This window comes from Variovorax sp. 3319 (assembly GCF_031456585.1).
Taxonomy (GTDB): domain Bacteria; phylum Pseudomonadota; class Gammaproteobacteria; order Burkholderiales; family Burkholderiaceae_C; genus Variovorax; species Variovorax paradoxus_P.
Genome location: NZ_JAVDUZ010000010.1, coordinates 1 through 57,671, shown reverse-complemented (window position 1 = coordinate 57,671; position 57,671 = coordinate 1). Strand labels below are relative to the sequence as shown.

Annotated in this window: 47 protein-coding genes (1 of these 47 running past the window's edge); 38 read left to right on the top strand and 9 right to left on the bottom strand. The window is 65.4% G+C overall.

All coding sequences use genetic code 11. The features are described 5' to 3' along the window. A protein-coding gene (locus J2X67_RS19860) for a TetR family transcriptional regulator (RefSeq protein ID WP_309955691.1) crosses the window boundary here: on the bottom strand, positions 1-54 show its beginning. It extends 708 nt beyond the left edge of the window; 54 of the gene's 762 nt are visible here — the first part of the coding sequence; its start codon is at positions 52-54; its stop codon lies off the left edge, out of view. Positions 55-73: 19 nt separating this feature from the next. Further along, entirely contained in the window at positions 74-847 is a 774-nt protein-coding gene (locus J2X67_RS19855; RefSeq protein ID WP_258503341.1) for a ferredoxin--NADP reductase, read from the bottom strand. A 314-nt stretch (positions 848-1,161) separates the two neighbouring features. Here J2X67_RS19855 and J2X67_RS19850 point away from each other — a divergent pair, with 314 nt between their 5' ends. From J2X67_RS19850 to J2X67_RS19795, 12 genes are all read left to right on the top strand, one after another. Beyond that, complete coding sequence (locus J2X67_RS19850) at positions 1,162-2,787, top strand: 6-hydroxynicotinate reductase (RefSeq protein WP_309955688.1); 1,626 nt, start codon at positions 1,162-1,164, stop codon at positions 2,785-2,787. Positions 2,788-2,790: 3 nt separating this feature from the next. After that, positions 2,791-3,708: a UPF0280 family protein gene (locus tag J2X67_RS19845; protein WP_309955686.1), complete on the top strand. Its 918-nt coding sequence runs from the start codon at positions 2,791-2,793 to the stop codon at positions 3,706-3,708. 20 nt (positions 3,709-3,728) lie between these two features. Further along, positions 3,729-4,370, top strand: a complete 642-nt coding sequence (locus J2X67_RS19840; protein ID WP_281149098.1) for an amino acid synthesis family protein — start codon at positions 3,729-3,731, stop codon at positions 4,368-4,370. A gap of 34 nt (positions 4,371-4,404) precedes the next feature. Next, a complete protein-coding gene (locus J2X67_RS19835) occupies positions 4,405-4,989 on the top strand; it encodes an amino acid synthesis family protein (RefSeq protein WP_309955683.1) in 585 nt (194 codons plus the stop codon). Between the two features lie 77 nt (positions 4,990-5,066). Further along, complete coding sequence (locus J2X67_RS19830; RefSeq protein ID WP_309955681.1) at positions 5,067-6,272, top strand: ABC transporter substrate-binding protein; 1,206 nt, start codon at positions 5,067-5,069, stop codon at positions 6,270-6,272. A 33-nt stretch (positions 6,273-6,305) separates the two neighbouring features. Continuing rightward, the gene (locus J2X67_RS19825) at positions 6,306-8,228 is read left to right on the top strand and encodes an ABC transporter permease (RefSeq protein ID WP_309955679.1); all 1,923 of its coding nucleotides are present in this window, start codon (positions 6,306-6,308) and stop codon (positions 8,226-8,228) included. A 507-nt stretch (positions 8,229-8,735) separates the two neighbouring features. Continuing rightward, positions 8,736-9,539 (top strand): ABC transporter ATP-binding protein, encoded by an 804-nt coding sequence (locus J2X67_RS19820; RefSeq protein WP_309955677.1) that lies wholly within the window; start codon positions 8,736-8,738, stop codon positions 9,537-9,539. Then, positions 9,536-10,270 (top strand): ABC transporter ATP-binding protein, encoded by a 735-nt coding sequence (locus J2X67_RS19815; protein WP_309955675.1) that lies wholly within the window; start codon positions 9,536-9,538, stop codon positions 10,268-10,270. Before J2X67_RS19820 ends, J2X67_RS19815 begins: the two co-directional genes overlap by 4 nt. Positions 10,271-10,324: 54 nt before the next feature. After that, a complete protein-coding gene (gene pncA / locus J2X67_RS19810; RefSeq protein WP_309955673.1) occupies positions 10,325-11,047 on the top strand; it encodes a bifunctional nicotinamidase/pyrazinamidase in 723 nt (240 codons plus the stop codon). 62 nt (positions 11,048-11,109) lie between these two features. After that, complete coding sequence (locus tag J2X67_RS19805; protein ID WP_309955671.1) at positions 11,110-12,270, top strand: ABC transporter substrate-binding protein; 1,161 nt, start codon at positions 11,110-11,112, stop codon at positions 12,268-12,270. Then, entirely contained in the window at positions 12,248-12,748 is a 501-nt protein-coding gene (locus J2X67_RS19800) for a 2Fe-2S iron-sulfur cluster-binding protein (protein WP_309955669.1), read from the top strand. The genes J2X67_RS19805 and J2X67_RS19800 overlap by 23 nt, the downstream gene beginning before the upstream one ends. 26 nt (positions 12,749-12,774) lie before the next feature. Continuing rightward, the gene (locus J2X67_RS19795) at positions 12,775-16,542 is read left to right on the top strand and encodes a molybdopterin cofactor-binding domain-containing protein (protein WP_309955667.1); all 3,768 of its coding nucleotides are present in this window, start codon (positions 12,775-12,777) and stop codon (positions 16,540-16,542) included. A 30-nt stretch (positions 16,543-16,572) separates the two neighbouring features. Here J2X67_RS19795 and J2X67_RS19790 read toward each other — a convergent pair whose 3' ends face one another. Then, the gene (locus tag J2X67_RS19790; protein WP_309955665.1) at positions 16,573-17,391 is read right to left on the bottom strand and encodes an alpha/beta hydrolase; all 819 of its coding nucleotides are present in this window, start codon (positions 17,389-17,391) and stop codon (positions 16,573-16,575) included. 347 nt (positions 17,392-17,738) lie between these two features. Between J2X67_RS19790 and J2X67_RS19785 the strand changes: the two genes are divergently transcribed. From J2X67_RS19785 to J2X67_RS19775, 3 genes are all read left to right on the top strand, one after another. Continuing rightward, positions 17,739-18,761: an alpha/beta hydrolase gene (locus tag J2X67_RS19785; protein WP_309955663.1), complete on the top strand. Its 1,023-nt coding sequence runs from the start codon at positions 17,739-17,741 to the stop codon at positions 18,759-18,761. 12 nt (positions 18,762-18,773) lie between these two features. Continuing rightward, positions 18,774-20,195, top strand: coding sequence for an aldehyde dehydrogenase family protein (locus J2X67_RS19780; protein WP_309955662.1), 1,422 nt, complete (start codon positions 18,774-18,776; stop codon positions 20,193-20,195). A 109-nt stretch (positions 20,196-20,304) separates the two neighbouring features. Then, positions 20,305-21,267: a hypothetical protein gene (locus tag J2X67_RS19775; RefSeq protein ID WP_309955660.1), complete on the top strand. Its 963-nt coding sequence runs from the start codon at positions 20,305-20,307 to the stop codon at positions 21,265-21,267. 552 nt (positions 21,268-21,819) lie between these two features. Here J2X67_RS19775 and J2X67_RS19770 read toward each other — a convergent pair. Both J2X67_RS19770 and J2X67_RS19765 read right to left on the bottom strand, forming a co-directional pair. Beyond that, positions 21,820-22,050, bottom strand: coding sequence for a hypothetical protein (locus J2X67_RS19770; RefSeq protein ID WP_309955658.1), 231 nt, complete (start codon positions 22,048-22,050; stop codon positions 21,820-21,822). A 20-nt stretch (positions 22,051-22,070) separates the two neighbouring features. After that, positions 22,071-22,589, bottom strand: coding sequence for a hypothetical protein (locus tag J2X67_RS19765; protein WP_309955656.1), 519 nt, complete (start codon positions 22,587-22,589; stop codon positions 22,071-22,073). A gap of 199 nt (positions 22,590-22,788) precedes the next feature. Here J2X67_RS19765 and J2X67_RS19760 point away from each other — a divergent pair, with 199 nt between their 5' ends. From J2X67_RS19760 to J2X67_RS19685, 16 genes are all read left to right on the top strand, one after another. Next, the gene (locus J2X67_RS19760) at positions 22,789-23,976 is read left to right on the top strand and encodes a fumarylacetoacetate hydrolase family protein (RefSeq protein ID WP_309955654.1); all 1,188 of its coding nucleotides are present in this window, start codon (positions 22,789-22,791) and stop codon (positions 23,974-23,976) included. A 134-nt stretch (positions 23,977-24,110) separates the two neighbouring features. Next, entirely contained in the window at positions 24,111-25,193 is a 1,083-nt protein-coding gene (gene tssA, locus J2X67_RS19755) for a type VI secretion system protein TssA (protein ID WP_309955652.1), read from the top strand. Positions 25,194-25,244: 51 nt separating this feature from the next. Beyond that, positions 25,245-25,817, top strand: a complete 573-nt coding sequence (gene tssB / locus J2X67_RS19750; protein ID WP_309955650.1) for a type VI secretion system contractile sheath small subunit — start codon at positions 25,245-25,247, stop codon at positions 25,815-25,817. A gap of 27 nt (positions 25,818-25,844) precedes the next feature. Then, the gene (tssC, locus tag J2X67_RS19745; RefSeq protein ID WP_309955648.1) at positions 25,845-27,353 is read left to right on the top strand and encodes a type VI secretion system contractile sheath large subunit; all 1,509 of its coding nucleotides are present in this window, start codon (positions 25,845-25,847) and stop codon (positions 27,351-27,353) included. A gap of 47 nt (positions 27,354-27,400) precedes the next feature. Beyond that, a complete protein-coding gene (locus J2X67_RS19740; RefSeq protein ID WP_126746719.1) occupies positions 27,401-27,883 on the top strand; it encodes a type VI secretion system tube protein Hcp in 483 nt (160 codons plus the stop codon). A 122-nt stretch (positions 27,884-28,005) separates the two neighbouring features. After that, positions 28,006-28,872, top strand: coding sequence for a type VI secretion system accessory protein TagJ (locus J2X67_RS19735; RefSeq protein WP_309955645.1), 867 nt, complete (start codon positions 28,006-28,008; stop codon positions 28,870-28,872). Between the two features lie 29 nt (positions 28,873-28,901). Then, entirely contained in the window at positions 28,902-29,432 is a 531-nt protein-coding gene (gene tssE / locus J2X67_RS19730; RefSeq protein ID WP_309956114.1) for a type VI secretion system baseplate subunit TssE, read from the top strand. Next, positions 29,432-31,303, top strand: coding sequence for a type VI secretion system baseplate subunit TssF (gene tssF / locus J2X67_RS19725; RefSeq protein WP_309955643.1), 1,872 nt, complete (start codon positions 29,432-29,434; stop codon positions 31,301-31,303). The genes tssE and tssF overlap by 1 nt, the downstream gene beginning before the upstream one ends. Then, positions 31,300-32,448, top strand: coding sequence for a type VI secretion system baseplate subunit TssG (gene tssG / locus J2X67_RS19720; protein WP_309955642.1), 1,149 nt, complete (start codon positions 31,300-31,302; stop codon positions 32,446-32,448). Before tssF ends, tssG begins: the two co-directional genes overlap by 4 nt. Further along, the gene (tssH, locus tag J2X67_RS19715; protein ID WP_309955640.1) at positions 32,445-35,204 is read left to right on the top strand and encodes a type VI secretion system ATPase TssH; all 2,760 of its coding nucleotides are present in this window, start codon (positions 32,445-32,447) and stop codon (positions 35,202-35,204) included. The genes tssG and tssH overlap by 4 nt, the downstream gene beginning before the upstream one ends. Before the next feature lie 20 nt (positions 35,205-35,224). Further along, on the top strand, positions 35,225-37,594 hold the full coding sequence (locus J2X67_RS19710; RefSeq protein WP_309955638.1) for a type VI secretion system tip protein TssI/VgrG: 2,370 nt from the start codon (positions 35,225-35,227) through the stop codon (positions 37,592-37,594). Between the two features lie 11 nt (positions 37,595-37,605). After that, the gene (locus J2X67_RS19705) at positions 37,606-38,037 is read left to right on the top strand and encodes a hypothetical protein (protein ID WP_309955636.1); all 432 of its coding nucleotides are present in this window, start codon (positions 37,606-37,608) and stop codon (positions 38,035-38,037) included. An 18-nt stretch (positions 38,038-38,055) separates the two neighbouring features. Then, positions 38,056-40,767 carry a DUF2169 domain-containing protein gene (locus tag J2X67_RS19700; RefSeq protein ID WP_309955634.1) on the top strand — a complete coding sequence of 904 codons (2,712 nt, stop codon included), beginning with the start codon at positions 38,056-38,058 and terminating at the stop codon, positions 40,765-40,767. Next, positions 40,764-41,813, top strand: a complete 1,050-nt coding sequence (locus tag J2X67_RS19695) for a pentapeptide repeat-containing protein (protein WP_309955632.1) — start codon at positions 40,764-40,766, stop codon at positions 41,811-41,813. Before J2X67_RS19700 ends, J2X67_RS19695 begins: the two co-directional genes overlap by 4 nt. 53 nt (positions 41,814-41,866) lie before the next feature. Further along, a complete protein-coding gene (locus J2X67_RS19690) occupies positions 41,867-42,511 on the top strand; it encodes a DUF3540 domain-containing protein (RefSeq protein WP_309955630.1) in 645 nt (214 codons plus the stop codon). Positions 42,512-42,526: 15 nt separating this feature from the next. Next, on the top strand, positions 42,527-42,907 hold the full coding sequence (locus tag J2X67_RS19685; RefSeq protein WP_309955628.1) for a DUF4150 domain-containing protein: 381 nt from the start codon (positions 42,527-42,529) through the stop codon (positions 42,905-42,907). A gap of 32 nt (positions 42,908-42,939) precedes the next feature. On the opposite strand, the gene J2X67_RS19680 is transcribed toward J2X67_RS19685, so the two are convergent. Genes J2X67_RS19680 through J2X67_RS19670 form a run of 3 tightly spaced genes read right to left on the bottom strand, consistent with a single transcriptional unit; the run spans position 42,940 to position 46,166 of the window. After that, positions 42,940-43,743 (bottom strand): protein phosphatase 2C domain-containing protein, encoded by an 804-nt coding sequence (locus tag J2X67_RS19680; RefSeq protein WP_309955626.1) that lies wholly within the window; start codon positions 43,741-43,743, stop codon positions 42,940-42,942. Next, positions 43,736-45,733, bottom strand: a complete 1,998-nt coding sequence (gene tagH / locus J2X67_RS19675; RefSeq protein WP_309955625.1) for a type VI secretion system-associated FHA domain protein TagH — start codon at positions 45,731-45,733, stop codon at positions 43,736-43,738. Before tagH ends, J2X67_RS19680 begins: the two co-directional genes overlap by 8 nt. A gap of 49 nt (positions 45,734-45,782) precedes the next feature. Next, positions 45,783-46,166 carry a TssQ family T6SS-associated lipoprotein gene (locus J2X67_RS19670; RefSeq protein ID WP_309955623.1) on the bottom strand — a complete coding sequence of 128 codons (384 nt, stop codon included), beginning with the start codon at positions 46,164-46,166 and terminating at the stop codon, positions 45,783-45,785. A gap of 153 nt (positions 46,167-46,319) precedes the next feature. On the opposite strand from J2X67_RS19670, the gene tssJ reads away from it, so the two are divergent. The 6 genes from tssJ (at position 46,320) to J2X67_RS19640 (ending at position 56,252) form a co-directional block, all read left to right on the top strand. Continuing rightward, a complete protein-coding gene (tssJ, locus tag J2X67_RS19665; protein WP_309955621.1) occupies positions 46,320-46,835 on the top strand; it encodes a type VI secretion system lipoprotein TssJ in 516 nt (171 codons plus the stop codon). Positions 46,836-46,994: 159 nt separating this feature from the next. Then, on the top strand, positions 46,995-48,374 hold the full coding sequence (gene tssK / locus J2X67_RS19660; RefSeq protein WP_309955619.1) for a type VI secretion system baseplate subunit TssK: 1,380 nt from the start codon (positions 46,995-46,997) through the stop codon (positions 48,372-48,374). A gap of 8 nt (positions 48,375-48,382) precedes the next feature. After that, complete coding sequence (locus tag J2X67_RS19655; protein WP_309955617.1) at positions 48,383-49,774, top strand: DotU family type VI secretion system protein; 1,392 nt, start codon at positions 48,383-48,385, stop codon at positions 49,772-49,774. Then, positions 49,774-53,409, top strand: a complete 3,636-nt coding sequence (tssM, locus tag J2X67_RS19650; protein ID WP_309955616.1) for a type VI secretion system membrane subunit TssM — start codon at positions 49,774-49,776, stop codon at positions 53,407-53,409. The genes J2X67_RS19655 and tssM overlap by 1 nt, the downstream gene beginning before the upstream one ends. Position 53,410: 1 nt before the next feature. Beyond that, positions 53,411-54,127, top strand: a complete 717-nt coding sequence (tagF, locus tag J2X67_RS19645) for a type VI secretion system-associated protein TagF (RefSeq protein ID WP_309955614.1) — start codon at positions 53,411-53,413, stop codon at positions 54,125-54,127. A gap of 31 nt (positions 54,128-54,158) precedes the next feature. Further along, a complete protein-coding gene (locus tag J2X67_RS19640; RefSeq protein ID WP_309955612.1) occupies positions 54,159-56,252 on the top strand; it encodes a serine/threonine-protein kinase in 2,094 nt (697 codons plus the stop codon). Between the two features lie 79 nt (positions 56,253-56,331). On the opposite strand, the gene J2X67_RS19635 is transcribed toward J2X67_RS19640, so the two are convergent. Continuing rightward, positions 56,332-56,856: a hypothetical protein gene (locus tag J2X67_RS19635; protein WP_309955610.1), complete on the bottom strand. Its 525-nt coding sequence runs from the start codon at positions 56,854-56,856 to the stop codon at positions 56,332-56,334. A 324-nt stretch (positions 56,857-57,180) separates the two neighbouring features. On the opposite strand from J2X67_RS19635, the gene J2X67_RS19630 reads away from it, so the two are divergent. Continuing rightward, the coding region (locus J2X67_RS19630; protein WP_309955608.1) for an ESPR-type extended signal peptide-containing protein at positions 57,181-57,671 on the top strand (491 nt) is incomplete at its 3' end.

Sequence of the window (57,671 nt, the reverse complement as noted above, 5' to 3'; positions counted from 1 at the left end):
GCGCACGCCGGTGCGGCGCTGGGGCTTTGTGCTGGCGGAGCGGCTTTCGGCCATCGTGCGCAGGAGGCTTGGCCTACTTTTCGGCGAAGGCGCGCTCGACCACGAAGTCGCCCGGCGTGCTCGTGTTGCCTTCCTTGAAGCCGCGCGCCTCGAGGATGTGCTTCAGGTCCACAAGGAGGCCGGGGCTACCGCACAGCATCACGCGGTCTTCCGCGGGGTTGATGGGGGGCAGGCCGAGGTCGTCGGTGAGCTTGTTGCTCGAAATCAGGTCGGTAATGCGGCCCTGGTTGCGAAACTCCTCGCGCGTGACCGTGGGGTAGTAGAGCAGCTGCTTCTCGACCATTTCGCCGAGAAACTCGTGCTTGGGCAGGTGATCGGTCACAAGGTCGTGGTAGGCCAGCTCGTCGACCTGGCGCACGCCGTGCACCAGGATGACCTGCTCGAACTTCTCGTAGGTGTCCGGGTCGCGGATGATGCTCATGAACGGTGCGAGGCCGGTGCCCGTGCCGAAGAGGTACAGGCGCTTGCCCGGCAGCGTGTAGTCGATGAGCAGCGTGCCGGTGGGCTTGCGGCCCACGATGATGGTGTCGCCCACCTGGATGTGCTGCAGCTTCGAGGTGAGCGGGCCTTCTTCCACCTTGATGCTCAGGAACTCGAGATGCTCCTCGTAGTTCGGGCTCACGATGCTGTACGCGCGCAGCAGGGGCTTGTTGTTCACCTTCAGGCCGATCATCGTGAAATGGCCGTTCGAGAAACGCAGCGCCGGGTCGCGCGTGGTGGTGAAGGTGAACAGGCGGTCGGTCCAGTGGTGGACGCTCAGGACGCGTTCTTCGCTGAATGCACTCATACGGAACTCAAGAGTTGGTTGGTAACTGGGGAAGGTGGCTGGGCCGAGATGCACGCCTTTGGGGCGCTAGCCGTCGGCCGGCTCCGAACCCTCCATTGTCGTTGGTCGGAAAAACCCCGATGAACACCGCGAGAAAACACCATTGCAAGCATCGGGCCTGTTTGCTACATTGACCGCGAATGTAGTGAACGCAACATGAAAGTGTAGGGAATGCTACACAAACGGCAGGCGAGGCACAAGCGGGCAGACGGCACGTTTGTTGCAAACCCCGCCGGACACGATTCACCCTGCACACCGCCCACGAGACCGCCCCGATGACCGAACACACCAAGACAGACGGATTGCCCGGCATGGACATGCCGGTGGTCGCCGAAGCCGGCGGCAGCGCCTTCGGCAAGGCGCCGCCGCGCAACGAGCGCATGAGCACCGCCAAGGTCGAGTGCAATGCCTGCCCCGTGCTGTGCCAGATTTCCGACGGCCGCACCGGTGCCTGCGATCGCTACGCCAATCGCGAAGGCGTGCTGGTCCGCGTCGATCCCGTGGTGCTGCTGCGCCGCGAGATCGCGAGCGACGCACCCAAGCTGGTGCCTTTCGACCGGCCCGCCGCCGACAAACCGGAAGCGGCCGAAGCAAGCACCCCAGACTGGAACGGCGACCTGCTGCATGCCGATGAAGTCTTTGTCACGGGCGTGGGTTCTTCCACCACCTACCCGGACTACAAGCCCGCTCCCTTCATCGTGGCCTCCAAGGCCCAAGGGGTGGACATGGTCACGGTCGTCACCGAAGGCATCTTCAGCTACTGCAGCTTCAAGGTGAAGATCGACACCGACCGCTTTCTCGGTTCCGAACAGGCCAATGTGCGCTACCGCGGCGAGGTGGTCGGCCACGTCACCACGGCCGAATACGGCTCGCAGATGCTCTCGCTTGGCGGCGTGCATCACCTCACCGGCGGCAGCAAGAAGGAAGGCCGCATGACCGCCGAACTGATGCAGCTTCTAGGCAACAAGAAGGCCGTGGAGTGCACCATCGACGGCGGCTCCACGCTGGTCATCCAGGCTGGCAAGGCACCCATCGTCAACGGGGTTGAAGAGCAGCGCATGCGCGTGGGCTGCGGCTCGGCTGCGGTGGGCATCTTTGCGCGCCAGTTTGCCGGCGTGGCCGACGAGGTGGTGGTGGTCGACGACCACATCACCGGCGTGCTTACAGAGCACCAGGCCGGCCGCTGCCTCGACATGGCGCCCTCGGGCATCCAGATGCTCGGGCGCAAGTCCACACCGGGGCGCTACTTCCAGGTGGCGAACCCGGGCAATGGCTGGGGCGGCACCGACATTGCCGATCCGCTCTCCATCATCGAAGGCTGGGAGCCGGGCGTTGCGCGCCCGGGCCTGCGCCTGCTCATGACATCGACCACCGGGGAGCACGCGCAGTGGTATGTGCTCGACGAGGCGCTGAAGCCGGTCGAGCAGGAAATGCCCGCCGAAGTGAAGCGCATCGTCGAGCGCATCGGCGAGAACTGCGAGCCTTCGCTGTGCACGGTGCTGTTCCTCGGCGGTGCGGGCGGATCCTTGCGCGCCGGCGTCACTGAAAACCCCGTGCTGCTCACGCGCGCCATCAAGCGTGCGCTCGTCAACGTCACCTGCGGCGGCGCGCCGGCCTATGTGTGGCCTGGCGGCGGCATCACGGTCATGGCCGACGTCATGCGCATGCCCGACAACAGCTTTGGCACCGTGCCCACGCCGGCCATCGTGGCGCCCATCGAGTTCAGCATGCGGCAGAGCGACTACGCAGCGCTCGGCGGCCACATGGAACACATCTTCTCGCTCGAACAGGCGCTCGCGCGCGGTGCGTGGCAGGAAGACGGCGCGCCGCTGGCGCGGCAGTGGGTGGTGATGGACGACGCCAATCCGTGGCCGCTCGGCCATGCTCCCATGCTGGGCTGAACCATGACCGCCCAACGCAGCGCGCTTGACAAGAACCGCTGGCACTTCAACCATGGCCCGATCGACATCGTGGCCGAGGCGTACGGCGACCCCTACGCCGTCGCGGCCGCGCACGACGCAGCGTGGGCGCGCTTCGTTCACGTGCTCGACGAACTGGTGCACGAGCTGCCGCTACTGCGCCTGCCCGCAAGCGACAACATGCGCCCGCGCGGCGTGGTTGCCAGGCGCATGTGGAATGCGTGCGCCGCGTTCTCGCCGATGTTCGTCACGCCGATGGCGGCGGTGGCCGGCTCTGTGGCGCAAGAACTCATTGCGTTCTACGACCGCCCGGGCGTCGATCGTGCGTGGATCAACAACGGCGGCGACATTGCCCTGCACCTCGCGCCTGGCCAGTCGGCGCGCGTGGGCGTGTACGCCTACCTGGCGCGCTTCGACTGGCGCAGTCATGTCGATGGTGAAAGCAGCATCCTCACCACCGACGGCCAGTTCGAAATCAAGGCCGGTCAGCCGGTGCGCGGCGTGGCCACCAGCGGCTGGCGGGGCCGCAGCTTCTCGCTGGGCATTGCCGACAGCGTCACGGTGCTTGCCGCCACTGCTGCAGAGGCCGATGCTGCCGCCACCGTGATTGCCAACGCTGTCGATGTGGACGATGCGGCCATTCACCGCCGCCCGGCCAACGAATGCAAGGACGACAGCGACCTGGGCGACATCCCGGTCACAGTCGATGTACCGCCGCTGGCGCCTTCGCAGGTAAAGAGCGCCCTCGACACCGGGGCTGTTTGTGCCAAGGTACTGCAAAAAGGCGGGCTCGTCTGGGCCGCCCTGCTCGTTTGCCAGGGGCAGTGGCGACTTGTCGAGCCCTTATGCTCGAAGCCGTTGTCGGCCGCGCCTTCAGCGGCAGTTGGTTCAGTATTTGCTTAACGAAAAGCAAGGTTCTTTTCATGATCGATATACGCCGCGTCTTCACCCATGTCGAGCACATCCACCACGAGTTCGGCCCGCGCGCCGACACCCCGTTGGTGCGCGGTGCCATCGGCGCGGTGCTGACCAATCCTTTTGCGGGCCGCTACGAGCCCGACATCCTTCCGATGATGGCGCTGCTCGACCCCGTCGGCGTCGACATGGCGCACAAGCTGCATGCCGCCATGGACGTGCCTCTGGAGCAGATTGCCACCTACGGCAAGGGTGCCATCGTCGGCGCTGCGGGCGAGCTCGAGCACGGCGCGCTCTGGCATGTGCCGGGCGGCTACGCCATGCGCGAACTGCTCGGCTGGAAGGGCAGCCGCGCCGCCTACACCGCGGGCAAGGCCGAAGAAAAAACCGGCCAGCCCGGCAACGCGCTTTCCATCGTGCCCTCTACCAAGAAGGTCGGCCCGCCTGGCGCCGCGCTCGACGTGCCGCTGACCAACATCAACGCCAGCTACGTGCGCGGCCAGTTCGACGCCATTGAAGTGCGCGTGCCCGGCGCGCCCGCGGCCGACGAGATCGTCTTCATCCTGGCCATGAGCACGGGCTACCGCGTGCATGCGCGCGTGGGCGGCCTGCTCGCCAAGGACATCAGCAAATGGGACGGCCTGCGCTGAGCCGGCCCTACAGAGACAAGAAGGAACACAAGACATGACCGCCAACATCCGCAAGCTCGTCATCCAGGTCGACGAAACCCGCAAGGAAATGGGCAAGGACATTGCGCCCCCCACGCGCCGCGCGGTGGCCATTGCCGTAATCGAGAACCCCTATGCAGGCCGCTTCAGCGAAAACCTCGACGAGCTGATTGCCATCGGAGAAGAGCTTGGCGCGCTGCTCGGCCAAAAGGCCGTGAAGGCACTCGGCATCGAGCCCGGCCAGGCGCAGAGCTACGGCAAGGCCGCCATCGTTGGCGAGAACGGCGAACTCGAACACGCGGCCGCCATCCTGCATCCCAAGCTGGGCGCGCCGTTGCGCGTGGCAGTTGAAAAGGGCGCGGCGCTGGTGCCTTCCGCCAAGAAGCGCGGCACGCTGGGCACCGCCATCGACGTGCCGCTCGGCCATAAAGACGCCGCCTTCGTGCGCAGCCATTTCGACGCCGTCGAGGCCCGCGTGTCCGATGCGCCCCGCGCCAACGAGATCGTGGTGGCGGTGGCCGTTACCGACAGCGGCCGTCCGCTGCCCCGCATCGGCGGATTGCAGGCCAGTGAAATCAAGGGTGAAGACGGGCTTCGCTGAATCCCGCCGCGCAGGTCCTCCACATCCACCTCGTCCAGTTTTTTTCTCTCTCTCTTTCGATCCCAAGGAGTTTCCCCATGAACCCATTGCGTCACGTCTTCAGCGCCGCGGCAGTTGCCACACTGGCTACGGCCCTCGTTCCTGCCCATGCCCAGGGCGTGATCAAGATCGGCGAGGTCAACAGCTACAAGGCCCAGCCCGCCTTCCTGGAGCCCTACAAGAAGGGCATGGAACTCGCGGTGGAAGAAATCAACGCCAAGGGCGGCGTCAACGGGCGCAAGGTCGAGCTCATCACGCGCGATGACAACGCCAACCCCGGCGACGCCGTGCGCGTGGCCGAGGAACTGGTGGCACGCGAGAAGATCGACGTGCTCACCGGCACCTTCCTGTCGAACACCGGCCTGGCCGTGGCCGACTTTGCCAAGCAAAAGAAAATCTTCTTCCTGGCCGGCGAACCGCTCACCGACAAGATGACCTGGCAGGGCGGCAACGAGTACACCTTCCGCCTGCGCCCCGGCACCTACATGCAGGCCGCAATGCTGGTGCCCGAGGCGGCCAAGCTCAAGAAGAAGCGCTGGGCCGTGGTGTACCCCAACTACGAATACGGCCAGTCGGCCGTCGCCGCATTCAAGACGCTGCTCAAGGCTGCGCAGCCCGACGTGGAATTTGTTGCCGAACAGGCGCCGCCGCTCGGCAAGGTCGACGCGGGCGCAGTGGTGCAGGCGCTGGCCGACGCCAAGCCCGATGCGGTCTTCAATGTGCTGTTCGGCGCCGACCTTTCCAAGTTTGTGCGCGAAGGCAATACCCGCGGCCTCTTCAAGGACCGCACCGTGGTGAGCGTGCTGACCGGCGAGCCCGAGTACCTCGACCCGCTCAAGGACGAAACGCCCAACGGCTGGATCGTGACCGGCTACCCCTGGTACGGCATTCAGACGCCTGAGCACAAGGCCTTCTTCCTTGCGTACCACGGCAAGTACAAGGACTACCCGCGCCTGGGCTCGGTGGTTGGCTACACCATGATCAAGTCGGTGGCGGCCGGCATCGAAAAGGCCAAGAGCACCGAGACGCCCAAGCTCATTGCCGCCTTCAAGGGCCTGCAGGTCGACTCGCCCTTCGGCAAGATCAGCTATCGCGCCGAAGACCACCAGTCGACCATGGGCGCGTTCGTGGGCAAGACCAAGAACGAGAACGGCAAGGGCGTGATGGTCGACTACACGTACTTCGACGGCGCCAAGTTCCAGCCGACCGCCGCCGACGTGAAGAAATCGCGCGCTGCGGACTGAACTTTTCTTTTTCTCCCCGGAACGCTTGCACCCATGAGCCTCTCGTCCCTGCTGCTTCAGTTCCTGACCGGGCTGTCGTCGGCTTCGTCGCTGTTCCTCGTGGGGGCCGGCCTTTCATTGATCTTCGGCGTTACGCGCATCGTCAACTTTGCGCATGGCTCCTTCTTCATGGTGGGCATCTACCTTGCCTACACGCTGGTAGAAAAACTCGGCACGCTCGGCTTCTGGCCGGCCGTGCTGATAGCAGCCCTTGCGGTGGGCGTGATCGGTGCGCTGATCGAGATGGTGCTGCTGCGCCGCATCTACAAGTCGCCAGAGCTGTTTCAGCTGCTGGCCACCTTTGCACTGGTGCTCGTCATCAAGGACGCGGTGCTGTATTTTTGGGGGCCGGACGAACTGCTCGGCCCGCGCGCGCCAGGCCTGTCGGGCTCGGTCGAAATCCTGGGCCGGCAATTTCCGACCTACGACCTGTTCCTGATCGTCGTGGGCCCGGTGGTGCTGGGCCTCATGTGGCTGCTGCTCACGCGCACCCGTTGGGGCACGCTGGTGCGCGCCGCCACGCAAGACCGCGAAATGGTGAGCGCACTGGGCGTGAACCAGGCATGGCTGTTTACCGCGGTGTTTGCGCTTGGCGCCACGCTGGCGGCCCTCGGCGGTGCGCTGCAGCTGCCGCGCGAGCCGGCCACGCTGGCGATGGACCTCAACACGATTGGCGCCGCCTTCGTGGTGGTGGTGGTCGGTGGCATGGGATCGATTCCCGGCGCTTACGTGGCGGCGTTGCTGCTGTCGGAAATCAAGGCGGTCTGCATCTGGCTTGGCGTGGTCGACATCTTCGGCTACAGCGTGTCGTTCTCCAAGCTCACGCTGGTGGTCGACTTCATCGTAATGGCCATCGTGCTGGTGTGGCGCCCCTGGGGGCTGCTCGGCCGCCCGCAGGCGCCGAGCCGCTACGTAGGCATGCAGGAAGAACCGCTGCGCCGCGCGAGCAAGGGCTACCTGTGGCTTGTTGCCGCGCTGGGCGTGGCGCTGATGGCCATGCCGCTGCTCACCGCCGATTCGCCCTACACCACGGTGCTGATGATCGACCTGCTGATTGCGGCGCTCTTCGCGGCCAGCCTGCACTTCATCATGGGGCCCGCCGGCATGCATTCGTTCGGGCACGCGGCCTACTTTGGCCTGGGTGCCTATGGCGCCGCACTGCTGGTGCGCGCAAGCGGCATGCCGATGGAGCTTGCGCTCATCGTCGCGCCGCTGGTGGCGGCCATCGGCGCTTTCGTCTACGGCTGGTTCGCGGTGCGGCTCTCGGGCGTGTACCTTGCCATGCTCACTCTGGCCTTTGCGCAGATCACCTGGGCGGTGGTCTACCAGTGGGATTCGTTCACCGGCGGCAGCAACGGGCTCACCGGAGTCTGGCCTTCTGAGTGGTTGTCGGACAAACGCGTTTACTACTGGCTCACGCTGGTGCTCGTGGCAATCGGCATCTTGATGCTTCGCCGTGTGCTGTTTTCGCCGTTTGGCTATGCATTGCGCGCGGGGCGCGACTCGGTGCTTCGCGCCGATGCCATTGGTATCGATGTCAAGCGCATGCAGTGGACCGCCTTTGTGGTTGCGGGTACTGCTGCTGGCTTGGCGGGGGCGCTCTATGCGTTTTCGAAGGGCAGTATTTCGCCTGAAAGCCTGAGCGTGGACAAGTCGGTCGATGGGCTGGTGATGGTGCTGCTGGGGGGTATCCAGACCCTGGCGGGGCCGGTGGTGGGGGCCGTGACTTTCAGCTGGCTGCATGACACGGTGGCTCGCAATACGGATTACTGGCGGGCTACGCTGGGGGCGATCATCTTGCTGCTGGTGTTGCTGTTTCCGCAGGGGATTGCGGGGTTTGCAAAGCAGCTCAGTGAACGCTTGTTGCGGAGGAGTCGTCCGGAGGTGGATGTTGCTTTGGCGGAGAAGCGGACGTGAAAGGCGGTTGTCTTTCATCGTTCAGGGGGCTTCTTTTTTTCCGAGGCCGGGGTATCCGCCCGGCGGCGGACTCACTTTCTTTTGCTTCGCCAAAAGAAAGTAAGCAAAGAAAAGGCGACCCCACTGTCTGCGTCCCTTCGCTTCGCTACGGGCAACCTGCGGTGCTCGACTCCGGCGGGGGTCCGCAGAACTCGCTTCGCTCAAACAGCTGCGGCCCTGATCCCGCCTCCATCTGCGCTCCTCGGCGCATACAGAAGGGGTGGGAGCCGACAGGCCATCGCTTCGCTCGGCCTGCAATACCGACAGCCAACAACCCCCGTGGGCGCCGCGCGCCTGCGGGGGCTTGGTGGCCGAGCGAAGCAAAGGCCCGCTCGGTTTTCAAGCCCCTCTGTATGCGCCGAGGCGCCGGGGCGACACCTGGCCTCGGAAAGCAAGCACTCGACAGAGTTCAAAAAAGCCGCGAGCCCTCACTCCAACCCCTCCCAAAGAGCGAGGGAGTAAAGCCAAATGACCCTCCTCAAAGTAGACAACCTAGGCAAGTCCTTCGGCGGCGTCAAAGCCGTAGACGGCATCAGCTTCGAACTCAAGGCAGGCGAGCTGCTCGCCCTCATCGGACCGAACGGCGCCGGCAAGTCCACCACCTTCAACATGGTCAACGGCCAGCTCAAGGCCGACCAGGGCTCGATCGTTTTCGACGGCCATGAACTCGTGGGACAAAAGCCTCGCGCCATCTGGCGCCTGGGCGTTGGCCGCACGTTCCAGATCGCCGAGACCTTCGCATCGCTCACGGTGGTCGAAAACGTGCAGATGGCCATGCTGTCGCACGACGGCAAGCTGTTCTCGATGTGGCGCCGCGCAGCGGACCACAAGCGCGACGAAGCCATTGCGCTGCTCGACCAGGTCGGCATGAAGGCGCAGGCCGACCGGCCTTGCAGCGAGCTGGCCTACGGCGACGTGAAGCGCGTCGAGCTCGCAATTGCAATGGCCAATGCGCCCAAGCTGCTGCTCATGGACGAGCCCACGGCCGGCATGGCGCCCAAGGAACGCAACTCGTTGATGGCGCTTACCAAGGAACTGGTGGTCCAGCGGGGGCTGGCGGTGCTGTTCACCGAGCACAGCATGGACGTGGTGTTTGCATACGCCGACCGCATGATCGTGCTGGCGCGCGGCCGCCTCATTGCGCAGGGCAAGCCGCTCGAGATACGTGACCATCCGAAAGTACAAGAGGTTTACTTCGGCAGCGGCAAGACCTTCGAGAAGATTGCAGAAAAAGCCGCCGAAGTGAATGCGGCAATGGGAGCCGTTGCATGAGCACGCATGAAACACTGTTGAAGGCCAGCGCGCTTTGCGCCTGGTATGGCGCCGCGCAGATCCTGTACGACGTCGATCTCGAAGTGCGGCGCGGCGAGGTCGTCGCGCTCATGGGCCGCAACGGCGCGGGCAAGTCGACCACGCTCAAGACGCTTATCGGCATGCTCTCCAAGCGCAAGGGCAACATCGGCTTTCTGGGGCATGACATCTCCAGGAGCGAGCCTCACCACGCAGCAAAGCTCGGCCTTGGCTTTGTGCCTGAAGACCGCCGCGTGTTCACCGACCTCACGGTGATGGAAAACCTCGAAGTCGGCAAGCAGCCGCCGCGCCGCTGGGCCGACGGCACCGAGGCACCGCTGTGGACGCCCGAACGCCTGTTCAAGCTTTTTCCGAACCTCGGCGAAATGCCCAACCGGCCCGGCGGCCGCATGAGCGGTGGCGAGCAGCAGATGCTTACCGTGGCGCGCACGCTCATGGGCAATCCCTACCTGGTGCTGCTCGATGAGCCTTCGGAGGGCGTGGCGCCGGTCATCGTCGAGCAGATGGCCAACATGATCCTGGAGCTCAAGGCGCAGGGCGTGAGCATCCTGCTGTCGGAGCAGAACATGCATTTTGCCGAGCTGGTGTCCGACCGCGCCTATGTGCTCGAGAAGGGCCAGATCCGCTACCAGGCCACCATGGCAGAGCTTGCGGCCAACGAGGAAGTGCGCCGCGCTTACCTGAGCGTCTAGCCCGCGGCCGCCATCGGGTTTTCTTCTTTTTTTCATTAACCACCGGAGCACACCATGCACGACACGCAGCGTAGATACCTTCTCAAGTCCACTGCTGCATTGAGCTTGCTCGGTGCGGCCGGAACGCTGTTCGCAGCGTCGAAGATCAAGCCGAACGACAAGTCTGCGCTGATCGTCATCGACGTGCAGAACTGTTTTGTCGATGGCGGCACGTTGCCCGTGAAGGGCGGCGCCGAGGTGGTGCCGGTCATCAACAAGCTGGCCGAGTCGTTCGAGAACATCGTCGTCACGCAAGACTGGCACACGCAAGGCCACGCGTCTTTCGCGAGCGCGCATGCGGGCCAGAAGCCGTTCAGCAGCATCAAGCTCTCGTACGGCAACCAGGTGCTCTGGCCCGACCATTGCGTACAGGGCACCGACGACGCGGCCCTGCACAAAGACCTGAAGCTGCCGACCGCGCAGGTCATCGTCCGCAAGGGCTTCCACAAGGGCGTGGACAGTTACTCCGCCTTCGAAGAGGCCGACCGCAAGACCGCCACGGGCCTGGGCGGCTATCTCAAGCAGCGCGGCATCAAGACGGTCTACGTGGCCGGGCTGGCCACCGACTTCTGCGTGGCCTGGACCGCGCTCGACGCGCGCAAGGCGGGCTTCGAGGTGTATGTGATCGAAGACGCCACGCGCGCCATCGACCTCAACGGCTCGCTCGCAGCGGCATGGAAGCAAATGACCGCCAAGGGCGTCAAGCGCATCCAGTCCGCAGACATCCAGGTTGCCTGAACGCACATCGCGCCATCGCATTCCAGCACACCGCAACAACAACCAAAACAAACCGACGACGCATGAAGACTTCCATCTCGAGGCGCACCCTTGTGGCGGGCGGCGCAGCCCTGGCAATCGGACCCGGGCTGCTGCGCCCGGCACGAGCAGAAAACGGCGTAACCGACAGCGTCATCCGCATCGGCCAGTCGGCCGTCTTCAGCGGACCGGCCAAGGATTTCGGCATCGACTACCGCGCGGGCATCAAGCTCTACTTCGACCGCGTCAACAAGTCGGGAGGCGTCAACGGCCGCAAGCTCGAGCTGGTGACCTACGACGATGCCTATGACCCCGCCAAGACCGCCATCAACACGGCCAAGCTGATCGACGAGGACAAGGTCTTTGCGCTGGCGGGCTACGTGGCCACCGGCAACCTCGTGGCCGCAATGCCGCTCGCCGAGAAGGCCGGCGTGCCCATGTTCGCGCCGCTGGTGGGTACCAGCTCGTTCCGTGCCAAGGTCAACCGGTTGCTGTTTCATGTGCGCGCGGGCTACGACCTGGAGCTGCGCAAGATCATCAGCCACCTTTCCACCATCAGCCTTTCGTCGATTGCGGTGGTCTACCAGGACAGCGCTTTCGGCAAGTCGAACCTCGCCACCTGCGAGCAGCTTGCGGCCGACTACAAGGTGCAGGTCGTGAAGACGCTGCCGCTTGCCATCACCGCCGAAGATGCGAAGCAGGTGGTTGCCGGACTCGGCGAGGTGAAGCCCGGCGCGGTCTTGATGATCATGGCCGGGCGCATGGTCGAAGTGTTCATTCGCGACTACCGGGCAGGCGGCGGGGCTGCGCCGCTCTACACGCTGTCGGTTGGCATTACCGATGCGGCGGGTTCGGCCAAGCGGCTCGAGGGCAAGCTTGCCGGGCTGGTCACGGCCAGCATCGTGCCGCCGCCGGAGGCCGTGCGCGTGCCCATCGTGGCCGACTACCAGCGCGACCGAGCGGAGTTCGGCGAGAAGATCGACAGCTACACCACGCTCGAAGGCTATATCGCCTCGCGCGTGATGGTCGAGGGCCTGCGCCGCGGAGGCAAGACGCTCACACGAGACAGCTTCATTGCCGGGCTGGAGAGCATCGGCAGCACGCGCTTCGGCGATTTCCCGGTCGAATACAGCGCGAGGAACCACAACGGTTCGACGTTCGTCGACCTGGAGATGTACACCCGTGACGGCCACTTGCGGCGCTGAGCCGCTGCAACTGCAGGTCAACGGGCAGGCCTGTTCGCTTGCGGGCGTGCCTCGCGAGGCCACGCTGCTGCACCTGCTGCGCAACGACCTGGGCCTGAACGGGCCCAAGTACGGCTGCGGCCTGGGCCAGTGCGGTGCCTGCACGGTGCATGTCGACGGTGTGGCGGCACGCGCCTGCGTGATTCCCGCGCACGGCGTGGCAGGCCGCGCCGTCACCACGCTCGAGGGGCTGGGCACGCGTGGCCATTGGCACCCCGTGCAGGCCGCATTCGAAGACGCACAGGCTGCGCAGTGCGGCTATTGCCTGAACGGCATGGTGATGCAGGCTGCGGCGCTGCTTGCGCGCGATCCGCATGCGAGCGAGGCGCGGATTCGCAGTGAGTTGTCAGGCAACCTGTGCCGCTGCGGAACGCATATTGAAATTCTGGATGCGGTGCAGCGGGCTGCGCTGTGCATGCGTGCGGAGACAAACCGGTGAGCCGTTCAATGCGGGGGGCAGAAACCATGACTCGCCGCGCCGATCTTCCCCGAACACGCGCGGAGTTTCTCGCTGCCGACGGCGTACTGCTCGTGGTGCGCGAAACCCCACCCGCGCCCCCTCCCGCCAAGGGCCAGCCCACAGCCGTAGCCGGCAACCCCATCGAAGGCGACGAGATCCTCCTCGCGGTGTGGGACGACGGCAGCGCTTCGGCGCTCAACGGCCACGTCGATCTGGGCACCGGCATACAGACGGCGCTTGCACAGATCGTGGCGGAAGAGCTCGACCTGGGCATGCCCTGCGTGCGCATGATGCTCGGCGACACCGCGCGCGCGCCCAACCAGGGCGCGACCATCGCAAGCGCCTCGATCCAGATCCATTCGCAGCCGCTGCGGCTTGCGGCGGCGCAAGCGCGTGCATGGCTGCTTGCGCGCGCGGCGGAGCATCTGGGCACAGCCGCCGAAGCGCTGCAGGTTCGCAGCGGCGTGGTGCGCGTGACCGAAGCGCCCGATCGCCGCGTGACCTATGCGGACCTGCTGGCAGGGCAGCGAACCGTGCTGCGGCTCGACCCCGGCGCGCAGCCCAAGAGCCCGGCTGACTACCGCATCGTCGGCACGAGCCAGCCGCGCGTGGACATTCCGGCCAAGCTCGCTGGCGAGAGCGTGTTCGTGCACGACATGCGCGTGCCGGGCATGCTGCATGGCCGCGTGGTGCGCCCGCCATACGCCGGTGCGGACCATGGCGACTTCATCGGCAACACGCTCGAGTCGGTGGACGAGTCTTCCATTGCGCACATTCCCGGCATCCGCGCAGTGGTCGTGATTCGCGACTTCGTCGGTATCGTGGCCGAGCGCGAAGAGCACGCAGAGCAGGCATTGCGCGAACTGCGCGTGGCGTGGAAGCCCTGGCCCGGCATGCCGGACCTCTCGAACCTGGCGCAGGCCTTGCGCGACAACCCGTCGACGCAGCGCCTGCTGGTGGACGAAGGCGATGTCGACGGTGCCCTTGCCGCGGCCGCGCAGCCGATGCACCGCACCTATGTGTGGCCCTACCAGATGCACGCCTCCATCGGACCTTCGTGCGCGCTGGCCGACTGGCAGCCGCAGGACGGCAGCGGCACGCGGCTTCGTGTGTGGGCCGGTTCGCAAAATCCGCATGTGCTGCGCGCCGATCTCGCCAGGCTCATGGGCGTGGACGACGTGCAGGTCGACGTGGTTCGCATGGAAGCCGCGGGCTGCTACGGCCGCAACGGCGCTGACGACGTCGCGGCCGATGCGGCGCTGCTCGCGCGTGCAGTCGGCGCGCCGGTGCGCGTGCAGCTCACGCGCGAGCAGGAGCATGCCTGGGAGCCCAAGGGCGCCGCGCAACTCATGGAAGTGGATGGCGGCCTGATGGCCGACGGCCGCATTGCGGCCTACGACTTCGAGACCTCGTATCCATCGAACGGCGCACCCACGCTCGCGCTGCTTCTTACACGCACCATCGAGCCGGTGGCGCAGGCCTTCGAGATGGGCGACCGCACCGCGCGTCCGCCCTACGGCTACGACAACCTGCGCGTGAAGGTCAACGACATGGCGCCGATCGTGCGGGCCTCATGGCTGCGCGGCGTGTCGGCACTCCCGAGTTCCTTTGCGCACGAGTCGTACATTGACGAGCTCGCCACCGCGGCGGGCGTCGACCCGGTGCAGTTCCGCCTGCGCCACCTGACCGACCCGCGCGCCGTCGAGCTCGTGCAGGCCACTGCGCAGAAGGCCGGCTGGCGCATGCGCACCGGCCCGCAAGAAAACGCCGACGGCGGGCTTGGTGCGGGGGGCGACATTCTCTTCGGCCAGGGCTTTGCCTACGCACGCTACATCCACAGCAAGTGGCCCGGCTTCGGCGCCGCGTGGGCTGCATGGGTGGCCGATGTCGAGGTGAACCGCAAGACCGGCGAAGTGCACGTGCGCCGCGTGGTGGTGGGCCACGACGCGGGGCTGATGATCAACCCCGCAGGGGTCGAGCACCAGGTGCATGGCAACGTGATCCAGACCACCAGCCGCGCGTTGAAGGAAGAGGTGCAGTTTGCACCGCCGCAGCAGCAGCAGCAAGGCGCGGGCTCGAGCGGCGGCGCACAGTTGCCCGGCGTGCTGCCTTCCGGCGTGGTCGCAAGCCGCGAGTGGGGCAGCTACCCGATCATCAACTTCCGCGAAGTGCCGGTGATCGAAGTCATGCACATGCCGCGGCCCGGCGAGCCTTCGCTGGGCGCGGGCGAATCGTCTTCCGTGCCGGGCACTGCGGCCATTGCGAATGCGATTTTCGATGCGACGGGGGTGAGGTTTCGCGAGCCGCCGTTCACGCCGGAGAAGGTGCTGGCTGCGTTGAATCGGGAGTTTCTCCCTCCCCCTCTGGGGGAGGGCGGGGGTGGGGGCGAGCGGCGTTCGAATGGTGACGCTGCCGTGCCCCCATCCCAACCTTCCCCCGACGGGGGAAGGAGCAATACAGCCTGGCCGCGGCGCAAGGGCGTTCTTGCCACCGGCGCCGCCCTCTTCATCGGCGGCATCGGCCTCATTGCCGGCCTGCTCGGCTGGCGCTCCACCATCGCTCCTGTTTCGCTGAGCGCTCCCGTCTACAGCGAAGCCACCATCGAACGCGGACGCGTGCTCGCCGCGCTCGGCGATTGCGCCGTGTGCCACACCGCGCCTGGCGGCGTGCCCAATGCGGGTGGCCGTGCCATGGAAACGCCGTTCGGCACGCTCTACACCACCAACCTCACGCCCGATGCCGACACTGGCCTGGGCCGCTGGTCGTTCAGTGCATTCCAGCGCGCGATGCACGAAGGCGTTTCGCGCGACGGCCACCACCTGTACCCGGCCTTTCCGTACACGGCATTCGCCAAGACGAGCGATGACGACCTGCAGGCGCTTTATGCGTACTTCATGTCCATGCCCGCGGTGCGCGCCGAAACGCCGAAAGCCGAGCTGAAGTTTCCGTTCAGCATGCGGCCGTTGATGGCCGGCTGGAACGCGCTCTTTCATGACCCGGCACCGCTGCAGCCGGTGGCCACGCAAAGCGCGGAGTGGAACCGCGGCGCCTACCTGGTCAACGGCCTCGGCCACTGCGGCGCTTGCCACACCCCGCGCAATGCGCTCGGGGCGGAGCAGGGCGGCAGTGCGTTTCTTTCGGGCGCAATGATCGACGGCTGGGAAGCGCCCGCGCTCACCGGCCTTTCAAGAGCGGCCGTGCCGTGGGACGCCGACGAGCTCTACCGCTACCTGCGCCAGGGCCACACGCAGCGCCACGGCATTGCGGGCGGCCCCATGGCCGAGGTCGTGCGCGAGCTGGCGCAAGTGCCCGATGCCGACGTGCGCGCCATGGCCACCTACCTCGCTTCTTTCAACCCCGCGCCCGTGGCGCAGCCGCAAGCCGTGGCGCAGCAGGTTGTCGACACCGCCGCGCGCACGCAGGGCCAATTGCTCGGCCCCGCGCAGCGCATGTTCGACAGTGCCTGCGCGTCATGCCACCACGACGGCGACGGGCCCACGCTGCTCGGCGTGAACACGCCGCTTGCGCTGAACAGCAACCTCACAAGTGCACGGCCGGACAACTTGCTGCGCACCATTCTCGATGGCGTGCGCGATCCTGCGAGCCGCGACATCGGCTTCATGCCGGCGTTTCGCGAAGCGCTCGACGACCGGCAGATTGCCGAACTCGCCGGCTACATGCGCGCACGCTTCGCGCCGCAGGAGCCGGCATGGACCGACCTGCAGGCGCAGGTGGCACGCGTGCGGGCCGCGTCGGGGCAAACAGGCCGGTGACGCGCCGCCAGGACGCGCGTCAAGCCATCCTCAGCGTGCCGATGCCGCTTCGGCAATCACCTTCGTCACCGCATCGGGGTGCGACGTCATCACCACATGCGAAGCGCCCTTGACCACGACGGTCTTCACTGACTTGGCACGCTCGGCCATGAAAGCCATTGCCGCGGGCGGAATGTTCTTGTCGGCGCTGCCGTAGACAGACCACGAAGGCACCGACTTCCACGCCGGTGCCTCGGAAGGCTCGTTCAGTGCCGCCTCGGCAATGGGACGCTGCCCCACGGCCATCAGGCGTGCCTTGCCGAGCGGCACGTCGGCCGCGAACTGCGCGGGAAACTTGTCCTGCTGGATGTACAGGTCCTTGCCGCCGTCGGCAAACGGCACCGGCGGCGCGAGCGTCGGCCCGAGCGTGCTGCCCGGAAACTTTCCGGTGAGTCCGAGCGCCGTCTCGCCCGCATCGGGCGCGAAGGCCGCCACAAAGACCAGCGCCTTCACATTGGCCTTCCCGCTTGCGGCCGCCGAGATGACCGAGCCGCCATATGAATGGCCGACAAGAACGACGGGCCCCTTGATTGAATCGACGACGCTGGCGACTGCCGCGGCATCGAACTTGGGCCCGCGCAACGGATTTGCAGCGGCGATGACCGGGTAGTGCCGCGCCTGCAGGCCGCGCACCACGCCGTCCCAGCTGGATGAATCGGCGAAGGCCCCATGCACCAGAACCACCGTGGGCTTTGCCTGCTGCGGCGCATCCGCAGCCGGCTGCGCAACGGACTGAAGCGGCGCGAGTGCGGCCAGGCCTGCTGCGCCGGCGATCAGGGCCATGCCGATGCGGCGGGAGAACTTTGTCATGACGATTTTTTCCTTGTTCGACGTTTGAATAAAAGGCCGGCTGGACAGCCGACCGTGTCGAGTCTAGGAGCGCATGCGGCCCGCCAGGCGTTCTCTGTATGCCTGTGTGTCCACGGAGGGGTTTGCGACATTACCTTTCGAACGAGTGGCGCATCGCTCCTCGCCCCGTTGCCGCGGTTTGAAATTTATTGTTGGCAAAACCGGCGCAGATACACAGGCATACGAAAGCCACTCGCACCGCGAGCTCCGCGCAGAACAATCGCTTCCATCAGTTGGGAGATGTGCATCGATCCGGCTGACAAAACCTCTTCCAGATTGCCATCACCTATTCCTGAAAGGAATTTCAAATGACCGCTTCGCTCCAGTTGCCCCGCCGCTCTTTTCTTGCCAAGGCCGCATTCGGCATGGCCGCCGTTCAGCTGACTTCGATGGTGCCCGCCTTCGCTCAGTCCGCAGGCGCAGGCAGCGCCCGGCGGCTCGAGCCGCTCAAGAGCATCGAAGCCGGCAGCCTCGACATCGGCTACTACGAAGCCGGCCCCGCCAACGGAGCGCCGGTCATCCTGCTGCACGGCTGGCCGTACGACATTCACATGTTCGTCGACGTCGCACCGCAGCTTGCCGCCGCGGGCTTCCGCGTGATCGTGCCGTATCTGCGTGGCTATGGCACCACGCGCTTTCTTTCGGCGGACACACCGCGCAACGGACAGCAGTCGGTCGTTGCCGTCGACATCATCGCGCTGATGGACGCCCTGAAGATCAAGACCGCCACCGTGGCCGGCTGCGACTGGGGCGCGCGCACCGCATGCATCATGGCCGCACTCTGGCCGGAGCGCGTGAAGGCGCTGGTGTCGGTGAGCGGTTATCTCATCGGCAGCCAGGCGGCCGGCAAGAACCCGCTGCCGCCCGAGGCCGAGCTGCAATGGTGGTACCAGTACTACTTTGCAACCGAGCGCGGCCGCGCCGGCTATGAGAAGAACCGCCATGATTTCGCCAAGCTCATCTGGCAGATCGCGTCGCCCAAGTGGAACTTCGATGCAGCCACGTTCGAGCGAAGCGCCGTGGCATTCGAGAACCCCGACCACGTGGCCATCACCGTTCACAACTATCGCTGGCGCCTTGGCCTGGCAGACGGCGAAGCGAAGTACCAGGCGCTCGAGGACAGGCTGGCCAAGGCACCGGTGATCGCCGTGCCGACCATCACGCTCGAAGGCGATGCCAATGGCGCACCGCATCCGCAGCCCAGCGCCTATGCAAGCAAGTTCTCCGGCCGCTACGAGCACCGGCTGGTCAGCGGCGGCATTGGCCACAACCTGCCGCAGGAAGCGCCCGAAGCCTTTGCCAAGGCCGTCATCGACGTGGCTCGTGGATAAGGGACTGGCGCCATGTGGAGCATCGACCAGGCGTACATCGATGGCGCTTTCGTGCCCGTGCAGGGCAGCGAGCGCCTGGAGATTGCCAACCCCTCGACCGAGCAGATCATCGGTACGGTAACGCTGGCCAACCGCGACGACGCCAGGCGTGCAATTGCCGCGGCGATCCGCGCGCAGCCGGCGCTTGCGGCCAGCACCAAGGCGCAGCGCATCGAAATGCTCAGGCAGCTCGAAGCCGCCGTGCTGGCGCGCACAGACCAGATCCGCGATGCCACCATCGAGGAGTACGGTGGACCGCTGGCCCGTTCCCAATGGGTGAGCAACTACGCGTCGCAGTGCTTTGCCACCACGGCGCAGGCGCTGCGCGGCTACGCCTTCGAGCGCCGCCTGGGCGAGGCCACCGTGGTGATGGGGCCAGTCGGCGTTGCCGGCCTGATCGCGCCCTGGAACGCCGCCGCCGGAAGCATCTGCAGCAAGCTGGCTTCGGCCATTGCCGCAGGCTGCGCCTCGGTCATCAAGCCCAGCGAACTTGGGCCTCTGCAGGCGCAGGTCGTCGCCGAGGCTCTGCACGACGCAGGCTTGCCGGCAGGCGTTTTCAACGTGCTGCTCGGGCGCGGCAACGACGTGGGCGACGAGATTTCCACCAGCCCGGGCATCGCGAAGATTTCGTTCACCGGCTCCACGCAGACCGGAAAGCTCATTGCGCGCGCGGGCGTGGACACCATGAAGCGCGTGAGCCTCGCGCTATCGGGCAAGTCGGCCACCGTGGTGCTCGACGATGCACACCTTGCGACAGTGGTGCCCATGGCGCTGAACGCCGCCTTCATGAACAACGGGCAGGCCTGCGTGGCCGGCACCCGCCTCCTGATTCCGCATGTGCACATGGCCGAGGCCAAGGAACACCTGCAAGCGGCTGTGGCCACCATGCGCGTGGGCGACCCGCGCGACCCTGCCACCACCATTGGGCCGCTCGCGAGCAAAGCTCAGTTCGAGCGGGTGCAGCACTTCATCCGCCGTGGACTGGAGCAGGGCGCAACACTGCTGGCCGGCGGCGAAGGTCGTCCGAACGGTTTCGAAAAAGGCTGGTTCGTGCGGCCCACCGTGTTTGCCGATGTTCGCAACGACATGGACATTGCGCGCGAGGAAATCTTCGGGCCGGTGCTTTCGGTGATCGGCTATGGCGACGACGACGAAGCCATCGCCATCGCGAACGACTCCGCCTATGGCTTGCAGGCCTATGTCTTCTCGTCGCATGCGGAGCGCGCTCTGCGCGTGGCTTCGCAACTGCGCGCCGGCACGGTGCTGGTCAACCGCATCGCGCCCGAGCTGAGTGCTCCGTTCGGCGGCGTCAAGCAGTCGGGCATCGGCAGGGAGTTCGGCGTCTTTGGAATGGAAGCCTTCATGGAGCCCAGGACCATTGCTGCAGCGATCTGAAGCATGGCTTGTTACAAATGTCACGACCAGAAAGGACAAACCGGCGATTGACGCGGATTTTGTAACGCCTAGTCTCTGCTTGCAGGCCCCATAACAACCGGAGACAACCATGATTCCCAAGCTGCGCAATCCTCGCGTTGGCCAGCATGCTGCGTCCGGCCTTATCCGGCAGGATGAAGAGGGGGCTTGGGAACAACTCAACGAGCAGCCTTTCGCGTTTCGGCACGGCCTTGCCGACCATCCCCTCTTGTCGATAGAGCGCCTGGCGCGCCTTTCAGAGCGCGCATTCGACGGCGACCACTACAAGCGCTACTTCAAGGCCTGCGACTTGAAGTTGCCGCGCGACACGCTCAGGGCCCGGTTCCGCGAAGACATCGAGCAGATCCGCGAGAACGGCAAGTGGATGGCGCTGCATTACATCGACGAGATGGATCCCGAATACGGTGACCTCTTCGACCTGCTGTTGGCCGACGTCGAGGAAATCACCCGCCGGCCTGTGCGCAGCCAGATGACATGGGGCAGCCTGTCGGTGTTTCTCAGTGCGCCGTGCCTGGCAGTGCCGTATCACTTCGACCACGAAACCAACTTTCTCATGCAGGTGCAGGGCGAGAAGGACTTGTGGCTCTATCCGCGCGAGTTCGGCACGCTGACGGCCTCCGAGATTGAAGACTTTTATCGCCACAACCCCGTGGCCGGCATCTATCGCGACGAGCTTGCGGACGCCTGCAGCGTCTGGAGACTCAAGCCTGGCGTCGGCGTGCATCATCCGCCTCTTGCACCGCACCGCATCCTGAACGACAAGAATGTGTCGGTGAGCCTGGCGCTCTATTACGCAATGCCCGAAATGGAGGAGCGCGGGCACGTTTACCAGGTGAACTACTGCATGCGCAAGCTGGGCTTGCATCCGCGCGCGCCGGGCGAATCGCCGCTCTCGGATGGCATGAAGATCAAGTTCATGCGCGCGCTCTCGACCTCAAACCCCCGCACGCACGACGAGTTGCTTTATTCCGGCGTTTCGCGGCTTGCGGCGCCGTTTCGATGGGCCAAGCAGCTGCGGCAGGGGCGCGCATAGCGGGGTGGGCCGATTGCGCCGTGCCTACTCGATAGCGACGTTGCTGTTGATGACGAACGAATGAACATCTCGAGGAACTGGAGTGCGATCATTCGACGCTACTTACTGAGCAGCGACGCAATCACCAGACCATAGGTGAGAGCACCCAGGAAAGCTGTGGCCAGCCGTTTCCATACCGAAGGCTGCACCGGAATCGTTGCAAGGAGCAATCCGATTGCAATCGTGACGCTGCCTTCCAGTTGCGCTCTCAAGCCATGGCTACAACTCACCGAACTTCGCCCTCGCGAGCAGAACTCTGAGGTCCAAATCGCATCTGCCCCAACTGCAATGGCCGCGATTGCCAGCGAGCGAGCGAGCCAGGGAAGTGTTCGAGAGAACCAATCATCGCGTCGTGAAGGAGGCGGGGTCCTTTCCGACCGTTCGATGGACGCGTTCATGCGTTTCCTGGACTCGCGCATGTCCTCGAGCACAGCAAGCGCTTCGTCTTTCAGCGGCGAGGCAGGGAGAGCGTTCAAGTCTTCCGCCGCATCCGTATGCAAATCAGTGCCCAATCTAGCCATACAAGATCACTGCCCCCACAAAGTACACGGCGATCAGCGTCGCTGCAAGAACCTTTGCGATATGCAGAAGCTTTTCAGGCGAAAGCCTGCTTCTCATCGGATGCGTATCAGGCAATACTTTTTTCAGAACCCACGCCCCAGCGAGCAGCAGGGCGAGCAGTGTTGCGCAACCGATCAGGAAGAAGACCTGGATGATGCCCTTGCCGTTCAGTTCCATACTCATTCAGTCTTTCGCGTTAGAGCTCAGGCCGTATCGCCATCAGGGTCCCACTGCGCCGCGTCTTCCACCGGCCGTGGCAGCCGACCCTCCAGGGTTTCGGCTATCAACGCGGGGTCGATGTAGTTGTAGGTCGATTCGATCACCCACGAAAGAAACTCGTGCGGGCCGCCGTTCATATATGGCGGCGGCGAAACGGGCTTGAAGACGGTGGGCAGTTTCTCGTTCAGCGATATGTAGTTGAGAACGAAGCCAAGCTCCTGAACCACCTGCCAGGCGAATGGGTGTTCAAGATCGAGGTTGAGCTTTACCCACCAATAGGCATCCGCGGTCGAATCCGACGAGAGCACCGTCACGCCCGGCACCCGCGACAGAAAGGCGACCAGCTTGGGAAGGCCCGCCGTCACTACCTGCCGCTTCACTGCCTCGACCGGCGGCGTGACCGACTCCAGCTTCTTGATGATGTGTGCGTGCAAGCTTCGTCCCGCATCGGAAGCCTCACGCTCCAGTGCTTTGCGAAGCTTGCCGGGAAGTTCGAGATCCATAGGGTTACTGGGCGGACGGCGATGGGTTTGGCGAAGGTTGCTGTTCGATCACCGCGGCGACTCTGCGCATCGTTCGGGTCATCGTCACCGCCGGCTCGTCTGTAGTATTGATTGGCCGGCGTTTGGCGTCCGCATTTTTGCATCGTAGCTCGGCGCTACGATCACCCATCTACCGACAAACCCAAGAGAGACAACTCCCATGCCGCTGAACCTCGACACCCCCTCGAGCCTCCCGCAAGACGCCGCGCGCGCCACGCTGGTCGGCCGCCTTTGGCAACCCGGCGTCGGGCCGGTGCTGGTGGCCGTCCATGAGGGCGGGCTGCACGACCTGTCCAGGCTTGCGCCCACGATGAGCGACCTGCTCGAAGCCAAGGAATCGCCCTCCGATGCGGTGCGGCGCGCGCTGCAGGGTGGACAGGCCCCGCGCATCGCCTCGCTCGACGAGGCCATTGCCAACAGCGATGCAACGGCGCACGACGAATCCAGGCCCTGGCTGCTCGCCCCTTGCGACCTGCAGGCCATCAAGGCGAGCGGCGTGACTTTTGTCGAAAGCCTGCTCGAGCGCGTGATCGAAGAGCAGGCGCGCGGCGACGCATCGCGTGCCGAGGCCACTCGCGCCGCGCTGGGCGGTGTGCTCGGCGACAACCTCGCAGGCATCGTGCCCGGCTCGGCCGAAGCCGCAAAGGTGAAAGAGGTGCTGCTGGCGCAGGGCGCATGGTCGCAGTACCTCGAAGTGGGCATCGGCCCCGACGCAGAGATCTTCACCAAGGCTCCGGTTCTCTCTTCGGTGGGCACCGGCGCCGACATCGGCATTCATGCCGCATCGGTGTGGAACAACCCAGAGCCCGAGGTCGTGCTTGCCGTCAACAGCCGCGGCCAGACGCTTGGCGCGGCGCTGGGCAACGACGTCAACCTGCGCGACTTCGAAGGCCGCAGCGCATTGCTGCTCGGCAAGGCGAAGGACAACAACGCTTCGTGCGCCATCGGCCCGTTCATCCGCTTGTTCGATACGCACTTCGGTATCGACGATGTGCGCCGTATTACGGTTGCGCTCGAAGTCACGGGCCCCGAAGGCTTCAAGCTCCAAGGATCGAGCTCGCTTTCGAAGATCAGCCGCGATCCGCTCGACCTGGTTTCGCAGGCCATCGGCGTGCACCACGACTACCCCGACGGCCTGATGTTGTTTCTGGGCACGATGTTCGCGCCGACACAAGACCGTCATGGTCCTGGGCAAGGATTCACCCATGTCGTCGGCGATCGCGTACGCATCGCCGCGCCCGAACTCGGCGCCCTGGTGAACCGCGTGGTTCATTCGGATCAGGCACCACGGTGGACTTTTGGGTTAAGCGCGCTGATGCGAAATCTTGGCGGCCGCGGATTGCTGTAATCGTTCTTTCTACGCTTTAAAAGGAGTTGTACTCCTTTGTAATTCATAGGCAGCACGTAGCAATGTGTTGCTGTTGACCGCGCTTCGCGTTCCCCTCAAGATAACCATTGTTGACGGTTATTCATAAAAGGGAGATGGCGTTGCCGCCAAGCGAGATCGAACTACTGCAGTCGCCTGTTGAAGGCCCGCTTCCGTGCGGCGAAGACCTCGAATACGACCCCGACTTCATGGCGTTGCAGCAAGCGACGACCGGGAAGCGGGAGCAGCAGTTCGGCTCGACGATCATTCCGGCAGAGCCGCCCGATTGGGCCCGCGTCGAACGCATTGCAAAGCAACTGTGCCAGCGCACGCTCGACCTGCGCGTGCTGGTTCCGCTGACGCTGGCGTGGACCGAGAGCCGCGGACTGCCCGGCTATGTCGACGGCCTTCGCGTGGTCGATGGCGTGCTGCAAAAGTTTTGGAACGACGTGCATCCGCGCGTTGTCGATGATGGTTTCGAAGACCCGCTGCCGCGCATGAACGCGCTGGCCGCACTGGCCGAAGCCGAGGGACTGGGTCGCAGCGTGCGCGATGCGCGCCTGCTCGAAGACGCCGGCGTGTCGATGAGCCTGCGGCAGGTGGAGGCGCTGCTCGATTCGAGCAAGGCCGACCAGATCGACTATCCCGGCGGCATCGGCCGGCTGCGCGAAGTGGCGCGCCGTGCGCAAGAAAAATCGGCGCCGCCGGTGCTTGCATTGCATGCAGCACTGGAGCTGCTGCAGCGAATTCGCGAAACCTCGGAGCGGGCGCTGGGGCAAAGCTGGGCGCCGGATTTTTCCAGGCTCGAGCGCTCTCTTCGCACGGTCGTGCAGCTGTTGCCCGAGCAGGCGCAGCAGGCGCGTGCCGACGCATCGGAGCCCGCGCAAGGTGCGGACGCGGCGCAACCCGCTTCGCAAGGGCAAGGCACTGCCGGTGCTGCCAACGGTGCAACCGGCCAGCGCCTGGCGGGCATTAAAGATATTGAAATATCGAATCGTGATGATGTGCAGGTGTTGTTGGAAAAGGCGTGCCAATACATGGAACGCACCGAACCCAGCCATCCGGCGCCAATGCTCATCCGAAGAGCGCAAAGACTGCTGGACCTCAATTTCTTCCAGATCATCGAAGAACTCGTACCCGAGGGCTTGCAGAAGATAGAGAGCCTGGCGGGGCGCCCCCTGGGCAATAGCGCCGAATAGGGCAACCGAGTCAGCTCCGACCCACACGCATAGAGATTCAAGAGGAAGCTTATGGCAGACAACCGTGTCAGAAACAGTGGTCAGAAGTTCATTGCGCGCAACCGCGCGCCGCGCGTGCAGATCGAGTACGACGTGGAGATCTACGGCAGCGAACGCAAGATCCAGTTGCCCTTCGTGATGGGCGTCATTGCCGATCTTGCGGGCAAGCAGGTCGACCCGATGCCCGACCTGGCGGACCGCGACTTCATGGCGGTCGATATCGACAACTTCGACGACCGCATGAAGGCCATCAAGCCGCGCGTGGCGTTCCAGGTGCCCAACACGCTCACGGGCGAAGGGCAGATGAACGTCGACATCACCTTCGACAGCATGGACGACTTTTCGCCCGCGCGCATTGCACGCCAGGTAGGCGCGCTGCAGCACCTGCTCGAAGCGCGCACCGAGCTTTCCAACCTGCTGTCCTACATGGACGGCAAGAACGGCGCCGAGCAGCTGATTGCCCAGGCGCTGCAGAACCCGGAGCTGCTCAAGTCGCTCGCATCCGCGCCCAATCCCGCCGTTGCCAAGGCGGTGGAAGCGGCGAACGAAAAGTCGGGCGGCCCCGGCGCCACCCCTTCTGAGTAAGCCGAGCAAGCCGACAGGACGTCCATCATGAGCACCGCACCCAAACAGACAGCGCGCGCGCAAACCGCCACCATCGAAGCGCTCGAGCCCAACGAGTTCTCCGACCTGCTGCAGCGAGAGTTCAAGCCCAAGACCGACCAGGCCCGCGAGGCGGTGCAAAGCGCCGTCAAGACGCTGGCGGTACAGGCGCTCGAAAGTACCGTCACCATCTCGAACGACGCCTACCGCACCGTGCAGGCGATCATCACGGAGATCGACCGCAAGCTCTCCGAGCAGATCAACCAGATCCTTCATCACGAAGACTTCCAGCAGCTCGAAGGCGCATGGCGCGGCCTGCACTACCTGGTCAACAACACCGAGACCGACGAGCAGCTCAAGATCCGCGTGATGTGCGCATCCAAGCGCGAAGTGGCGCGCTCGCTCAAGCGCCACAAGGGCATCGGCTGGGACCAGAGCCCGCTGTTCAAGAAGATCTACGAGGCGGAGTACGGCCAGTTCGGCGGCGAGCCCTTCGGCGCGCTCATCGGCGACTTTCACTTCGACCACAGCCCGCCCGACGTCGAGATGCTCGGCGAAATGGCCAAGATTGCCGCCGCTGCGCACTGCCCCTTCATTGCAGGCGCATCGCCCACCGTCATGCAGATGGATTCGTGGCAAGAGCTGTCGAACCCGCGCGACCTGACCAAGATCTTCCAGAACACCGAGCACACCGCATGGCGGTCGCTGCGCGAATCGGAAGACGCGCGCTACATCGGCCTGGCCATGCCGCGCTTTCTTGCCCGCCTGCCCTACGGTGCGCGCACCAACCCGGTCGACGAGTTCGAGTTTGAAGAAGAAACCGATTCGGCCCTGCACAACCGCTACACGTGGGCCAACTCGGCCTATGCAATGGGCGTGAACATCAACCGCTCGTTCAAGCAGTTTGGCTGGTGCACGTCGATTCGCGGCGTTGAGTCGGGCGGCGCGGTCGAGAACCTGCCCACCCACACCTTCCCGACGGACGACGGCGGCGTGGACATGAAGTGCCCGACCGAGATCGCCATCAGCGACCGGCGCGAGGCCGAGCTGGCCAAGAACGGCTTCATGCCGCTGGTGCACCGCAAGAACTCCGACTTTGCGGCCTTCATCGGCGCGCAGTCGCTGCAGCAGCCGGCCGAGTACTACGACGCCGATGCCACGGCCAATGCCAACCTGGCGGCGCGCCTGCCGTACCTGTTTGCATGCTGCCGCTTTGCGCACTACCTGAAGTGCATCGTGCGCGACAAGATCGGTTCGTTCCGCGAGCGCGAGGACATGGAGCGCTGGCTCAACGACTGGATCATGAACTACGTGGACGGCAGCCCAGGCACGTCGTCCCAGGATACGAAGGCAATGAAGCCGCTGGCGGCGGCCGAAGTCCAGGTGGAAGCCATCGAGGACAACCCCGGCTACTACGCCGCCAAGTTTTTTCTCCGGCCGCACTATCAGCTCGAAGGGCTGACGGTGTCGTTGCGGCTGGTTTCGAAGCTGCCATCCAACAAGAAGGACAGCAGCTAGTTCAACGGTGTCCCGCAATCGGGCATATATAACTTTGGGGGTTAATCATGGCAGTAGACATGTTCATGCGCGTCGAGGGCGCAAACGGCGAATCCAAGGACTCGAACCACAAGGACTGGACGGATATCAAGTCGTTTGCATGGGGAGCGACGCAGCCTGGAAACATGGTCAGCGGCGGTGGCGGCGGTGTGGGCAAGGCAAGCTTCAACGACCTGCAGGTTCTTGCGCGCATCGACAAGGCGGCCCCGTCCGTCATGAAGAACTGCGCAAGCGGCAAGCACCTGAGCAAGGTCGAAGTGTCGGTGTGCAAGGCCGGCGGCTCGCAGATCGAATACACCCGCGTCACGCTCGAAGAAGTGCTGGTTACCTCGGTGCAATACACGGCCGAGCAGGGCAGCGATGCGGTGCTGGTGCAGTTTGCATTCCAGGCCGCCAAGGTGAAGCAGCAGTACTGGGAACAGACGGACAAGGGCGGCAAGGGCGCCGAAACCGTTCTGGCCTGGAACATCAAGGAAAACCGGGAAGCCTGATTTCCCGTCTTGCCTGACCGGCTCCGCGCGCGCCGCATTGCGGCGCGCCGCGGGGCTCCGGTCACCCGCAGCAGATATTCACCGGCGGCCCATGGCCGCATGCGAGTCAATGAGGAAGTTTCATGGGCGATGGGTTTGCAGTGCTGGGCGAGCGCTCCGTGGCCGAGCACACCGAATGGGTACAACGGCAGATCCGCGCCAAGCCCCAGAACGCCAGCCTGCGGCTTGCCCTCGGCCACTTTCTTGCGCTGCGCGGCGAATGGCAGCGAGCTGAAGACCAGCTCAAGCTTGCCGCAAAGATCGATCCTTCTTTTGCTCCTGCCAGCGCCACCTGTGCAATGGCCCTGGCAGCCGAGCGCCACCGAACCGAATTCTGGAACGGCGGCCGTGCGCCGGCCGTCATTGCCGGCGACGCCGATTGGGTTGGCCGGCTGATTGCCGCCGCCGCGCTGCCGCCCGAACAGGCCGCGCAAGCGGCCGACCTGCGCGAAGCCGCGCGCGAGGCGGCGCCTGCGTTGCAGGGCACCCTGAGCTGTGTCGACCGCTCCGATTCACGCGCCGTGCAGGCCATTGACGGCGAGCCGGTGCAAAGCATCGAGTTCGCGTGGCTTTGCGATGGCGACGTGCGCATTGGCGCGGTGCTCGAACTGCTCACGCCTTCGGGCTACGCATGGCTGCCGCTGCCGGCGGTGCGGCGCCTCAAGTTTTCGCGCCCGCAGCATCTGGTCGACCTGCTCTGGGCGCCCGCCGAAATCGTGCTGCACGACGGCCGTGGGCTCAACGGCCTGGTGCCGGTGCGCTACCCCGGCGCGCTCGACACGCTGGAAGACGAAGCCGCGCTGGGCCGCCGCACCGACTGGTTGCCGCTGGCCGGCGAAGAGCAGTACGCCGGCGTCGGCCAGCGCACGCTGATCAGCGAGGCCGGCGACCATTCGCTGCTCGACATTCGCCTGGTCGAGTTTGCCCCCGCGGAGAGTGTTGCCCAGTGAGTGCACTCCTGCCAGCCAGCCGCTCGCCCATGGAGGCCGATGGCGACCATCAACAAGAAAGCGTTGCACGCGACCGCTTGCAGCCGGTGCTGCTCGACCGCCTGACCGACAAGCAGCCGCAGACCCGCCAGGAGCGCGCGGGCGCTTTCCTGATGAGCGGCAAGCTGCTGCGCGACTCGGTGCTGCGCGACTTGCAGTGGCTGCTCAACACCACCAACTTCGGCGCCGACCACAACATCAACACCATGCCGCGCGCGCGGCGCTCGGTGGTGAACTACGGCGTGCGCGGCTGGGCCGGCGGGCGCATGTCGGAGGTCGACTTTGCCGACGTCGAGGCCGCCATTCGCGCGGCCATCATCGACTTCGAGCCGCGCATCATGAAAGACAGCATCGACGTGCGCTGCGTCACCGACTCCACCGACCTGGAGCACCACAACCTGCTCGCGCTCGAGATCCGCGGCACGCTGTGGTCGGTGCCCTACCCGATCGAATTCATCCTGCGCTCGGAGCTCGACCTCGAAAGCGGCCACATGGTGCTTCGCCCGACGGGAGGGCTCTGATGGACGCGCGGCTGCTCGACTACTACAACCGCGAACTCACCTACATGCACGAGCTCGGTGCCGAGTTCGCGCAGCGCTATCCCAAGATTGCCGGCCGCCTGGGCATGCGCGGCATCGAGGTGAGCGACCCGTACGTGGAGCGCCTGCTCGAAGGCTTCAGCTTTCTGACGGCGCGCATCCAGCTGAAGATGGATGCGGAATTTCCGCGCTTCTCGCAGCGGTTGCTCGAAGTGGTGTACCCGAACTTTCTTGCGCCGCTGCCCGCCATGGGCGTGGTGCAGATCGACGGCAATCTGAACGAAGGTTCGCTGAAGGCCGGCTACGAGTTGCCGCGCCACACCATCTTGCGCGGCCGCATGATCAAGGGCGAGCAGACGGCCTGCGAATTTCGCACCGGCCATGCGGTCACGCTGTGGCCCATCAAGATCGCCGAGGCGAGCATCGGCCCCGTGCCTGCAGAAATTGCGCACGCCATGCCGGTGGTCGCGCGCCAGGCCAAGAGCGCCATCACCATCAAGCTCGAAGCGGTGGGCGGCGCTCGGTTTGCAGAAATGCCGCTCGACCGGCTCGAGTTTTTTCTTTCGGGCGCCGAGCTGCATGCGCTGCGCGTGCTCGAACTGGCTGTGCACCACAGCGTGGGCACCGTGTGCCGCAGCGGCCCGGGCAGCACCGCGCGCATCGTGCCGCTGGGCGACGAGGCCATCCGCCACGAAGGCTTCGATCCCGAGCAGTCGCTGTTGCCGTACGACGCGCGCTCGTTCCAGGGCTACCGGCTGCTGCACGAGTACTTCGCGTTTCCCGATCGCTATCTGTTCTTCAGCGTGAAGAACCTGCGCGCTGCGGCCGCCGCCATGAGCGGCAGCACGATGGAAATCGTGATCCTGCTCGACCGCGCCGACAGCGACCTGGAGCGGGTTGTCGATGCGCGGCACTTCTCGCTTTTCTGCACGCCCATCATCAACCTGGTGCCGCGCCGCAGCGACCGCATTCCCGTTGGGCCGGGGCAGCATGAGCACCATGCGGTCATCGACCGCACGCGGCCCCGCGACTTCGAGATATTTACGGTGGAGCGCGTTACCGGCCACATGAGCAACGGCTCCGAGGAGCGCGAGTTCAGGCCGTTTCTCGGCTCCTTCGCGGCCGACGACGGCGACTTCGGTTCCTACTTTTCGCTGCGCCGCGAGCCGCGCCTTGTGTCCGACCGTGCCCGCGCGCAAGGCACCCGCACCAGCTACACCGGCAGCGAGGTGTATGTGTCGCTGGTCGACCAGCACGACGCGCCGTTTCCGCACAGCCTGCGGCACATCACCATCGACGCGTTGTGTACCAACCGCGACCTGCCGCTGTTGCTGCCCACGGGGCTCGAGTCCGATTTCACCCTGCGCGTCTCGGCGCCCGTGCGTGCGGTGCGCATACTGCGCGGCCCGTCGCGGCCCTACCCGGCGTTGGCAGAGGGCGCGCTCACCTGGCGCCTCATCAGCCACCTGGGGCTCAACTACCTGAGCCTGACCGACGTCGATGCCAACCAGGGTGCGGCTGCGCTGCGCGAAATGCTCGACCTGTACGGCAACCTGGCCGACGCGGCGGTGCGACGGCAGATCCAGGGCGTGCGCTCGATGGCGCTCGCGCCCGTGTTCCGCCGGTTGCCCGAGCCGGGCCCTATCGTCTTCGGCCGCGGCGTCGAGGTGGCACTGAAGATCGACGAGGTCGCCTTCTCGGGTTCGAGCCCTTATCTTTTTGGCGCCGTGCTGGAGCAGTTCTTCAGCCGGCATGTCTCGCTCAATGCGTTCACCGAATTCGCGCTCTCCAGCCTGCAGCGCGGAGAAATCGCGCGGTGGACGCCGCGCATCGGACGCCGCCCCGCCGTATGAGCGCGCTGCACCTCACCGACGATCCGCCAGTGCCATCGGCAGTGCCCGATGGGACCGCTGCGTTGGCCCAGCCCGCGCGGCGCGGTGCGGCCGAGGCCGACCCGGTGCTGTGGGCCGGCCTTGTCGACCAGCCTTTCGAGCATGACCTGTTCATGCTGCTGCGCCGGCTCGATGCACAGGGCGGCCATCCGTTGCTGGGCCGCGCGCCGCGCCCGCTCGACGAGCCGCTGCGCCTCGGGCAGGAGCCCTCGATGGCGTTCGCGCCGTCGAACGTCTCCGGCGTGGATGTGGACGGCGACGGGCCTCCGCGCATCTCGATCTACGGCTTCGGCCTGTTCGGCCCCAACGGCCCGCTGCCGCTACACCTGACCGAGTACGCACGCGAGCGCAAGCGCCATCACAACGACAACACGCTCAGCGCGTTTGCCGACCTGTTCCATCACCGGCTGATCCTGCTGTTCTACCGCGCGTGGGCCGATGCCCAATCGGTCAACAGCCTCGACCGCCCCGACGGCCATCGCTTTGTCGACTACGTAGCGAGCCTCATGAACATGGGGCAGCCCGGCCTGAAGGAGCGCGACCGCATTGCGGACCACGCGCGCACCTTCATGGCCGGGCACCTCGTGCGCCAGACGCGCAACCCCGAGGGCCTCATCCAGATACTCAAGCTGTACTTCGACGTGCCGGTGCGCGTCGAAGAATTCGTGAGCGACTGGGTGATGATCGACGAGCGGCAGGTAAGCCGGCTCGGCCTCTTCGGGCGCAACCACCAGTTGGGCGGCGGCGCGACCATCGGCCTGGCGGTGCGCGATGCGCAAAGCAAATTCCGGCTTGAGCTGGGGCCGCTCTCGCAAGAAGAGTTCAGTGAATTCTTGCCGGGCAGCAAGCGGCTGCAGCAGGTGGTCGACTGGGTGCGCCAGTACATCGGCATCGAGTTTGCGTGGGAGCTGCGGCTGGTGCTCAAGAAAGAAGAAGCCCGCGGCATGCAGCTGAGCGGCGGGCAGCGCCTCGGCTGGGGCAGCTGGCTTGGCACGCGCCTTTCGAACACCGATGCAGGCGACATGGTGTTCCAGCCCGAAGCATTGTTTTCCCGTTCCGCATCGGCAGCTTCCGTGGCGGCTGAAGTTTCTTCCATGGCCTTATGACCGATATTCGCCGCGTCTCCCTTTTCTCCAAACTGAACCCGATGCTCTACAAGGCATTGGAGACCGCCACCGCGTTTGCCAAGCTGCGCGGCAATGCCTATGTGGAACTCGTGCATTGGCTGCACCAGATACTGCAGCTGCAGGACAGCGATCTGCTGCGCATCGTCAAGCGCGCGGGGCTCAACATCGATGCGGTAGAGCAAGACCTGGTGCGTGCGCTCGACCGCCTCCCGCACGGCGCCACGTCGATCAGCGACATTTCCGAGCACGTCGACAACGCGGTAGAGCGTGCCTGGGTGTATGCAAGCCTGCGCTTCGAGGCCACGTCCATCCGCGGTGCCTACCTGCTTGCCGGCATCGTGAAGACGCCGGGGTTGCGGCAGGTGCTTTCGGGCATTTCGCGCGAGTTCGACAAGATCGTGCCCGACGTTCTCATCGCGCAGCTTCCCGCGTGGACCGAAGGCTCGCCTGAAGACGACTTCGATTCCGCACCGCAAGGCCAGCCCGGCGGCGGCCAGGCGGCCGGCGCGGCAGCGCACCAGGGAGACGGAGCCGCAGCCGGCGGCTCCGCGCTTGCCAAGTATGCGAGCGACCTGACAGCCAAGGCGCGCGCGGGCGAGCTCGATCCGGTCTATGGCCGCGACGACGAGATCCGCCAGATCATCGACATCCTCATGCGCAGGCGCCAGAACAACCCGCTGCTCACCGGCGAGGCCGGCGTGGGCAAGACGGCTGTCGTCGAAGGGCTGGCGTCGCGCCTTGCAGCGGGCGACGTGCCGCCTTCGCTCAAGGACGTGTCGCTGTGGGTGCTCGACCCCACGCTGCTGCAGGCCGGTGCGGGTGTAAAGGGCGAGTTCGAACAACGCCTGCGGCAAGTGATCGACGAGGTCGAGAAGAGCCCCAAGCCCATCGTGCTGTTTGTCGACGAGGTGCACACGCTGGTCGGCGCGGGAGGCACCGCCGGCACAGGCGATGCGGCCAACCTGCTGAAGCCGGCGCTTGCGCGCGGCCGGCTGCGCACCATCGGCGCCACCACCTGGTCGGAGTACAAGAAGTACATCGAAAAAGATCCGGCGCTCACGCGTCGCTTCCAGACCATCCAGGTGCACGAGCCCACCGAGCCCAAGGCCGTGGTCATGCTGCGCGGCATTTCAGCCGAGCTCGAAAAGCACCACGGCGTGCTCATTCTCGATGCCGCGCTCGAAGCGGCCGTAAGCCTTTCGCACCGCTACATTCCCGCGCGCCAGTTGCCCGACAAGGCGGTGAGCCTGCTCGACACGGCGTGCGCGCGCGTGGCGCTGAGCCAGCATGCGCTGCCCGCCGCCATCGAAGACCTGCAGCGCCGCATCGAAGTGCTGGGCATCGAGCGGGGCATTGCGCAGCGCGAAGCCGCCATTGGTGTCGGCGAGGCGAAGCGTGTCGACGACATCGCGGCCGAGGTGGCCGCCGCCCAGGCGGAACTCGATTTGCTGGAAAAGCGGCGCGTGGAAGAAGCGGCGTTGGTCGAGCGCATCGTCGCATTGCGCAAGCAGTTGTCGCCCGCTGCCGTGCCCGTGCAGGCAGAGGCGCTGGCGGGGGACGAGCTCGACCACGAGGGCGATGGCGATGACGTCGAAGCATCGGCCCAGGTAGAAGCCGCGCTGGCCGAGTCCGAGCGAACGCCCGAAGAGATCCGCGCCGAGCTCAACCAGGCGCAAGACAAGCTCACGCAGCTGCAAGGCGAATCGCCGCTCATATTGGCCGCAGTCGATGCGCAAGCCATTGCCACCGTGGTGGCCGACTGGACCGGCATTCCCATCGGCCGCATGGTGCGCGACGACGCGCAATCGGTGCTGCGCCTGGGCGAGATTCTTTCGGCCCGCGTGGTGGCGCAGCCCGATGCGCTCGAAACCATTTCGCGGCGCATTCGCACCGCGCGTGCGCGGCTGGACAACCCGAACAAGCCAGTGGGCGTGTTCCTGCTCTGCGGCCCCTCCGGCGTGGGCAAGACCGAAACCGCGCTCGCGTTGTCCGAAGCGCTCTACGGCGGCGAGCAGAACCTTGTCACCATCAACATGAGCGAGTTCCAGGAGTCGCACACGGTCTCCACGCTCAAGGGCGCGCCGCCCGGCTACGTCGGCTACGGCGAAGGCGGCGTGCTGACCGAGGCCGTGCGCCGCAGGCCCTACAGCGTGGTGCTGCTCGACGAGATCGAGAAGGCGCACACCGATGTGCACGAGATCTTCTTCCAGGTGTTCGACAAGGGCTGGATGGAAGACGGCGAGGGCCGGCACATCGACTTTCGCAACACAGTGATCATCATGACGTCGAACGTCGGTACCGATCTGGTCATGCAGCTGTGCGAAGACCCGACCCTGCGCCCCGACCCCGAGCCGCTGGCGGCCGCATTGCGCGAACCCTTGCTCAAGGTGTTTGCACCGGCGCTGCTCGGGCGGCTGGTTGTGGTGCCCTACTACCCGCTGCACGCCGATGCGCTGCATCGCATCATTCGCCTTCAGCTCGACCGCATTGCTGCCCGCCTCGACGCCAACCACGGCATTGCCCTGCACTACGACGACAGCGCCGTCGAACTGGTGGCGCGCCGTTGCACCGCCATCGAGTCAGGCGGACGAATGATCGACGCCATCCTGACGCACACCATTCTTCCGCGGCTGAGCGAAGAAGTCATTGGTGCGACGGTGAGCGCGCGCAAGCTCGCCGGCGTGCGGCTCAGCGCGGCGGACGACGACTTTCATTACGAATTTTCTGAACGCTGAGCGAAGAAAGGGAGTAAGCCATGGCCAGCCGAATCATCAAAGCCCACACGCCGCTGGCGGAAGACCAGCTGATATTCCGCTCGATGCACGGCGCCGAGGGACTGTCGCAGCTGTTCGAGTTCGAGGTGGACTTGTTGAGCCCGAGCGTGTCGCTCGACATGAAGTCGGTGTTGGGCAAGCCGCTTTCGCTCGAGATACAGACGGTTGGCGAACCGCGCTTTCTCAACGGGCAGATCGTGCGCTTCACGATGGTCGGCAGGGAGAGCAGCACTTCGCGCTATGTGGTGTACCGCGCCACCGTGCGGCCCTGGCTCTGGTACCTGACGCGCACCAGCGACTGCAAGATCTTCCAGAACAAGTCTGTGGTCGACATCCTCGACGAGGTGTTTGCCGACTACAACTTCGCGGTCGAGAAAAAGCTCAGCGGAAGCTACCGGCAGTGGGAATACTGCGTGCAGTACCAGGAGACCGACTTTGCTTTTGTGAGCCGGCTCATGGAGCACGAAGGCATCTACTACTACTTCAAGCACGAGAAGAACCAGCACACGCTGGTGCTTGCCGACGACATCGGCGCGCACGAAACCCTGCCGGGTTATCCCAAGATCAGTTATCTGGCGGCCGACCGCGACCCGGACCCATTCCAGGAAGTGATCGACCAATGGCAGGTAACGGAAGAAATTCGCCCGGGCACCTATGTTGTGGACGACTACGACTTCAAGAAGTCGAAGGCCGACCTGATGGGCATGCGCAGCCAGCCGCGCGGCAATCCGCACGACACCTATGAGATCTACGAATGGCTCGGCGGTTTCAGCGAGGCGGAGCAGGGCGAGCATTACTCGCGCATCAGGCTCGAAGAGGCGCAATCGCAGGCCGAACGGGACGTGGGCCACAGCAGCGTGCGCGGCATGGCGCCCGGCTACCGCTTCACCATGCAGAACTGCCCCCGGCAGGACGACAACCGCGAATACCTGATCGTGTCGGTGGCCTACGCGCTGCGCGAAGGCGGCTACGAGAGCGGTGCGGCCGACAGTCACTACAGCTTCAGCTTTGCGGTGCAGCCCACTTCGTACCCGTTCCGCCCGCCGCGCGTCACGCCGATGACCCGCACCAACGGACCGCAGACCGCCACCGTGGTGGGCAAGGCCGGCCAGGAGTATTGGGTCGATCAATACGGCCGCGTGAAGGTGCAGTTTCGCTGGGACCGCTATGGCAAGAGCGACGAGAACAGCTCTTGCTGGGTGCGCGTTTCCAGCGCATGGGCCGGCTCCAACTATGGCGCGGTGAATCATCCGCGCAAGGGCCAGGAGGTGATTGTCGACTTCATCGGCGGCCACCCTGACCGCCCGATCATCATCGGCCGCGTCTACAACTCGGACCAGATGCCGCCGCTCGAATTGCCGGCGAAGGTGACTGTGAGCGGCTTCGTGAGCCGCAGCCAGGACGGCACGCCCGCAAATGCCAACGAGTTCATCCTGGACGATGCGCCCGGCTCGGAGCTGGTGCGGATCCATGCCGAGAAGAATTTCGAGATCGACGTAGAAGCCGATGAGACCGACACGGTCGCGGGCAAGAGAACCACGACCATCGAAGGCGCGGACAAATACACAACCAACACCTCCCTGGACGAGACGATCAACGGGCCGCATACGGTGACGGTCAACAAGGGCGGGCCGCAGAAGATCACTGTCAACGGCGGCGACCAGTTCATCAAGGTGGATGGCGGCAACCAGCAGGTCGATGTCATCGGGAACCAGACCATCCATGTCACCGGCAAGCGCAAGGACACGGTAGACAGCGGTGAAGAGCGAATCATCGGTACGTCGCTCAAGGAAGACATCGATGGCCCGCAGACCACCAAGGTAGTCGGCCTGTATACCGAAGACACCAAGGGAAAGAAGGTGACGGTCGACGGCGACGAGGACTATCTCGTCAAGGGGGCGCAAAAGGTGCATGCGAACACGTCGTTGAACGCGACGACGGATGGCCCCATGAACCTGGAAAGCACCAAGTCGGACATCACGGTCAAGTCACCGACCAAGATCGTCCTGGATGCACCTCATGTGGAGGACAAGTCGGCAAAGAAGGTCACGTTCACGGACTGGGGCATTGCCTTCAAGGGCTTCAACATGGGGATCAACGGGATGACCGTGAGCATCAACGGGGTCGCCGTTTTCGCGAACGTGGCGGTGATCAGCGTCGCCGCCCAGAACCTTGGCTTCAACGCCTACTCGATCACGGGCGCCATCAACAAGTTCGACATGTATTCCGCCAGCGGTGCGGTCGGCCTCTTTACCACCACCCAGACGGTTTTCACGGCGGACAACAAGGCGACAAAAATCGACTTGTCCCAGATCAAGGTGAACCCCAGAGGCATCACCGTCTATCTCTGAGACTGGGGCGCATGTTGGATCTTTTCGCCGTGTGGTTCACCAAGTACTGGTATCTGATTGTCCCCGTCGCTGTCGTTGCACTGCTGGCGTTCGTGATGATCACGCTGGGCAAGCGCCATGTCTCCCGCATGCTGCATATGCAGGGTGTGGTCAACCGCGAGGTGATGGGTGCGGATCGCGCCGAGCGAGTACTTCGTACGGGCCAGCCGGCGGTGGCGAAGGTGCTCGAGAGCTATGACACCGGCGTTCGTGTCGAGCGCATCTACATCATCGTGCGGCTCAAGCTCCAGGTGCAGCCCGAGGGCGGATTGCCCGCCTACCAGACTGAACTGGACGCCCCCATCAGTCCGGTGAAGCTCGCCGACTTCGCACCGGGGCGCTCCGTGAAGCTGCGCTTCGACCCGGTCTCGCGCGAGATCGCCATCGATCAGCCGATGCGCTGAAGCAGGTGCGCTGCCCCGATGAAGACCATCAAGCCTTTTCGCCTGAGCATCCTTACGCGGCCCTTCCGGCGGCAGCGGCAAGACCTTCTGGGCGTCTCGGTCTTCGCGATGGCCAGCCTGGCGCCCGAGCCCCTGCTGATGCCCGACCAGGATCTCTGGAAGCTGGCGGCCGGCGAGATCGGGCCGGGCAACGTGCTGGACCTGGGCGTGCCCAAGATCGAGCCGGAGTGGTTGGTCAGCGGCTATGCGTACACGGCGCACCAGGACGACAAGACACTCTGCGCGGCCCAGGCCGTCTTCCATGGCCAGGCCAAGTCGTTGCTGGTGAGCGGTGATCGCTATTGGCTTGACGGCCGCGCTACGCCTCCCCAGCCTTTCGAGCGCCTGAGGCTGGATTGGGCCCATGCCTATGGCGGCCCGGGCGAGTCCGAAAACCCGGAGGGCATCGGCAGCTTCGATGAAACGATCAACGGCGTGCATACGCGCCGGCTGCCCAATGTCGAGTTGCCCGGCGCGCGTCAGGACGCGCCTGGGCGGCGCATCGTGCCTGCAGGTTTCGGCGCCGTCCCCCCCGATCGGCCGCAGCGGCTCGCGCTGATGGGGCGCGCCTACGACCAGCAGTGGCTGCAGCACGAGTACCCGGGTTTCGCCGAGGACATGGATTGGCGCTACTTCAATGCCGCACCCGGCGACCAGCGCCTGCCTGGTCAGCGCGAACTGCCGCCAGGCGCCGCCTACGAGTTGTGGAACATGCACCCTCGCCAGCCGGTGATGCGCGGCCAGCTGCCCGACTGGCAGGCACGCTGTTTCGCCAGCTTTCAAAAAGACGGTGGCGCGCTGTCGGAAATTTCACTGCGCCTGAGCACGGCCTGGTTTTTTCCACACGCCGAGCGCGTCATCCTGATCTGGCACGGTGCATCGCCCATCGCGGAGGACGACGCGGCCGACGTCAAGCACATCATGCCCGCGCTCGAGTTGCGCGGGCAGCCGCGGCCGCTCGCCCATTACCAACACGTGCTGCAGCAGCGCATCGATCCAGCCAAGGCGGTGCTGGTCCTGCGCGATAGCGACCTGGTCCCCAAGGCGGTCATGGGGCCATGGGCAGGCGACCAGATGCCCGATATCGCCTCGCTTCCGCTGGTGCGCAACCTGCACGCAGGCCGGCAACGCGAGCGCGAACGCCTGCGCGCCCGCCTGCTGGCGCAGGGCCTGGATCCCGAACAGCATCTGCCGCCCCTGCCCGAACCGGATTTGCAGCCGCCTGCCTCCGCGGACGATTTGCCCGACTTCGCCGAGAAGGCCGATCGAGCCCTCGAGCAGATGCGCGAGGCGGCCCTTGCCCGCGGTGCCCAGGACCGGGCTCAGGCCGTCGCACGCGGGATGCCTGCTGCCATCCAACCCGATATCGATATCCCGCCGCTGTCGCAGATGGATCCGCACAAGCTGTCCGGCGAGATCAAGGCGAGCATCGACAAGGCCATGGCCGAGGTGGCATCGCGGACCGGCAAGCCTGTGCAGCGCCGGTTCGACCCGGATCGCTTGCTGCATGACCTCGCGCGCCTCGAGGAAGACGCGGCGCGCGAGCGCCCAACACCCCTCACGTCCGACGAGGCCGCCGAAAGCGCGCGGCTGCGCGAGCAGGCCGGGCGCAGCGCGCGCATGGGGCACCTCTACGGCGCACACCTGTTGGAGCCGGCGCCGCCGGCCAGCAGCCTGCGCTCCAGGCGGCTGCGTCGACGTCTTGAGGCCGCAGCCAGCGGTGAGCGTCGTTTTGCAGGCATGAGCTTCGTCGGTGCCAACCTCTCGGGCCTGGATTTGCGCGGTGCCGATTTCACCGAAGCAAACCTTGAAGACGTCGACTTCAGCGATGCGCGGCTCGATGGCTGCAACTTCACGCGCGCGGTGCTTGCGCGGACGCGGCTCGTCCGGGCTTCGCTCACCGATGCGCGGCTGGACGAGGCCAATCTGGGTGGCGCGCAATGCGAAGGCGTGAACTTCACGGGTGCGAGCTTCGTGCGGGCGCGTTGCAGCAAGACCGTTTTTCGTTCCTGCGTGCTGGCGAAGGCCGTGTTCAACCAGGCCGATCTGGTCGAAAGCGAATGGTTGCGTTGCGATGCTCGCGGCTCGCATTGGGAGCAACTGGCGATGACCAAGCTGACACAGGAAGACATGGCGTTCGACAACGCTACGTTCAAGCAGGTGAGCTGGATCGAGTGCAAGTTCAAAGGGGCGTCCTTCGTACGCGCCGCGCTGAACGCCTGTGCTTTCGTCACCGTCGATGCGCAGGAGGGGGTCGACTTCACCGAGGCCAGCCTCGTCACCTGCTCCTTCGTCCATGGCTGTAGCCTGGTGCAGGCCGTGTTCTGCGCCGCTTCGCTCAGGCAATGCGGCCTGCGCGGCGCCATACTGGTCGGCGCCGACCTCGCGAAGGCGCGCCTTGAAGGCTGCGACTTCTCCGAGTGCGACCTGCGGCGCGCGCGGCTGGAGGAACTGCATGCTGGCGAGAGCCTGTTCATTCGCGCGGACTTGCGCGAAGCCTCGTTGCGCGGGGCCAACCTCATCGACGCCAATCTTTCCAAGGCCGACCTGCGCTTTGCCAGCCTGCAGGATGCCAACTTGTTTCGCGCCGACGTGTCGCAGGCCGCCATCGACGGCTCGACCACCTTCATCGGCGCGTACACCCAAGGAGCCAAGACCTTGCCCGCACGAAGGACTGAGCCGGTTCGATGACAGTCGAAGAACTCCTGGACAAGATTCGGCATGGCGAACCGGTGGTCAGAGCGAGTCTCGCGGGTCAGGACCTGAGCGGTGTCGACTTGTCGGGGGCACAGATGGAGCACGTCGATCTGAGCCGGACGAATCTGCGTGGCGCCAGTCTCGACGACAGTTCACTCGCGCAATGCAACTTCGATCAGGCCGACCTGTCGGCGGCCAGCTTGAGAGGTGTGCGCGTGTTTCGGTGCCGGCTCGAGGCCGCGCAACTCGGCCGCGCGTTCATCCAGGACGCCAACTTCTTCGAATCTTCGCTGGCTCACGCGGATTTCGGGAAGGCGCAAATGGAGCGCGTGGCTTTTGTCAGATGCGAGCTCGGGAATGCTGTGTTGAAGCCCGGCATTTGCGATCAGATCGTCATCACCGAATCGCAGGTCGATCAGCTCGATTGCCGTGGGGCACAGCTGTTGCACCTGATGTTCTTTCGCATGGATCTGCGCACGGTGGAGTTCGCCCAGGCGCAATGCGATGGTTCGATCCTGATGGAGTGCAATCTGGAAGGCCAGCGCTTGCCGCAGACCGCCTTCCTGCGCTGCCAGTTCACCGACAGCGCGATGGCAGGTGTTGATTTCAGCGGCGCCGTGCTGACCCAGAGCAACTTCAAGGGCGCCACGCTTACCAAGGCGAACTTCAGCGGGGCGGACGCCGCCCAGACGATGTTCCCGGAGGCCGATCTGCGTGAAGCGAATTGCAGCGATGCCGTTTTCGATCAGTCGATCTGGGCAGACGCCAAACTCGAAGGTACCGATTTCAGCCGCTCGCGTCTCCCGCTGAGTGTGTTCCATCGCGCCCGGGCCAAGGGTGCCAGCTTTCGCGATGCGGACCTGCACGATGCCGATTTCTCCTATGCCCAACTTCAATCCGCGGATTTGCGCGATGCACGTTTTCTGCGCACCCGCTTTCATCGGGCCGCGCGCGCAGATGCGCGTTTCTCGGGAAGCGGTGGCATCATCGAAAACGATCCGGAGCTGTTCAAGGCCCAAGAGATCCATCCGCCGCGCTGATGCCGCCAGGCCTGTCCGTTCCACTGTTTACCCAACGAAACAAGGAAATCTCCATGACAGTCGTTTCACTGCACAAAGCCTCGAAGCTGACGGCTCCGGTTCACTTCCAGGGGGTAGTCGCCGCATTGCTGCCGGATGGACGTGTCACCGTCGACGATGAGCAGGGTGCTGTCTGGATTTGCCGGCGCGCGGCGAGCTGCCTGCTCAAACCGGCCAGCGGCGATACCGTGCTGGTGTCCGGCCCCGACAGCGCGCGAGCTTACCTGATCGCCGTGATCGAGCAGGCCGATGCGTCGTCAAGCTGCATCGAGGCGGCGGGCGACATTACCTTCGCGTCTGCCGGCAACGGCCGGGTGACTATCGCGAGTGCCTCGGAACTCAGGCTGCGGGCTGACAAGCGCTTTGTACTCAAGGCAGAAGAGGGCGAGTGCGAGATCGGTGAACTGCGGCTGGTGACGCGCGCCGTGCAGGCCGCGGCCGGAAGCGTGCGGCTGGTTGGCAAGGTATTCGAGACCGTGGCCGATCGCATCGTGCAGATGTCGCGCCAGACCCTGCGCCTGACGGATGAAGTCGACCAGGTGCGTGCGGGCCACATCGACCACAAGGCCAGCGAGACGGTGCGTATTCATGGCCACCACACGATGGTCACCGGCCAGGAGCTGGTGAAGGTGGACGCGGCCCAGATCCACATGGGATAGGCGAGGAGGAACCAGATGTTTGCCAATTGCCAGCTCATGGGAATGGACATGGCATTCCCCGACGTCTGCAAGACGCCGGTGCCCATTCCATACCCGAACATGGCCATGGGGCCGATGGCTGTTCCGAATGCCTGGAACATCCTCTTCATGGCGATGCCCGCGCACAACATGGCGACGACCACGCCAATTACCCTGGGGGATCAGCCCGGGGTACTCGGCGGCGTTGTTTCGCAGACGTTCATGCAGCAATCGCGCCATGTGACAGGTGCGTTCACCGTGCTTCTCAAGGGTACGCCGGCCACGCGGGTGACGAGCATCACGGTGCAGAACCGCTGCAACATGGTGGGCATGCGCATCGTGCCGAGCCAGTTCAAGGTGCTGATGCTGGCACCCTGAAGAGGCCACGAGGCCATGAGGCCACGGGACAGTCAGGCGGGCCGCGCAGTACCCGCAAGCGTCACCTGCTGCGGAAACCCCACCCACACGGCCAGCGCCGAGTAGTTGTCGCGCGACTCGTCGGCCTTGGCTTCGGCAGCGCGGCGCAGCAACGCGAGCCATTCTTCCGCGCTGTCGGCCAACTGCAGCGAGCGTTCCATCACCTGCTGCGAAATCAGCTGCCACAAGCCGTCGGTGCACAGCAGGAACGCATCGCCATCGGCGAGCCGCTGCGGTGTTGAAACAGTGGTTTCGGCCGTGGCACGCGCGCCGAGCGCGCGGTACAGCAGGTTGGTCTTGACGAGGCGCTCGCCCCCGTTGGCTCCGTTGCCGAGAGCGGCCTCTCCGGAGCGCTCCGACAGGCTGTGGTCTTCGGTGCGCTGCATCAGGGCGCCGCGGCGGAACCAGTAGAGGCGACTGTCGCCCACGTGTGCCCAGCAGGCGCGGCCGCTGGTGCGATCGACAAAAAGCGACACGATGGTCGCGCTCATCTTGCTCTGCTCGGCAAGCTCGCGCTGCCTGGCAAGGATGGCGTCGTTGGCTGCCTTTACCGCGTGCTGTATGTCTTCTGTCTCGACCGAGGGGTTGTCCACGAAAGTGTTGAGCGCGGTATCGACCGCAATGCGCGCGGCCAGTTCGCCGCCCGCATTGCCGCCCACGCCGTCGCTCACCACGAAGCAGGCGTTGTATTCGTCCAGGTGGTAGCCGATGGCGTCCTGGTTGCCGCTGCGCTCGCCGACGCAGGAGAACTGCGAGGTGGAAATGGGAATCGCGAAAGCACGGGTGGTTTCAAGCACGGCGTGCCTCCTTCAGTCGTTCCATCTCCTTGTCGTAGGCCTGCTGGAAGGCGCGGCCAAAGACAGCCTGGAAATCGTCCTCGACGGCTGCGGTGGTTTCCGCATGCAGCTTCTGCAGCTGGCGCCACAAGCGCGCCTCGCGGCCGCCAGGCAGCAGTTTTTCGCCGAGACCGCCGTCGTGCGGGGTGGTGTCGTTCAGCGCAGAGGGGTCGAAGCGCTTGAGCACCGTGAGCAGCGCGGCCCGCATGCCGGCGACCATGCCGAGCTGGTGCGACTGCAGATCGCCGAGCGCGTCGTGCACGGCCGCTTCGGGCGACAGGAAGCCGGGCATGCGCGCGCCGAACATCTGCATGAGCACGGCACGCCCGTTGGGAAGAATCTTGAACGGATTGTTTTCCTCGTCGACGATCATCGTGATCTCGGCGCGCACTTCGCGCTTGAGCATGGCGCGCGACGAAAGCAGTTCGATGGTGCCGTCGGTGAACGCACGCATGAGCCGGCCAAGGCGCCGCATGGCTTCGGCGTCGAGCGGCTGCTGGCCGGCGACGTCGGGCACACCGGCGCCTTCGAGAAAGGCCCTGAAGAGTTCGTCCGATGAGGACGGCGATGCGGGCGCTGCAACTGGGGCCACCGGGGCGTGCGCAACGGGAACCGGCGCAGGCACCACAGGCTCGGGCTCGGGCGGTGCTGCAACCGGCTCAGGTGGTGCAACGGGCCTGGATGCCGATACTGCTGGTGCTGGTGCTGGTGCTGGTGCTGGTGGCGGTGGCGGTGGCGGTGGCGGTGGTTCCACCGGCGCAGCCGCCACCTCCGCCTTCTTCGGCTTGGCAGCAGGCGGCGGATCGAAGGCCACTGGGTTCGGCGGCCTGAACTGCGCGGACACTTCCCGTGCGTGATTCGAATGGCTGTGCCCTTGCGGCGCGGCGGCCGGCTTTGCAAGCAGGTCGAGCGCGGGATGCACCTCGCGCAGCGGGTCTTCGTGGGTCAGCGCGGTCGGGCGCGGATCGGAAAGCGGCGAGGGCGCGTTGCTGTCGGCGGCAAAGAAAGAAAGTGGGTCGACGCCGCGCTTCAACGCCACGTCGGACATATCGTTGCTCGCGTGAGTGGAGCGAGGGTTCAGTTCCAGCAGCGGATCGACCGGGTTCCTGCGCGCCTGCGAGGGCAGCTCGAACGGTTCGTGCGCCAAGGGGTCGGGCATGGGCTCGGGCGCGCTCTTTTCGCGGCGCGGTGCATTGGCAAGAATCGCATCCCAATCGGCCGCAGAGGGAATCTGCGAGGTGGCAGTCGTGCGGGGGCCTGCCTGCGATGGTGGCTGCACCGCGGCTGGTGGTGGAGCGAACACAGGCGCGGCAACAGGCGTTGCCGGCATGGCAGGGGCCGCAGGCGCATAGGCGTGTGGGGGTGCCGATGCGGGTGGCGGCGGCATTGCCACGGTGACAGCTTGCGCCTCGCCGATGGGCAGCGCGCCCGCGCCGAACAGATCCGAGAACACATCCGAGACGGGAGCGGCGGGCAGCAGCGATTCCAGGGGCGCCGCAGCCATTGCTTGGGGGGCGGGAACCTCCTGCACGGGTGCCGGTGCGGCGGCCGGTTGCGAAAGCGGCCGTGGCTGTGGCTGTGGCTGTGGCGGCACCATGGCTGCAATCGGTGCAACCGACGCGGCCGCAGCGGTGCGATGGCCACTCGCGGCTTCGAGCACATAGCTGCCAATGGTCACCCGGTCGCCATCGGCAACTGGCGACTCTTCTTCGTGCTGCAGCGTGCGTCCGTTCACGCTGATGGGCAGCACCGCGCTCATGTTGCGCAGCACCTCGACGCCGTGTTCATCGAAGCGCACGGTGGCCTGCAGCCGCGAGATCTGCCGCTGGTCGTCGGGCAGCACGAGGTGGTTGTCGGGGCTGCGGCCGATGGTGCCGCCCGGTGCTGCAAGCAGCGCCGAGGGGCCCGATGTCACCGGCTTGCCGGCATGTTCGATCACCGTCCAACGCATGGCATCTCCGTGTTCATGTCGAGCTGCGGTGTGCTGCTGCGCAAGGCAATCAACGCTTCATCCGCTTGGCAGCCTCGAACGCGGGGCCCCACACGGGGTGCTTGCGTTCGGCAACGCTCAGGTCGAAGTTGGGAAAGGCATCGAGAAGCTTGCGGAACTGCGTGCGGCATTCGGGCACCTGGTTGGCCACGCAGTAGCTGAAGGCCTCGAGCTTCATCGCGTCGAGCCGCGTGGCGGGCTCTGCGGCGTCGAACACCGAGACGCCGCCGCTCTTCAGGGTGGTAATGGCCTTGGCATAGTCACCTTCGTCATAGGCCTGCTGCGCACGTTCGAGTGTGGTGCGCGCCACTTGCTGGCTCAGGCGTTCGGGTTGCGGCGGCTCGGGCGGGGGCGTGGTGGTGCAACCGGCAGCCAGAAATAAGGTGAGCGCCAAAGCAGGCAGACATGACTTCAATCTTCTCTCCAACCTTGCGAAAGGCAATGAAAGGCAATGCTTGATAAGACACGCGATGTTGCACGCGATATGCGACTCGGTTCGTGCGCACGACTTCGATAATATAGGCCGCGAACCATTGAGGGAGATCTCATGCATCGACGAACCTTGCTTCAAGGCGCACTTGCAACCGCACCGTTGTTTGGCGGCCTCAGTGGATGCGCATCGACTGCGAAGTCATTGCCCACACCCTATGCAGTCACCATTCGCATAGACGACGGCGTCAACCCCGACGGACGTGGCCAGGCGGCGCCGATTCTCGTCAAAGTCTTCGAACTGAAATCTTCCGGTAACTTCGAGACGGCAGACTACTTTGCACTACAGGACCGCGATCGCGAAACTCTTCTGACAGAGCTCGTGAACGCCGACCAGGCCATCATGCGCAGCGGCGAAGAGCGTGTCTTCAAGCGCGAGGCGGGGCTCGACTCGCGGGCCATTGGCATCATTGCCGGCTACCGCAAGCTGGAGGCTGCGCGCTGGCGCATCGTCTTGCCGCTGAAGGAGCCGAAGCAAACCAATCTCTACAAGGTGTGGCAGTTTTCGCCGAGCGAGCAAACCGTGCGAGTCGCCATTCGCAAGACGGGCATCGAGTTACTACCAAGTCGTTAATTTCTGAGCTTTGTAGCTAAAAAGTGCGAGCAATTCGCACGAGAAATTCGGTGCAAAACGTAAGAAGCGCCGTGTAGCATCAGAGAAAAAAAACGAATCAATAGGGAGGGCGTCAACAAGCGCCTCCCGCTTCAGTATGGGCACTCCCCAGGAGGTTCTTTGGTGACAGTTCGCAATCCGGGCGCCGGCAGGCAGGGCGCCCATCCGCAGGCGTTGGCGAATCGCGTGGTGTGGTCCGAAGGCATGTACCTGCGGCCCCAGCACTTCCAGCAACTGGAGCGCTATGTCGAGCAGTACGTCACTCGCCGCACGGCGGGCCTGCAAGGCGCCTATTGGGGATGGCTTCACCTGGACATCGACCGCGACGCGTTTGCGCTTGGCCGCGTGTCATTGCTTGGCGGTGCCGGCGTGCTGCCCGACGGCACGCCGTTCTCGTTCGGTGCCGAAGATGCGCCGCTGCCTTATGAAGTGCCGAGCGACCTGACCGATGAGCTCATCGTGCTTGCGTTGCCGCTGCGGCGCACCGGCAGTGAAGAAGTCATCTTCTCGGAAGACGAAGGTTCTGCCGCGCGCTTCGGCGTGATCGAGCGCGAGGTAGCCGACGGCAATGCGGTGGCACTCGGCCCCGCGGTGCTGCAGCTCGCAAAGCCGCGCCTGCGCCTGGCGCGCGCATCGTCGCTGTCGGCGGAGTGGCAGGCCATTGGCGCCGTGCGCGTCATAGAGCGCCGCACCGACCACAAGCTGGTGGTCGATGCCAACTACATTCCGCCGGTGCTCGATGCATCGGCGCACGCGATGCTCCGCAGCATGGTTGCCGAGCTGCACGGCCTGCTCACGCAGCGCTCCGAAGCCTTGGCATCCCGCCTTTCGCAGCCCGGCCGCGGCGGCGTGAGCGAGGTATCGGACTTTCTTTTGCTCGAGTTGGTCAATCGCTATCTCGCAACGACCTGGCACGCGCAGCAGGCGGTGCAGGTGCACCCCGAGCAGCTGTTCACCGATTGGTTCAAGCTGGCCTGCCACCTGGCCACGCACACATCGCCCACGCGGCGGCCGGTAGTGTGGCCGGTGTACGACCACGACAACCTCAACGAGAGCATCCGGCCGCTGATGGAAGAACTGCGGCGATCGCTGTCTGCGGTGCTCGAGCAGAGCGCCATCGCCATCGAGCTCGAAGAGCGCAGCCACGGCGTGCGCGTCGGCCGCATGCCCGACCCCGTGCTGGTGCGCAACGCGGGCTTCGTGCTTGCGGTGCACGCAGACCTGCCCGCCGAGGCCATCCAGCAGCGCTTTCCCACGCAGGTCAAGATCGGCTCGGTCGAGCGCATTCGCGACCTGGTGCAGCTGCAACTGCCCGGCGTCACGGTGCGGCCGCTGCCGGTGGCGCCGCGGCAGATTCCATACAACGCGGGCTACCACTATTTCGAGCTCGACAAGAGCGGCGACATGTGGCGCCAGCTCGAAAAATCGGGCGGCGTTGCAATGCACCTGGCTGGCGACTTTCCAGGCCTGGCCATGGAGTTCTGGGCCATTCGTCCGTGAGGGACCCTATGAACGGTGTCAACGACATGGCCGTCGGTCCGGGTGGCTTCGTGCCTCCGAATCCGGGCGGCGGCAACAATGCCAGTGGCGGCAACCTGGGCAGTGGCGACGCGGCCGGTATGTCCTCCGCAACGCGCGGCCTTGGCCAGCAACCCCAGTCATTCACCGCATGGCACGACGCACGGCGTCCGCATGCGGGCGACGCGGCGCTTGCCGGCAACAACCCGCTCGTCGCGGCGGCCAACCCGCTGCTCGACCTGATTCCGCAGATTCGCGCCACGGGGCACCACGATGCACCCGCGCAGTTGCGCGAGCACCTGGTCGACGAAGTCAGGCGCTTTGAAACGCGCGCGCAGCAAAGCGGCATTGCACCCGAGGTGATCATCGGCGCGCGCTATTGCCTGTGCACTGCGGTCGACGAAGCCGCCGCGCTCACGCCCTGGGGCGGAAGCATCTGGTCGTCGCAGAGCCTGCTCGTGATGTTCCACAACGAGACCTGGGGCGGCGAGAAGTTCTTTCAGCTGCTGTCGCGCCTGGTGCAAAACCCGCAACAGCACCTGCAACTCATCGAGCTCATCTACTTCTGCCTTGCGATGGGTTTCGAAGGGCGCTTTCGCGTTATCGACAACGGGCGCACGCAGCTCGAAACACTCAAGCAGCGGCTGCTGCAGATCATCAGGCAAACGCGCGGAGAAATTGCCGTGCCGCTGTCCCCGCACTGGCAGGACGCAAGCGCGCCGGTGCGCCGCACGCGCAACTGGCTGCCGCTGTGGGCCGTGGGCGCCGTGGCGGCAGTGCTGCTGGTGCTGGTGTTCGGTGTGCTCACATTCAGCCTGGCCGGCCGCTCCGACGGCGCGTTTGCGGCCGTCAATGCGGTGCGCCTGCCGCAAACCGCGCGCGCCGTGGCCTTGCCTGCACCGCAACCGCGGCTGCAGCGCTTTCTCGAACCCGAGATTCGCGACGGCCTGCTGACGGTGCGCGACGAGGCCGACCGCAGCGTGGTGGTGCTGCGCGGCGACGGCCTGTTCGCATCGGGCTCCGACCGCGTGCTCGACCGCTATGCGCCGGTGCTCGCGCGGGTGGCCGATGCGCTCAATTCGGTGGAAGGCAACGTGCTTGTCAGCGGCTTCAGCGACGACCAGCCGATTCGCAGCGTGCGCTTCCCGTCCAACTGGCAGCTCTCGCAGGCGCGTGCCGATGCCGTCAAGAAAATGATTGCCAGCCGCGTGACCCGGCCCGAGCGCCTGCGCGCCGAAGGCCGCGGCGACGCCGATCCGCTGGTACCCAACGACTCGCCGGCCAACCGCGCGCGCAACCGCCGTGTCGAAGTGACGCTGCTGGTGGCGCCCGTGGCGGCCGGCGGCGCAGCCAACGCAGCGCCGCAGGGAGGAGCCCGCTGATGCTGCGCGCGATTTTTCGTTTTCTCGTGAGCCGCGACCTGTGGGTCTTTCTCGGGCTGCTGGCTGTTGCGTTCCTGATCTGGGTCATCGGCCCCGTCATTGCGGTGGGCCGCTACCGGCCGTTCGAAAGCGAGTTCGTCCGCATCGTGGTCATCGCGCTGATGTTCACGATCTGGATTGCGCGGGTGCTCTACCGCAAATGGCGCGAGCGGCGGCTCAACGCGCAACTGCTCAACCAGCTGCGCACGCCGTCCACCAAAGAAAAGGCTGCCAAGCCCGAAGACGCACCCGAGATCAAGGAACTGCAAAGCGGCTTCACGGATGCCACGGCCATACTGAAGAACATGCGCTTCGGCTCGGGCGCCGAAGGCAAGGCCGCGGGCCGCTTCGCTGTGTTCGACCGGCAGTACCTGTACCAACTGCCCTGGTACATCTTCATTGGCGCGCCGGGCTCGGGCAAGACCACCGCACTGGTCAATTCCGACCTCGACTTTCCGCTGGCCGACCAGCTCGGCAAGGCCGCGGTGCGCGGCATTGGCGGCACGCGCAACTGCGACTGGTGGTTTACCAACGAGGCGGTGCTGATCGACACCGCCGGGCGCTACACCACGCACGAGAGCAACCGCGAAACCGATGAGAGCGAGTGGAAGGGCTTTCTCGACCTGCTGAAAAAGTTTCGCCCGCGCCAGCCGATCAACGGCGCAATCCTCACCATCAGCATTGCCGACCTGCCTCTGGCCGACGACGCGCAGCGCGCGCGCCACGCCATGGCGCTGCGCAAGCGGTTGCTCGAGCTGCGCAACGACCTGGGCATCAACTTTCCGGTGTACGTGCTGGTTACCAAGACCGACTTGCTGGCTGGTTTCAACGAGTACTTCGGCTCGCTGGGCCGGGCTGAGCGCTCGCAGGTGTGGGGCTTTACCTTTCCGATCGACGCCAACCCGGCGGACCCGGCCAAGGCCGACCTGCGCGAGCGCTTCCACCAGGAATACAAGCTGCTGCACCAGCGCCTGGACGAGCGCCTGCCCGAGCTGCTGGCGGCCGAGCCCGACCAGATGCGCCGCGCGCAGGCCTACCTGCTACCGCAGCAGTTCGCGAGCTTCGAGGACATCCTCGGCACCTTCCTGGCCGACGTGTTCAATCCCTCCAAGTTCGAAGTGGCGCCGATGCTGCGCGGCGTGTACTTCACCAGCGGCACGCAGGAAGGTACTGCCTTCGACCGCGTGATGGGCGCCATCAAGCGCTACCTGCAAGTCAATGCGCCGCCGGCTCCGCCGCCAGGCCCGGGCAAAAGCTACTTCCTGAAGGAACTGCTGCAGCAGGTGATCTTTCGCGATGCGGGCGTGGCCGGCACCAACCTGCGCTGGTACCGGCGCAAGCGGGCCATCGACCTGGCCGGCTACAGCCTCATCGGCGTGCTGCTGGTGGTGTTGCTGGGGGCCTGCGTGAACAGCTGGCGCAACAACAGCGACTACGTGGCCGAAGTGGACAACAACGCCAAGGCCTTCAACAAGGCCGCGGCGCGCGGCGAGCTGCCGACGGTGGTCGACTCGAACAGCGACATTGCCAGCTCGCTGCTGGTGCTCGACCGCTTGCGCGACCTGCCCAAGTCGAGCCACTTCGACATCGGTGATCCGCCTGTGAGTTACCGCTTCGGGCTTTATCAGGGCGAGAAGCTGCAGGCGGCGACCGACGGCGTCTACCAGCGTGCGCTCGAGAGCGTGCTGCTGCCGCAGGCGGCCCAGCGCGTGGAGCAGGCGCTGCGCGAAGCCTCCAAGACCGACGCCGAATACAGCTACGAGGCGCTCAAGGCCTATCTCATGCTGTACGACGCCGAGCGCTACGACGCCGACTTTCTGCAGGCCTGGCTGCTCAGCGACGTGGACCGCAAGATAGGCGCAGCCCTTACGCGCGAGCAGCGCGCCAACCTGGAGACGCACCTGCAGGCGCTGTTTGCGGGGCGCGTGGTGACATCGCCCTTTGCCAAGGACGACCGGCTCGTGGTGCAGACGCGCGACCGCCTGGCGGGCGTGCCGCTGGCGCAGCGCTCGTATGCACGGCTGCGCCGCATCCTGCTGCAGACCAGCCCGCCCAACGCCTTCAGCATTGCCGAGGCGGGTGGTGCCGAATCGGCGCTGGTCATCAAGCGCGCAAGCGGCAAGCCGCTGACGGACGGCATTCCCACGCTGTTCACCTATCGCGGCTACTGGGACATCTTCGACAAGCGCATGGCCGAGACCACGCTCGCGCTCGAGCAGGAAGACCGCTGGGTGCTGCAGATCCGCGCACCGGGCATGACGGACATCACCTCGCGCGAGCTGCTGCTGCGCGAGGTGCGTCGGTTGTATCTCACCGACTACATCCGCATCTGGGACGAGTACCTGGCCGACATTCGCCTGGCCGACAGCCGCTCGCTGCTGCAGAGCATCCAGATGACGCGCGTGCTTTCGACTTCGGAGTCGCCGATGTCGCGGCTCATTCGCGGCGCGGCGCGCGAGACCGACCTGCTGCGCAATCACGACGAGGCCGCGCGCAGCCTGCTCGACCAGGCGCAGAACCGCGTGGCCAGCACGCGCGAGCGCATCGAGCAGCTCATCGGCCAGCCCGACGGCAGCCAGCGCCGCAACACCGCGCCGGACCGGCCCGAGTCGCTGGTGGACAACCACTTTGCGCCGCTTCGCCGCATGGTGACCGCGCCCAAGGCTGGCGGGCAAGCGCCCATCGATGCCACTGCGGCGCTCATCAACGAGCTCTACACGTTTCTTACCGCCACCGACACGGCATTGCGCAGCGGCAACATTCCGCCGTCGGGCGATGCGGTTACCAAGGTGCAGGCCGAGGCGGGCCGGCTGCCGGTGCCGTTCCAGGGCATGCTGAACGACCTCTCGGCCACCGCGTCGTCCAAGGCCGCGGCCGTGACGCGGCAGAACATCGGGCAAAGCGCGGCGGCCACCATCGGCCAGTTCTGCAACCAGGCCATTGCGGGGCGCTATCCGTTTTCGCGCGGGTCCAATCGCGATGTGGCGGCCGGCGACTTTGCACAGCTGTTTTCGCCCGGCGGCATGATGGACGACTTCTTCCAGAAGAACCTCGCTTCGCAGGTCGATACGTCGGTGAACCCGTGGGCCTTCAAGAAGGGCGTAGACGGCAGCTCGCCGGGTCGCTCGTCGTATCTCGATTCGTTCCAGAAGGCGCAGGCGATCCGCGATGTGTTCTTTACCGGCATGGCAGGCGCGCGCACGCCGTCGTTCACCATCGACATCCGGCCCGAGGACATGGACGCCGCGCTCACCCAGTTCACGCTCGACATCGACGGACAGACGGTGCGCTATGCGCATGGCCCGCAGGCACCCAGCACCGTCAAGTGGCCCGGCCCGCGCAACAGCAACCAGGTGCGGCTGCAGGTAACCACCGCCAACGGCACGCCCGCAGGCGGCATCGTGACCGAAGGGCCATGGGCACTGCACAGGCTTTTCGACAAGGCCTCGGTCTCGGCCGGCCAGTCGCCCGAGTCGTTCAACGCGACCTTCGACATGCAGGGCAAGAAGGTGGTGCTGGCCGTTACCGCGAACAGCGTCTACAACCCGCTGCGCCTCAGCCAGATGAACGGCTTCTCATGCCCGGGAAAGTCGTGACATGAACAGCGGCTTTCCTTCGACGCACGCGTGGGTGCCGGCCGACGAGCAGATCGGCTGGTACGGCAAGCTGCCTGCCGCCGGCGACTTTCTTTACCGCCGCATGCCGCGCGAGCTGCAGGCCTGGTGGGACCGCTGGATGCAGAACGGCCTGGGTTCGTTCAAGCGCTGGCCCGACGCCATGACGCGGCACTACGTTGTCGCGCCCGTGTGGAACTTTGCGATTCCGGCAACGCAGGGCGTGGACGCGGTGCAGTTCGGCTGCATTGCGCCAAGCTGCGACCGCGTGGGGCGCTACTACCCCGCATGCGTCACTTTGCAGGTGGCGGCTTCGAGCTACCGGCCTTCCATGCTCGAAGGCTCGGCCGCCTGGTACTGGCAGTGCGGCACCGCGTTGCTGCAGGCCATTCGCCACAGCGTGGCGCCAGACCAGTTCGACCAGCAGGTGCTGGCCGCGGCGCACGGCGGGTTCCACACCGCAAGCGGCGGCTCGGACGACATCCTCTCGATTCTCGGCCCCGCCGCATCGGACGCAGGTGCGCAGCAACGCCTCGGCTGGCCCGAGCTTCCGCTGTGCTTCGACGCGTTCGGAAGCACCAGCTACTGGTGGACCAACCAGGCGGACGGTTCGCCGCTGCGCACCGCCGCACACGGCGGAGGTCTCAATACGCCATTGTTTTCGAAGTTGTTTTCACAGGGGCATGTGCCATGGGCATGACTGAACAGACCCCCGCCGCGGGAGGACATGCATGACGACCAACGCCAGCAGCAATGCCAGCAGCAGTGCGCCGGCCGATCCGCAAGAGCGGCCGCATCCACTGGCCACGGGCCACAGGCTGGACGAGTTCGAGCTGCTCGAAGTGATCGGCGAAGGCGGCTTCGGCATCGTCTACCGCGCCTACGACCATTCGCTGCAGCGCGAGGTGGCCATCAAGGAATACATGCCCTCGATGCTCGCGCGCCGCGTGGGCGACGACAGCGTGCATGTGCGTTCCGACCGGCTCACCGCCACCTTCCAGGCGGGCCTGCGCAGCTTCATCAACGAGGCGCGCACGCTTGCGCAGTTCAGCCATCCGGCGCTGGTGCGCGTGCATCGTTTCTGGGAGGCGAACAGCACCGCCTACATGGCAATCCAGCTTTACCGCGGCCGCACGCTGCGCCGCCTGGCCGAGGAAGAGCCGTCGAAGGTTACCGAGGCCTGGCTGCTGGGCATGCTGGGCCCGCTGCTCGGTGCGCTCGAAACCCTGCACCGCAGCCAATGCTTTCACCGCGACATTGCGCCGGACAACATCTTCATCCAGCAGGACGACCTGCCGGTGCTGCTCGACTTTGGCGCGGCGCGCAAGTCGATTGCCGACCTCGTCGATGAAGTGGCGGTAATGGTGAAGTCGGGCTACTCGCCCATCGAGCAGTACGCCGACGACAACACGCTGCTGCAGGGCGCGTGGACCGATCTCTATGCGCTGGGCGCCGTGCTGTACCGCGCGGTCACCGGGCATCCGCCGCCCTCGGCCGTGGTGCGCAGCGTGCAGGACGCGTACGTGCCGCTGTCTTCGCTCGGCCGCGGTGACCTGAGCCCGGGGTTCTGCGCTGCGGTCGACCACACGCTGGCGGTGCACAGCAAAGACCGCACGCAGACCGTGGCGGCGTTCGCAGCCGAGCTGGGCTTGACCAAGCTCGGCGACACCTACGTGAGCGGGCTGGTGGCGCCGACAGTGATTGTTCCGCCACCTGCCAGGCCTGCGCCCGCGGTGGTGCCCGAGCCGCAGGGGCTTGAGCCGGCGCCGGCGCCCGCAGTGGCGGCAGGGGCTGCCGCATTGGCAGCTGCTGCACGCGCCGAGGCCTCCGCACCGGAACCGGCAAGGCCCAGGCCACCCCAGCCCGAAGCCAGCCCGGAGCGGGTTGCCGCACCGGCGGCCAAGGCCGCGGCACCGCGTGAACCGGCTGCCCCGGTGCGCGCGGCGCCGGTCGCCGGCAAGCAGCCGCCTGCACCCGCTGGCAAGTCTTCGCGGCCGCCATGGAAGCTGGTCGGCGTGCTGGTGATTGCGCTGGTGGCGGTAGGCAGCTGGATCGGTCTTCGCCTGAGTTCCGGCCGGCAGGAGACCTCGACCGCCATGGTGCCTGTGCCTCCGCCTTCGGGGCCGATGTCTGCCAACGCGCCGCCCCCGGCCGTGCCGCCCGGCGAAAACGCACCTGGCAGCAATGTGGCCGCAGCGCCCGGTGGTGCCGCCACGCCTAGCGCACCTGCGGCCAGTGCACCGGCCGCTTCGCTCACGCCGCTGGACAGCGTGCCGGTCATCGCGCCTGCGCCGGCAGCGCCGCCCACCGCCGCGGTGCCTCCGACCCCGGCCACACCGGCGGCCCCGGCCACGCCGCCCGAGCCCGCGCTTGCCACCTCGGAGGTCGAGGACTGGAACCTCGCGCAGGCCGAGAACACGCGCGAGGGCTATGAGGCCTACCTGCGCCGGTACCGCCGTGGCCTGCATGCACGCGAGGCGCGCAACGCCATTGCCGAGCTGAACCGGCTCTCGCCCACCATGCCCGCAGCACCCGGCACCACGCCGACCAATGCCGTGCCCACCGTAGTGGCCGGCGGCCCCACGCCGCCGACACAGCCGGCGGCTCCACCCGGCAATGGGCGCGTGGTACTCAACATCCGCCCCTGGGGCCAGGTGTTCGTAGACGGTGCCGACCGCGGCGTGAGCCCGCCGCTCAAGTCGCTGTCATTGCGCCCGGGCATCTACAACATCGAAGTGCGTAACGGCGACCTCGATGTGTACCGGCAGCGCGTGACAGTGCAGGACAGCCGCTCGGCGCCGGTGGTGAGCCACGAGTTCAAGTAGGGGGGTCGGGCGCAGGGCGCCAGCGCTGCCGAACGCTGCGCTGCAGTTCAGCTCTGAGCGTCTCACCTGCGCCAACTGCCTACGCGGTAAGAGGCTGGCTTGCGATCTTGTTCACGCCAGACAGCCGGTGCGTATACAACTTGCCCAAGTCCGCATTCGTTTCGATTCGCTCGAAGTTGTCGAGCGCGATGATCAGAAATTCCACCTTGTCCGCGTTGAGGCGCTTGCTGCCTTCCTGCAGAGCCTTCAACGCACTGATCCAGTACCAGACGGTCTGGCCGCTTTCTTCGCATGGATAGACGTACCAAAGTGGAATCCGAAAGAGCCGCTCAAACGCGACCGCTCTGCGCAGTTCGACATCGAGGGTGAGCGTGTAGCCAATTGGCCGTTGGGACTGCGCCTGGTTTTTCACGTCGATGGCAATCAGGCCAATTGACTCCAGCAGCAACAAGAAGTCTGGCCGTTTCACATGGCCGGCAAAGAGTGCGGCAAAGGATTCCGGGTGCTGGCAAATCGAGACATGAGAGAGGCCTTCGGCGTCGAGCCATGCGCGGAGATTTTTTTCGCCGTCGAGGCCTTTGGCGAGTCGCTCGGAAGGATCCATGAGTCGTGTTCAAGTAGGTGGACCTTGAACTATGCCGTATACACGGTGACAGATCAGGACGTGCGCACCGCCTGCCCAGCTTTGTGTGATTTCTCGCACGCACAGCAAGGGTGGACGACAACTCAATGACTTGTCGCCCCAGCCCCGTGCGTGAGATATATGGCACTTCCAGCCTCAATCTGCGCGCCTTGCAATTCGTTGACATTCCCGACGGTATCCCGAACCCAGAATCCCGGCTCGCCGACGCGCTGTCGGCAAAGCAGCATGCCGCCCGCGCGCCGTGTGTTGCCGCTGTCACGGGAACGATCAGGGAAGAACAACGAGATGAACAAGCAATTTTTTCGGGTGATCTGGAGCGCGGCGCGCGCGATGCGGGTTGTCGTTCATGAGGCGGCGGCAACCACCGGCAAAGGATCTTCCAAGGCCACGACCCTAGCGGCCGCCGGTGCCTTTGCTCCGATGCTCATGGGGGCTGCATTTGCGGGACTCTTGACTGCGCCCTTTGCGCATGCCCAGATCGTCGGCGCCCCCAACGTTGCCGGCAACCTGCGTCCTACCGTGATGGTCGCCCCTAACGGCGTGCCGCTCATCAACATCCAGACGCCCAGCGCCGCCGGCGTCTCGCGCAATGTGTACCAGCAGTTCAACGTGGCGCCCAACGGCGCCATCCTGAACAACAGCAGAACAAACGTAGGGACGCAGATCGGCGGCATCGTCCAGGGCAATCCGTATCTCGCCACCGGCCCCGCGCGCATCATCCTCAACGAAGTGAACGGCGGCAGCCCGAGCCAGCTGCGCGGCTACATCGAAGTGGC

What these genes read in the sequence shown, in the direction of transcription:
- J2X67_RS19855 (WP_258503341.1), bottom strand. Translation starts at nt 847, where the DNA reads ATGAGTGCATTCAGCGAAGAACGCGTCCTGAGCGTCCACCACTGGACC.
- J2X67_RS19850 (WP_309955688.1), top strand. Translation starts at nt 1,162, where the DNA reads ATGACCGAACACACCAAGACAGACGGATTGCCCGGCATGGACATGCCG.
- J2X67_RS19845 (WP_309955686.1), top strand. Translation starts at nt 2,791, where the DNA reads ATGACCGCCCAACGCAGCGCGCTTGACAAGAACCGCTGGCACTTCAAC.
- J2X67_RS19840 (WP_281149098.1), top strand. Translation starts at nt 3,729, where the DNA reads ATGATCGATATACGCCGCGTCTTCACCCATGTCGAGCACATCCACCAC.
- J2X67_RS19835 (WP_309955683.1), top strand. Translation starts at nt 4,405, where the DNA reads ATGACCGCCAACATCCGCAAGCTCGTCATCCAGGTCGACGAAACCCGC.
- J2X67_RS19830 (WP_309955681.1), top strand. Translation starts at nt 5,067, where the DNA reads ATGAACCCATTGCGTCACGTCTTCAGCGCCGCGGCAGTTGCCACACTG.
- J2X67_RS19825 (WP_309955679.1), top strand. Translation starts at nt 6,306, where the DNA reads ATGAGCCTCTCGTCCCTGCTGCTTCAGTTCCTGACCGGGCTGTCGTCG.
- J2X67_RS19820 (WP_309955677.1), top strand. Translation starts at nt 8,736, where the DNA reads ATGACCCTCCTCAAAGTAGACAACCTAGGCAAGTCCTTCGGCGGCGTC.
- J2X67_RS19815 (WP_309955675.1), top strand. Translation starts at nt 9,536, where the DNA reads ATGAGCACGCATGAAACACTGTTGAAGGCCAGCGCGCTTTGCGCCTGG.
- pncA (WP_309955673.1), top strand. Translation starts at nt 10,325, where the DNA reads ATGCACGACACGCAGCGTAGATACCTTCTCAAGTCCACTGCTGCATTG.
- J2X67_RS19805 (WP_309955671.1), top strand. Translation starts at nt 11,110, where the DNA reads ATGAAGACTTCCATCTCGAGGCGCACCCTTGTGGCGGGCGGCGCAGCC.
- J2X67_RS19795 (WP_309955667.1), top strand. Translation starts at nt 12,775, where the DNA reads ATGACTCGCCGCGCCGATCTTCCCCGAACACGCGCGGAGTTTCTCGCT.
- J2X67_RS19790 (WP_309955665.1), bottom strand. Translation starts at nt 17,391, where the DNA reads ATGACAAAGTTCTCCCGCCGCATCGGCATGGCCCTGATCGCCGGCGCA.
- J2X67_RS19785 (WP_309955663.1), top strand. Translation starts at nt 17,739, where the DNA reads ATGACCGCTTCGCTCCAGTTGCCCCGCCGCTCTTTTCTTGCCAAGGCC.
- J2X67_RS19780 (WP_309955662.1), top strand. Translation starts at nt 18,774, where the DNA reads ATGTGGAGCATCGACCAGGCGTACATCGATGGCGCTTTCGTGCCCGTG.
- J2X67_RS19775 (WP_309955660.1), top strand. Translation starts at nt 20,305, where the DNA reads ATGATTCCCAAGCTGCGCAATCCTCGCGTTGGCCAGCATGCTGCGTCC.
- J2X67_RS19770 (WP_309955658.1), bottom strand. Translation starts at nt 22,050, where the DNA reads ATGAGTATGGAACTGAACGGCAAGGGCATCATCCAGGTCTTCTTCCTG.
- J2X67_RS19765 (WP_309955656.1), bottom strand. Translation starts at nt 22,589, where the DNA reads ATGGATCTCGAACTTCCCGGCAAGCTTCGCAAAGCACTGGAGCGTGAG.
- J2X67_RS19760 (WP_309955654.1), top strand. Translation starts at nt 22,789, where the DNA reads ATGCCGCTGAACCTCGACACCCCCTCGAGCCTCCCGCAAGACGCCGCG.
- tssA (WP_309955652.1), top strand. Translation starts at nt 24,111, where the DNA reads ATGGCGTTGCCGCCAAGCGAGATCGAACTACTGCAGTCGCCTGTTGAA.
- tssB (WP_309955650.1), top strand. Translation starts at nt 25,245, where the DNA reads ATGGCAGACAACCGTGTCAGAAACAGTGGTCAGAAGTTCATTGCGCGC.
- tssC (WP_309955648.1), top strand. Translation starts at nt 25,845, where the DNA reads ATGAGCACCGCACCCAAACAGACAGCGCGCGCGCAAACCGCCACCATC.
- J2X67_RS19740 (WP_126746719.1), top strand. Translation starts at nt 27,401, where the DNA reads ATGGCAGTAGACATGTTCATGCGCGTCGAGGGCGCAAACGGCGAATCC.
- J2X67_RS19735 (WP_309955645.1), top strand. Translation starts at nt 28,006, where the DNA reads ATGGGCGATGGGTTTGCAGTGCTGGGCGAGCGCTCCGTGGCCGAGCAC.
- tssE (WP_309956114.1), top strand. Translation starts at nt 28,902, where the DNA reads ATGGAGGCCGATGGCGACCATCAACAAGAAAGCGTTGCACGCGACCGC.
- tssF (WP_309955643.1), top strand. Translation starts at nt 29,432, where the DNA reads ATGGACGCGCGGCTGCTCGACTACTACAACCGCGAACTCACCTACATG.
- tssG (WP_309955642.1), top strand. Translation starts at nt 31,300, where the DNA reads ATGAGCGCGCTGCACCTCACCGACGATCCGCCAGTGCCATCGGCAGTG.
- tssH (WP_309955640.1), top strand. Translation starts at nt 32,445, where the DNA reads ATGACCGATATTCGCCGCGTCTCCCTTTTCTCCAAACTGAACCCGATG.
- J2X67_RS19710 (WP_309955638.1), top strand. Translation starts at nt 35,225, where the DNA reads ATGGCCAGCCGAATCATCAAAGCCCACACGCCGCTGGCGGAAGACCAG.
- J2X67_RS19705 (WP_309955636.1), top strand. Translation starts at nt 37,606, where the DNA reads ATGTTGGATCTTTTCGCCGTGTGGTTCACCAAGTACTGGTATCTGATT.
- J2X67_RS19700 (WP_309955634.1), top strand. Translation starts at nt 38,056, where the DNA reads ATGAAGACCATCAAGCCTTTTCGCCTGAGCATCCTTACGCGGCCCTTC.
- J2X67_RS19695 (WP_309955632.1), top strand. Translation starts at nt 40,764, where the DNA reads ATGACAGTCGAAGAACTCCTGGACAAGATTCGGCATGGCGAACCGGTG.
- J2X67_RS19690 (WP_309955630.1), top strand. Translation starts at nt 41,867, where the DNA reads ATGACAGTCGTTTCACTGCACAAAGCCTCGAAGCTGACGGCTCCGGTT.
- J2X67_RS19685 (WP_309955628.1), top strand. Translation starts at nt 42,527, where the DNA reads ATGTTTGCCAATTGCCAGCTCATGGGAATGGACATGGCATTCCCCGAC.
- tagH (WP_309955625.1), bottom strand. Translation starts at nt 45,733, where the DNA reads ATGCGTTGGACGGTGATCGAACATGCCGGCAAGCCGGTGACATCGGGC.
- tssJ (WP_309955621.1), top strand. Translation starts at nt 46,320, where the DNA reads ATGCATCGACGAACCTTGCTTCAAGGCGCACTTGCAACCGCACCGTTG.
- J2X67_RS19655 (WP_309955617.1), top strand. Translation starts at nt 48,383, where the DNA reads ATGAACGGTGTCAACGACATGGCCGTCGGTCCGGGTGGCTTCGTGCCT.
- tssM (WP_309955616.1), top strand. Translation starts at nt 49,774, where the DNA reads ATGCTGCGCGCGATTTTTCGTTTTCTCGTGAGCCGCGACCTGTGGGTC.
- tagF (WP_309955614.1), top strand. Translation starts at nt 53,411, where the DNA reads ATGAACAGCGGCTTTCCTTCGACGCACGCGTGGGTGCCGGCCGACGAG.
- J2X67_RS19640 (WP_309955612.1), top strand. Translation starts at nt 54,159, where the DNA reads ATGACGACCAACGCCAGCAGCAATGCCAGCAGCAGTGCGCCGGCCGAT.
- J2X67_RS19635 (WP_309955610.1), bottom strand. Translation starts at nt 56,856, where the DNA reads ATGGATCCTTCCGAGCGACTCGCCAAAGGCCTCGACGGCGAAAAAAAT.